General features: G+C 67.2%; 40 protein-coding genes (1 of these 40 only partly in view). 9 read left to right on the forward strand and 31 right to left on the reverse strand.

The genetic code is table 11. From position 1 onward, the window contains the following. From RTY46_RS11010 to RTY46_RS11045, 8 genes are all read right to left on the reverse strand, one after another. A protein-coding gene (locus RTY46_RS11010; protein WP_312708383.1) for a D-alanyl-D-alanine carboxypeptidase family protein crosses the window boundary here: on the reverse strand, positions 1-994 show its 5' portion. Its footprint begins 221 nt before the window's first position; only the first 994 of its 1215 coding nucleotides appear in the window; its start codon is at positions 992-994; the stop codon falls past the left edge of the window. A gap of 99 nt (positions 995-1093) precedes the next feature. Continuing rightward, positions 1094-2341 carry a septal ring lytic transglycosylase RlpA family protein gene (locus RTY46_RS11015; RefSeq protein WP_312708385.1) on the reverse strand — a complete coding sequence of 416 codons (1248 nt, stop codon included), beginning with the start codon at positions 2339-2341 and terminating at the stop codon, positions 1094-1096. After that, complete coding sequence (mltB, locus tag RTY46_RS11020) at positions 2338-3486, reverse strand: lytic murein transglycosylase B (RefSeq protein WP_312708387.1); 1149 nt, start codon at positions 3484-3486, stop codon at positions 2338-2340. The genes RTY46_RS11015 and mltB overlap by 4 nt, the downstream gene beginning before the upstream one ends. Before the next feature lie 891 nt (positions 3487-4377). Beyond that, positions 4378-5490 (reverse strand): rod shape-determining protein RodA, encoded by a 1113-nt coding sequence (rodA, locus tag RTY46_RS11025; RefSeq protein ID WP_312708388.1) that lies wholly within the window; start codon positions 5488-5490, stop codon positions 4378-4380. Then, positions 5487-7559, reverse strand: coding sequence for a penicillin-binding protein 2 (gene mrdA / locus RTY46_RS11030; protein WP_312708390.1), 2073 nt, complete (start codon positions 7557-7559; stop codon positions 5487-5489). Before mrdA ends, rodA begins: the two co-directional genes overlap by 4 nt. Positions 7560-7562: 3 nt before the next feature. Next, positions 7563-8048, reverse strand: coding sequence for a rod shape-determining protein MreD (gene mreD / locus RTY46_RS11035; protein WP_312708391.1), 486 nt, complete (start codon positions 8046-8048; stop codon positions 7563-7565). Further along, positions 8045-9106 carry a rod shape-determining protein MreC gene (gene mreC, locus RTY46_RS11040; RefSeq protein ID WP_312708392.1) on the reverse strand — a complete coding sequence of 354 codons (1062 nt, stop codon included), beginning with the start codon at positions 9104-9106 and terminating at the stop codon, positions 8045-8047. Before mreC ends, mreD begins: the two co-directional genes overlap by 4 nt. A 122-nt stretch (positions 9107-9228) precedes the next feature. Next, positions 9229-10275 carry a rod shape-determining protein gene (locus RTY46_RS11045; protein ID WP_005419402.1) on the reverse strand — a complete coding sequence of 349 codons (1047 nt, stop codon included), beginning with the start codon at positions 10273-10275 and terminating at the stop codon, positions 9229-9231. Between the two features lie 283 nt (positions 10276-10558). Here RTY46_RS11045 and RTY46_RS11050 point away from each other — a divergent pair, with 283 nt between their 5' ends. Continuing rightward, complete coding sequence (locus RTY46_RS11050; RefSeq protein WP_108750497.1) at positions 10559-11497, forward strand: carbohydrate kinase family protein; 939 nt, start codon at positions 10559-10561, stop codon at positions 11495-11497. Between the two features lie 73 nt (positions 11498-11570). Here the strand turns inward: RTY46_RS11050 and RTY46_RS11055 are convergent, their stop codons facing one another. From RTY46_RS11055 to ubiE, 4 genes are all read right to left on the reverse strand, one after another. Then, positions 11571-12188, reverse strand: coding sequence for an HAD family hydrolase (locus tag RTY46_RS11055; RefSeq protein WP_312708429.1), 618 nt, complete (start codon positions 12186-12188; stop codon positions 11571-11573). Further along, positions 12185-12910, reverse strand: coding sequence for a hypothetical protein (locus RTY46_RS11060; RefSeq protein WP_312708394.1), 726 nt, complete (start codon positions 12908-12910; stop codon positions 12185-12187). The genes RTY46_RS11055 and RTY46_RS11060 overlap by 4 nt, the downstream gene beginning before the upstream one ends. Positions 12911-13073: 163 nt before the next feature. After that, positions 13074-15002 (reverse strand): M1 family metallopeptidase, encoded by a 1929-nt coding sequence (locus RTY46_RS11065; protein WP_312708396.1) that lies wholly within the window; start codon positions 15000-15002, stop codon positions 13074-13076. A gap of 210 nt (positions 15003-15212) precedes the next feature. Beyond that, on the reverse strand, positions 15213-15974 hold the full coding sequence (gene ubiE / locus RTY46_RS11070) for a bifunctional demethylmenaquinone methyltransferase/2-methoxy-6-polyprenyl-1,4-benzoquinol methylase UbiE (protein ID WP_108750494.1): 762 nt from the start codon (positions 15972-15974) through the stop codon (positions 15213-15215). Positions 15975-16055: 81 nt separating this feature from the next. Between ubiE and RTY46_RS11075 the strand changes: the two genes are divergently transcribed. The 4 genes from RTY46_RS11075 (at position 16056) to RTY46_RS11090 (ending at position 17864) form a co-directional block, all read left to right on the forward strand. Next, positions 16056-16508, forward strand: a complete 453-nt coding sequence (locus tag RTY46_RS11075; RefSeq protein WP_005411083.1) for a nucleoside deaminase — start codon at positions 16056-16058, stop codon at positions 16506-16508. Between the two features lie 200 nt (positions 16509-16708). Continuing rightward, positions 16709-16969, forward strand: a complete 261-nt coding sequence (locus RTY46_RS11080; RefSeq protein ID WP_312708397.1) for a hypothetical protein — start codon at positions 16709-16711, stop codon at positions 16967-16969. Positions 16970-17044: 75 nt separating this feature from the next. Continuing rightward, a complete protein-coding gene (locus tag RTY46_RS11085; RefSeq protein ID WP_108750491.1) occupies positions 17045-17371 on the forward strand; it encodes a hypothetical protein in 327 nt (108 codons plus the stop codon). Positions 17372-17441: 70 nt separating this feature from the next. After that, positions 17442-17864: a low affinity iron permease family protein gene (locus RTY46_RS11090; protein ID WP_312708398.1), complete on the forward strand. Its 423-nt coding sequence runs from the start codon at positions 17442-17444 to the stop codon at positions 17862-17864. Between the two features lie 207 nt (positions 17865-18071). Here RTY46_RS11090 and smeF read toward each other — a convergent pair whose 3' ends face one another. The 3 genes from smeF to smeD are packed head-to-tail and all read right to left on the reverse strand — an operon-like array spanning position 18072 to position 23838. Further along, complete coding sequence (gene smeF, locus RTY46_RS11095; RefSeq protein ID WP_312708400.1) at positions 18072-19457, reverse strand: multidrug efflux RND transporter outer membrane subunit SmeF; 1386 nt, start codon at positions 19455-19457, stop codon at positions 18072-18074. A 58-nt stretch (positions 19458-19515) separates the two neighbouring features. Continuing rightward, positions 19516-22638, reverse strand: coding sequence for a multidrug efflux RND transporter permease subunit SmeE (smeE, locus tag RTY46_RS11100; protein WP_312708401.1), 3123 nt, complete (start codon positions 22636-22638; stop codon positions 19516-19518). Between the two features lie 12 nt (positions 22639-22650). Next, on the reverse strand, positions 22651-23838 hold the full coding sequence (gene smeD / locus RTY46_RS11105) for a multidrug efflux RND transporter periplasmic adaptor subunit SmeD (RefSeq protein ID WP_312708402.1): 1188 nt from the start codon (positions 23836-23838) through the stop codon (positions 22651-22653). A gap of 227 nt (positions 23839-24065) precedes the next feature. Here smeD and RTY46_RS11110 point away from each other — a divergent pair, with 227 nt between their 5' ends. After that, entirely contained in the window at positions 24066-24719 is a 654-nt protein-coding gene (locus RTY46_RS11110) for a TetR family transcriptional regulator (RefSeq protein ID WP_312708403.1), read from the forward strand. Between the two features lie 177 nt (positions 24720-24896). On the opposite strand, the gene hslU is transcribed toward RTY46_RS11110, so the two are convergent. The 8 genes from hslU to RTY46_RS11150 all read right to left on the reverse strand — a co-directional run bounded on the left by hslU (position 24897) and on the right by RTY46_RS11150 (position 32355). Further along, positions 24897-26270: an ATP-dependent protease ATPase subunit HslU gene (gene hslU, locus RTY46_RS11115; protein ID WP_108750485.1), complete on the reverse strand. Its 1374-nt coding sequence runs from the start codon at positions 26268-26270 to the stop codon at positions 24897-24899. A gap of 89 nt (positions 26271-26359) precedes the next feature. Then, the gene (gene hslV, locus RTY46_RS11120; RefSeq protein ID WP_005411093.1) at positions 26360-26911 is read right to left on the reverse strand and encodes an ATP-dependent protease subunit HslV; all 552 of its coding nucleotides are present in this window, start codon (positions 26909-26911) and stop codon (positions 26360-26362) included. A gap of 112 nt (positions 26912-27023) precedes the next feature. Beyond that, complete coding sequence (xerC, locus tag RTY46_RS11125; protein WP_108754194.1) at positions 27024-27902, reverse strand: tyrosine recombinase XerC; 879 nt, start codon at positions 27900-27902, stop codon at positions 27024-27026. Positions 27903-27918: 16 nt separating this feature from the next. Then, positions 27919-28593: a DUF484 family protein gene (locus RTY46_RS11130; protein WP_312708404.1), complete on the reverse strand. Its 675-nt coding sequence runs from the start codon at positions 28591-28593 to the stop codon at positions 27919-27921. Then, complete coding sequence (dapF, locus tag RTY46_RS11135; RefSeq protein ID WP_312708405.1) at positions 28590-29441, reverse strand: diaminopimelate epimerase; 852 nt, start codon at positions 29439-29441, stop codon at positions 28590-28592. Before dapF ends, RTY46_RS11130 begins: the two co-directional genes overlap by 4 nt. Further along, on the reverse strand, positions 29434-29673 hold the full coding sequence (locus RTY46_RS11140) for a lipoprotein (protein ID WP_108750481.1): 240 nt from the start codon (positions 29671-29673) through the stop codon (positions 29434-29436). Before RTY46_RS11140 ends, dapF begins: the two co-directional genes overlap by 8 nt. 93 nt (positions 29674-29766) lie before the next feature. Continuing rightward, a complete protein-coding gene (locus RTY46_RS11145) occupies positions 29767-30189 on the reverse strand; it encodes a YbaN family protein (protein WP_312708406.1) in 423 nt (140 codons plus the stop codon). A gap of 54 nt (positions 30190-30243) precedes the next feature. Beyond that, entirely contained in the window at positions 30244-32355 is a 2112-nt protein-coding gene (locus tag RTY46_RS11150) for a S9 family peptidase (RefSeq protein WP_312708408.1), read from the reverse strand. A 129-nt stretch (positions 32356-32484) separates the two neighbouring features. On the opposite strand from RTY46_RS11150, the gene RTY46_RS11155 reads away from it, so the two are divergent. After that, a complete protein-coding gene (locus RTY46_RS11155) occupies positions 32485-33669 on the forward strand; it encodes a pyridoxal phosphate-dependent aminotransferase (protein ID WP_312708410.1) in 1185 nt (394 codons plus the stop codon). Positions 33670-33777: 108 nt separating this feature from the next. On the opposite strand, the gene RTY46_RS11160 is transcribed toward RTY46_RS11155, so the two are convergent. Continuing rightward, the gene (locus tag RTY46_RS11160; protein ID WP_312708412.1) at positions 33778-35874 is read right to left on the reverse strand and encodes a prolyl oligopeptidase family serine peptidase; all 2097 of its coding nucleotides are present in this window, start codon (positions 35872-35874) and stop codon (positions 33778-33780) included. A 68-nt stretch (positions 35875-35942) separates the two neighbouring features. Next, entirely contained in the window at positions 35943-36266 is a 324-nt protein-coding gene (locus RTY46_RS11165) for a hypothetical protein (RefSeq protein WP_312708414.1), read from the reverse strand. Between the two features lie 126 nt (positions 36267-36392). Here RTY46_RS11165 and RTY46_RS11170 point away from each other — a divergent pair, with 126 nt between their 5' ends. Further along, the gene (locus tag RTY46_RS11170; RefSeq protein ID WP_312708416.1) at positions 36393-37001 is read left to right on the forward strand and encodes a lipocalin family protein; all 609 of its coding nucleotides are present in this window, start codon (positions 36393-36395) and stop codon (positions 36999-37001) included. A gap of 90 nt (positions 37002-37091) precedes the next feature. Here the strand turns inward: RTY46_RS11170 and RTY46_RS11175 are convergent, their stop codons facing one another. From RTY46_RS11175 to RTY46_RS11195, 5 genes are all read right to left on the reverse strand, one after another. Continuing rightward, positions 37092-37391 carry a HigA family addiction module antitoxin gene (locus RTY46_RS11175; protein ID WP_312708417.1) on the reverse strand — a complete coding sequence of 100 codons (300 nt, stop codon included), beginning with the start codon at positions 37389-37391 and terminating at the stop codon, positions 37092-37094. A 10-nt stretch (positions 37392-37401) separates the two neighbouring features. After that, the gene (locus tag RTY46_RS11180; RefSeq protein ID WP_108754202.1) at positions 37402-37680 is read right to left on the reverse strand and encodes a type II toxin-antitoxin system RelE/ParE family toxin; all 279 of its coding nucleotides are present in this window, start codon (positions 37678-37680) and stop codon (positions 37402-37404) included. A 166-nt stretch (positions 37681-37846) separates the two neighbouring features. Continuing rightward, on the reverse strand, positions 37847-38536 hold the full coding sequence (locus RTY46_RS11185; protein ID WP_312708418.1) for a methionine ABC transporter permease: 690 nt from the start codon (positions 38534-38536) through the stop codon (positions 37847-37849). Beyond that, positions 38533-39540: a methionine ABC transporter ATP-binding protein gene (locus RTY46_RS11190; RefSeq protein ID WP_312708419.1), complete on the reverse strand. Its 1008-nt coding sequence runs from the start codon at positions 39538-39540 to the stop codon at positions 38533-38535. Before RTY46_RS11190 ends, RTY46_RS11185 begins: the two co-directional genes overlap by 4 nt. Before the next feature lie 194 nt (positions 39541-39734). Beyond that, positions 39735-40631, reverse strand: a complete 897-nt coding sequence (locus RTY46_RS11195) for a DMT family transporter (protein ID WP_312708420.1) — start codon at positions 40629-40631, stop codon at positions 39735-39737. Positions 40632-40778: 147 nt separating this feature from the next. Between RTY46_RS11195 and RTY46_RS11200 the strand changes: the two genes are divergently transcribed. Beyond that, complete coding sequence (locus RTY46_RS11200; protein WP_010481366.1) at positions 40779-41261, forward strand: YajQ family cyclic di-GMP-binding protein; 483 nt, start codon at positions 40779-40781, stop codon at positions 41259-41261. 75 nt (positions 41262-41336) lie between these two features. On the opposite strand, the gene RTY46_RS11205 is transcribed toward RTY46_RS11200, so the two are convergent. Next, positions 41337-42422 carry a helix-turn-helix domain-containing protein gene (locus tag RTY46_RS11205; RefSeq protein WP_312708421.1) on the reverse strand — a complete coding sequence of 362 codons (1086 nt, stop codon included), beginning with the start codon at positions 42420-42422 and terminating at the stop codon, positions 41337-41339. Positions 42423-42660: the final 238 nt, after the last annotated feature.

A 42660-nucleotide genomic window follows, 5' to 3' on the forward strand; every position in this document is an offset into this window, starting at 1 on the left:
TCACCAGCATCGGCTGGGCCACGCCCAGCTGCACCTTGTCGGTGGTGCCCTTCCACACCTTGTGCTCGGCCACGGCCTTGCCCGGCTCGTACAGGCGGTGGGTTTCGAAGAAGCGGAAGCCCCAGTTCAGCAGGGCCAGGCTGTCATCGGCACGCTGCTTTTCCGACGCCCCCCCCAGCACCACCGCGATCAGGCGCTGGTCGCCACGCTGCGCCGAGCTCATCAGGCAGTAGCCGGCCTCGGAGGTGTGGCCGGTCTTGATGCCGTCCACGCTGCCATCGCGCCACAGCAGCAGGTTGCGGTTGGGCTGCTTGATGTTGCCGACCTGGAATTCCTTGATCTTGTTGTAAGCGTAGGTTTCCGGGTAATCGCGCACCATCGCCCGGCCCAGCAGGGCCAGGTCGTAGGCGGTGCTGTGGTGGCCTTCGGCGGTCAGGCCGTGGGCGTTCACGAAGTGCGAGTTCTTCATGCCGATCTTGGCGGCATAGCTGTTCATCAGCGAAGCAAAGGCTTCCTCGCTGCCGGCCACGTGCTCGGCCAGGGCGATGGCGGCGTCGTTGCCCGACTGGATCGCCATGCCCTTTTCCATGTCTTCCAGGCGCGCGGTCTGGTTCACCGGGAAGCCGCTGTAGCTGCCGTCGGTGCCCGCACCGCCTTCGCGCCAGGCGCGCTCGCTCATCATCACCTGGTCATCCGCACGGACCTTGCCGTTCTTGACCTCGGCGGCGATGACATAGGAGGTCATGACCTTGGTGATGCTGGCCGGGGCCAGCTCTTCGTGCACGTTCTCGCCGGCCAGCACCTGGCCGGTGGCGTAATCCATCAGGACCCACGCCTTGGAAACGGTCGGCACCGGGGCCGGCGGCGTGGCCACGGTGACCGGCGCGGCGGCGGCGGGTGCCGGGGCGGCCGGGGTCGGCAGGGGGGTCTGGGCGGAGGCCAGACCCACCACCAGGGTGGCGGCAAGGGCGGTGGCGGCGGAACGGAAATTCATGGGACAGCAGGCTCCAGGGACGGCCAGGATGGAGGGTGGTACGAAGCGGCCATTGTAAGGCCGACGGGGCGGTGGCCGGCAGCGCCGGCCTTGGGCGAATCAGTCTTTGACGATCTGCGGCGAGCCCAGGCCCAGACCCGCGATGCGGCCGACAAGTTCCGCGGCGCTGGCATGGTCGCTGGCGGGAACGCGCAGGCGGAACAAGGTGCGGCCACCGGCGGCAATGTCGCTGATGGTGGCGCCGACAATGCCGGCCGCGTTCAACTGGCCCATGGCGCGGGTTGCGTTGTCGCGGCTGGAGAAGCTGGCCACCTGCACCATCACTGCGCCCACTACCTGCTGGGACAGCGTGGGCGCCGGGGTCGGCGCGCTGCGAACCGGTGCGGCAGCGGCGCGCGGGGCGGCGGCGGCCACCGGCGCACGCGGTGCCGGCGCGCTGGGCGGCAGCGCGCTCACTGCCACGTCCGGCAGCGTGCTGCTGGCGGCCTGGGTGGTGGCCGGCTGGCCACGCGCGGGCGTGGCATCGCTGGGCAGGCGTTGCACCAGGCGGTCGATGTCGCTGGGCGCGGCCGCGCGCGGCGCGGCAGTCGGGCGTGCCGACGCCACCGCGCTGGCAGCCGCGGCTTCGGCCGCCCGGCGCTCGCGGCGCGACGGCTTCTGCGCCAGCAGGTTGCCTTCGCCCGGCTGCAGCGCGCGCACTTCCACATTGCCGGTGCCGCGCTGGGTGATGCCCAGGCGCACGGCGGCGGCGTAGCTAAGGTCCACCACGCGGCCATCGTGGAACGGGCCACGATCGTTGACGCGCACGATCACCGATTCGCCGTTGTCCAGGTTGGTCACGCGGGCGAAGCTGGGCAGCGGCAGCGTCTTGTGCGCGGCGGTGAACTGGTACATGTCGTAGACCTCGCGGTTGGAGGTCAGGCGGCCATGGAACTTGGCGCCGTAGTACGACGCGGTGCCGCGCTCGACATAGTCATGGGTGTCGTCCAGCACTTTGTACGACTTGCCCAGCACCACGTAGGGCGATTTGTTGCCGATGGCCGAGCGCTCGACCGCGGTCACTTCCGGCTCGGGAATGCAGGCCACGTTGGGCACGTAGCTGGGCGTGCTGTCCTTCACCCCCGGCTTGTACAGGCCACCGGCGGTGTAGTTGCCGCGCGTGCTCAGGTCTTCAGTGGCCGCGGCATAGGGCGAACCGTCCGGGCAGTGCGCCGGGCGACTGCCCTTGCCCTGCACCACCGTGCCCGGCACCTTGCCACCGTGGCCGGCGCTGGGCTTGTTCGGCGCACTGCTGCACGCCGCCAGTGCGAGTACTGCCAGTGCGGGAACCAGCCATCTGATGTTCATGCCGGGGGCAGCTCCTGTCCGGCAATGGCCTGCGACAACTGGTGCACGGCCATCGCGTACATCTTCGAAAGGTTGTAGCGGGTAATGGCGTAATAGTTCTGGAAGCCCAGCCAGTACTGCTTGCCGGTGCTGCCTTCCAGGGTGATCGGGGTGGCGGTGGCGCCCGCCGGGACCGGCGCGCTGGGCTGGTAGCCACGCTGCGCCAAGTCAGCCAGCGACCAGGTCGGCATCCACTCGGTGGGATTGAATGCCTCGCGACCCGGCGCCAGCGTGGCCGGCACCACCACCGGGCCACCGCGCACCCAGCCCCCCTTCTTCACGAAGTAGTTGGCGATGGACGAGAACACATCGTCGTAGCTGGTGAACAGATCACGGCGGCCATCGCCGTTGCCGTCCACGGCGTAATCCAGATAGCTGGACGGCATGAACTGGCCCATGCCCATCGCCCCGGCGTAGCTGCCCTTGAGCGTGGTGATGTCCAGCTTTTCTTCGCGGCCCAGTTCGAACAGCTTGGCCAGTTCATCGCGGAAGAACAGTTCGCGGCGCACTTCGCGTTCCAGCTTGGCCGGATCGCCGCTGCGCGGGTAATAGAACGCCAGGGTGTACAGCGCATCCAGTACGCGATGGTTGCCGGCGTTCCTGCCGTAGCTGGTTTCCACGCCGATGATCGCCACGATCACTTCGGCCGGCACGCCGGTGCGCTGCTGCACGCGGTCCAGTTCGGCACGGTGTTCGGCCAGGAACGCACGGCCGCCATCAATGCGCGCCTTGCTGATGAACATCGGCCGGTATTCGTTCCACGGCTTCACCCGTTCGGCCGGGCGGGCCATGGCGGCAATGATGGGCTGGCGCACCTGCGCCTGGTCCAGCACGGCGCTGATCTGCTGCGGTGCCAGGCCGTAGCGCTTGGCGGTATCGGCAATGAAATTGGCGCGTGCAGTTGCGAACGGCACCGGGGTCAGATCCACCGGCGGCGCAGTGCTGGCGGCAGCTTCCGGCGCGGCTTCGGCCGGACCCTGCGGCTTGCTGGCCGCCGGATGGCGCGGTGAACTGCTGGCCTGCGGAGACGACGGTGGGGACGGCGGCTGGGTCGCGCAGGCGACCAGGCCGAGGGTGAGCATGCAGGCCAGAGTGCGTCGAATCATCACCGCAGGTTAGCAGGTCATGGATGAATTAAAACCCCTAACACCATGAATCACAACGATTTGCCTGCAGGCAGACGCTTTTGTGAAAACGGTGTGAGTGACCTGCCGCATTCAGAAACAGAGGTGGCCGGTTGCGCCCCCATCCCCGCAGACGCAACCGGCGACCGGATCCGGTCGGTACCTGCGCGGCTGCCGCTCCCCAGTGGCAGTGCTCCGCGCTCCCTGTACCCGTTGGATCAGTACTGCTTTCCCGCCCGGCGCCCCTCGCGCTGCATCAAGGATGGCGCGCCGTGCCGAACGGGCCGCCATTGTGCAGGCCGATTGCGACAAGTCTATTGATCAAGATCAACATCGCGTCAAAGTGTGATTGCCGCCGCACTTTTATTGGAACTTCGTCAGCGAGCGGGTGTTCACGCGGGATTACGCAAACGCTTACAGAAACGGATTTGCGCAGATTCAGGCGGCGAACGCCGGGGAATGGCGGCGGTTTCGAGCGGCGCGTCGTGTCGCTATCGCCACTATGGGTGCATCGTGCGGCGCACTTCTGACGAATTCGACTTTCAGACTTTCCTCATTGGTGCGGCGGGCGCGGCGTGCGAAACATGCGGGGCCATCGACAACGGGTGACACGGGCTTGCAATCCCGTAGGACCAACGCGTTTGGCTGTTCGTAGAGTCGAGCTTGCTCGACTGCTTTTAGCGCAAAGCAGTCGAGCAAGCTCGACTCTACAAAGGCAAAAGCGCAGTCGGGCACCATCGACGGTACGCGGCAAGAGCCAAAGCGCCGTCGAGTACTGTCGTTGCTACGCGCAAAGGCAAAGCGCCGTCGAGCAGCGTCATGCATCGGGGTCAGATCCCGTTCCCCGGAGAGAGGGACCGACCCCCAGGGGTGTCAGCCGTAGCCGCCATGCACCGGGTTGTGGCTGCGCACGGCCATCACCAGGCCGAAGCCGGCCAGCAGCGATACGGCGGAGGTGCCGCCATAGCTGATCAGCGGCATGGGGACGCCCACCACCGGCAGCAGGCCGGAAATCATGCCGCCGTTCACCAGCACGTAGACGAAGAAGGCCAGGCCCGTAGCGCCGGCCAGCAGGCGCGAATAGGAATCGCGCGACTGGCTGGCGATCCACAGGCAGCGCCCGATCACCACTAGGTACAGCGCCAGCACGGTGGCCACGCCGATCCAGCCGAATTCTTCGCTCAGCACCGAGAAGGCGAAGTCGGTGGTCTGTTCGGGAATGAAGTTCAGGTGCGACTGCGAGCCCTCGCCCCAGCCCTTGCCGTCGAAGCCGCCCGAACCGATCGCGATCTTCGACTGGATGATGTTCCAGCCAGCGCCCAGGGCGTCCATTTCCGGGTCCAGGAACATCATGATGCGGTCCTTCTGGTACGGCCGCAGCAGCCAGAACCAGGCCACCGGGGCCACCGCGGCCACGCCGCCCACGCCCAGCCCCACCCACCACCACGGCAGGCCGGCCAGCAGCAGCACGAACACGCCACTGGCCGCGATCAGCACGCCGGTGCCGAAGTCGGGCTGCAACATCACCAGGCCGGTAGGCACGCCGATGATCACCAGCGCCATCAGCACGGTGTTGAAACGTGGCGGCAACGGCATCTTGTGCAGGTACCAGGCCACCATCATCGGCAGGCTGACCTTCAGCAGTTCGGCCGGCTGCAGGTAGAAGAATTTCAGGTCCAGCCACTGCCGCCCGTACTTGCCGGTGCCCAGCACGAACACGGCCAGCAGCGGAATCATCGAGATCGCATAGATCATCGGTGTGGCCGAACGGATGCGCAGGATGGGCACGCGCGAAATGGCCCAAAGCGCAGCCAGGCCGACAATGAAGCGGGCACCCTGCGCCATCACCAGGGTGTCGCCGCCGGCACTTTTCAGGGTGGCCAGGCCAATTGCCATCAACGCACCCAGGGCCAGGCACAGCACCCAGTCCAGGGTGCTGAAGAAGCGGCGCAGCATGTCGCCGGCCCAGCGCAGGAACACGCTCATCGCGAAGCCTCGGCGGCAGGGGGGCGCGGCGCGCTGGGTGCGGCCGCGGCCGGTGTGGGGGGGCCAGGCAAAGGCGCAGGCGCAGGAGCGGGCACGCCCACCAGCACCGGCAGTTCGGCCAGCAGCGCGGCGGCGGCATCGCCGGCCGGGCGCGCGTTCACGTCTTCATTGTCGAAAGCGGTGGTGCCGATGGCGGTGGTGCCACGCTCGCTGTCCAGCGGCTGCATGCCTTCGGGCATCTTGCCCAGCAGCCAGGCATCGAAGATCTTGCGCGCGATCGGCGCCGCGGCCGAACCACCGTAGCCGCCGCCTTCCACGGCAATGGCCAGCGCGATCACCGGCTGTTCGGCCGGCGCGAAGCCCACGAACAGCGCGCGGTGGCGCAGGTGCATGGGCAGGCTCTTGGGGTTCACCGCCGCGGTGCCCTTGCGGCTGATCACCTGCGCGGTGCCGGTCTTGCCGGCCATGGTGTACGGCGCGCCGGCGGCCACCCGCGCGCCGCTGCCGCCGGGCTGCATGGTGGCCATCATGCCTTCGCGCACGGCCTGCACGTTGTTCGGATTGGGGCTGACCGGCTTGCTCGGCCCGGCTTCGGTGGACACCCAGTCGTTGTCAAACCCGGCGCGCTGCTGCATGACCAGGTGCGGGGTGCGCAGTTGGCCATCGGCCAGCGCACTGACGCCGCGCGCCAGCTGCAGCGGGGTAACCTTCCAGTCGCCCTGGCCGATGCTGATGTTGACCGTATCGCCGGGGTACCAACGTTCCTTGCGGCTCTTGGCCTTGTAGGCCGGCGACGGCAGGATGCCGCCGATTTCGCCGGTCAGGTCGATGCCGGTCGGCGCGCCGAAGCCGTAGTACTCCATGTAATGGTCGAAGCGCTCGATGCCCAGGTCCAGCGCCAGCTTGTAGTAATAGGTGTTCACCGACTGCGCGATCGACTTGCGCAGGTCGGTCCAGCCATGGCCGCCACGATGCGAATCGCCCCAGCCACGGCTGGTGCCGGGCAGGTAGAACATGCCGGTGGACAGCACCTTGTCTTCCGGCCGGCGCACGCCCGAATCCAGCCCGGCCAGACCGATCAACGGCTTCAGGGTGGAACCGGGGGCCACGCCGCCCAGCACCAGGCGGTTGAACTGCGGCCGCGACGGGTTCTCGTTCAGCGCCTTGAAGTCGGCATGGGAAATGCCGTTGACGAACAGGTTCGGGTCGTAGGACGGCAGGCTGACCATCGCCAGCACTTCACCGGTGCGCGGGTCCATCGCCACGGCCGAGCCTTCCTGCTCGCCGAAGGCGGCGACCATGGCGCGCTGCAGGTCAGCATCGATGGACAGGCGCAGATCGGCACCGGACTGCGCGGCCACCCGTCCGATGGTGCGGATGGCCCGCCCCTGCACATTGGTTTCCACCTGCTCGTAGCCGACCTTGCCGCGCAGTTCGTGCTCGTAATAGCGCTCCAGGCCGGACTTGCCGATGTGGGTCAGGGCCGCATTGCCCTCGCCCAGCATTTCCAGATCCTTGTCGTCCACCCGGCCGACGTAGCCGATGATGTGCGCGAACAGGTCACCATAGGGGTAGCGGCGGGTCAGGTAGGGTTCCAGCTCCACGCCGGGGAAGCGCCAGCGGTCCACGGCGAACCGCGCCATTTCCTCGTCGGTCATGCGCAGCTTCAGGGTGACCGGCAGGAACTTGCGGCGCGCCTTGCGCGATTTGTTGAACGCTTCCAGCTCTTCCGGGCTGATGCTGATGATCTTCGCCAGCCCTTCCAGGGTGGCGTCCATGTCCTTCACCTTGTCCGGGGTCACGTCCAGGCGGAAGGCCGGCACGTTCTCGGCCAGCAGGCGGCCATTGCGGTCGTAGATCATGCCGCGCCCTGGCACCACCGGCCTTGGCTTGATGCGGTTGGCTTCCGAACGCGTGGCGTAGATGTCGTGGTCCAGCACCTGCAGCTTGAAGTACCAGCCGCCCAGGCCGAGCAGACAGACCAGCACGCCCAGGAAGCCCAGCGCCGCGCGGCGCCGGAACTGTTCGGCTTCAGCGTGCGGGTTCTTGACCTGCCGGCGCGGGATCATGGTTCAGCGCCCACGCTTGCCGAAGCGCACCGCATCCAGCAGCACGAACACCAGCGGCCACAGGCCCATGCCCAGCAGCGGTGCCCACCAGTAGGACCACGGCAGGGTCGGCTCGTCCACCACGATGTGCACCAGCGCACTGACGATGCGGTCGTTGAACAGCAGGCCGCCGATGGCCAGCATCTGCTGCGACATCGGGAAGAAGCGGATGCGGGCGCGGAAGCGCTGCAGGATGAAGGCCAGCATGACCAGGCGCAGGGCCTGTTCGCCCAGCACCCCGCCGTACAGCAGGTCGGCCACCACCCCACTGGCGAAGGCGACGCCCAGGCCCACGCGCTCGGGGGCTTCGATCACCCAGTAGGCCAGCACCAGCGCCAGCCAGTACGGGCGCAGCGGCTGCAGCAGTACCGGCAACGGCAGCAGGCCCAGCAGCAGTGCCACCACCAGGCTGGCCGGCAGCACCCACGGGTTGTCGCGCAGGCGGCTCATCGTGCGGGCTCCTGCGCGGCGGGTGTGGTGGGCGTTGCTGCAGGCGGAGCCGATGCTGGCGCCGACGTTGGCGCCACCGTAGAGCCGGCTGGGGGAGAGCCCCCTTCTTGTTGAAGGGGGCGCGCCGACGGCGCGGGGTTAAGGTGGGATGCCCCCCCGGCAGCCTGGTTTGCCGAAGGCAAACTTGGCTGTGGCGGTTCGCTGGCCGCAGGCAAGCGAATCGCCGCACCCGGGCGCAGGAGCAGCACGTCGCGACCGCGATCCAGCTGCGCTGCCGGCTTCAGTTCGCCCACTAGGAAGGCGTGGGTATCGTCCGGGCGCAGGCCGGTGATCGTGCCGACCGGGAAGCCGGCCGGGAAACGCCCGCCCAGGCCGGAGGTGACGATCTCATCGCCCACTTCCACGCCCGCGCTGAGCGGAATGTCACGCAGTTCCAGGCTATCGCCGCGGCCATAGACGATCAGCCGCACGCCGTTGCGGGCCACGGTGACCGGCACAGCATGGTCGGGGTCGGTCAGCAGCAGCACGGTGGAGGTGCCACCGGTGGTGCTGATCACCTGCCCCATCAGGCCACCGGCGTCGATCACCGCCTGGCCCACGTGCACGCCTTCGCGGCTGCCGGCATCGAGCACCAGGCGCTGCTTCACCGGGTCCAGGTCGATGTCCAGGATCGGCGCCAGCTGCACGTCCAGCCCGCTGCGCTCGGCCACGTTCAGCAGTTCGCGCAGCTGGGCGTTGTCCAGTGCGGCGGTCTGCAGGCGGGTCAGGCGCGCATTGGCCAGCAGCAGCTGGTTGCGCAGTTCGCGGTTCTCGGCCACCAGCTGGCCATGGCTGGCCGCGCTGTCCTTCACCTGGCTGCCCAGCTTGCCGGGCAGGCCGGCCAGCGACCACACCGGCTGCACCAGGCTGTTGGCCTGTTCGCGCAGGCGCGCCAGCCAACCGGCCTGGTCATCCAGCACGATCAGGGTGATGGCCAGCGCCAGGTAGGCCAGCAGCCGCAGCGGGCTGGCGGCATCACCGGAACGGGAAGCGACGGGGGGTCCGGCGTAGGGCGGCACGTCAACGATTCAACTGGCAGAAGGCGGAAGGGAAACATGCGGGCGCCCCGCCGGTGCGGGCCGACCCATGCGGGCAGGCCGCACCCCGGAGGGGCGCTGCGGGCGGGAGCAGCCGGGACGGTTTATTCCGGCGCAAAGAACTCGTTGCCGTGCATGTCCACCAGCTCCAGCGCACGACCGCCACCGCGGGCCACGCAGGTCAGCGGATCGTCTGCCACCTGCACGTGCAGGCCGGTTTCCTCGGAAATCAGGCGGTCCAGGTCGCGCAGCAGGGCGCCGCCACCGGTCAGCACGATGCCGCGCTCGGCCACGTCGGCGCACAGTTCCGGCGGGGTCTGTTCCAGCGCCAGCTTGACCGCGCTGACGATGCCCGACAGCGGCTCGTGCAGGGCTTCCAGCACCTCGTTGGAGCTGATCTTGATCATCTTCGGCACGCCCTCGGCCAGGTTGCGACCGGAGATTTCCATCTCGATCACTTCCGCCTGCGGGTAGGCGCAGCCCAGCTCCACCTTGATGCGTTCGGCGGTGGCTTCACCGATCAGCATGCCGTGGTTGCGGCGCACGTAGTTGGTGATCGACTCGTCGAAGCGGTCGCCGCCAATGCGCACCGAGGCCGAATAGACGATGCCGTTCAGCGAGATCACCGCCACTTCGGTGGTGCCGCCGCCGATGTCGATGACCATCGAACCGCGGGCTTCGGTGACCGGCATGCCGGCGCCGATCGCAGCGGCCATCGGCTCTTCGATCAGGAACACATCGCGGGCACCGGCTTCCTCGGCCGATTCCTTGATGGCGCGGCGCTCGACCTGGGTCGAACCGGCCGGCACACAGACCAGCACGCGCGGGCTGGGGCGCAGCACGCGGGACTTGTGCACCTTCTTGATGAAGTGCTTGAGCATCGCCTCGGTGTAGGTGAAGTCGGCGATGACGCCGTCCTTCATCGGGCGGATGGTGGTGATGTGGCCCGGGGTACGGCCCAGCATCTGCTTGGCTTCGGCGCCTACGGCTGCCACCGAGCGGGTGCCACCAATGGCACGGTCCTGGCGCACGGCCACGACCGACGGCTCGTTCAGCACGATCCCCTGCCCGCGCACGTAGATGAGGGTGTTGGCCGTGCCCAGGTCGATGGACAGGTCGTTGGAGAACATGCCACGGAGTTTCTTGAACATCTGAGGAAGGAGTCCTGAGGGGTGTCGTGCCCGCCGCGGGATGGCGAAAAAATGGGCAGAAATCGAGGCCGACAAGCCTAGCAACCCGCCTGCCGCCGAGCAAGGAAAAAACTAGCTGAACCCGCGTCTTCACAGGCTTTCGGCCTGATCGGGCATCACCCGGTTCTGGCCCTGAGCGGCACCAGCGGGTAACCTTTGCGCCGTCGGGCGCCCATGGGCGCCGTTTGCTTGCCCGCCGAAGCGGGCCGGCCCACCCCAAAATTCACCGCATAGGCTTACATCGATGTCCGCTCTGATCTGTGGTTCTCTTGCCTTCGACACCATCATGGTGTTCCCGGACCAGTTCAAGAATCACATCCTGCCGGACAAGGTGCACATCCTGAACGTGTCCTTCCTGGTGCCGCGCATGCGCCGCGAGTTCGGCGGCTGCGCCGGCAACATCGCCTACAACCTGCACCTGCTGGGTGGCGAGCCGATCCCGATGGGCACCGTGGGTTCGGATTTCGGCCCCTACCGCGAATACTTCGAAGGCCTGGGCATCGACCTGTCGCGCGTGCGCGTGATCGATGAGCTGTTCACCCCGCAGGCGTTCATCACCACCGACCACGACAACAACCAGATCACCGCCTTCCACCCGGGCGCGATGATGCGTTCGTACGAAAACCACGTGCGCGGCGTGCCGGGCGTGACCCTGGGCCTGGTCGGCCCGGACGGCCGCGAAGGCATGATCCAGAACGCGCAGGAATTCCACGAAGACGGCATTCCGTTCATCTTCGACCCGGGCCAGGCCATGCCGCTGTTCAACGGCCCGGAGCTGCGCGCCTTCATCGAGCAGGCCGACTACGTGGTGGTGAACGACTACGAGTCGAACCTGCTGCAGGAACGCACCGGCTGGGACGAGAAGGAGATCGTGAGCCGGGTGAAGGCCTACATCACCACCCGCGGCCCGAAGGGCGCGGTGATCCACACCCCGGAAAAGAGCTACGACATTCCGCCGGCGCACGAGCGCCGCGTGGTCGACCCGACCGGCTGTGGCGACGCCTTCCGCGCCGGCCTGATCTACGGCATCCAGAAGGGCTACGACTGGCTGACCATCGGCCGCATGGGCAACCTGATGGGCGCGCTGAAGGTCGAGCACCCGGGCACCCAGAACCAGCGCTTCACCTTCGATGAGTTCAACGAACAGTTCAAACAGCAGTTCGGTTACGCGCTGAACGCGTAACCGAAGGGCCAATGCGCTGGGTAGGTGTCGACCTTGGTCGACACGCCGGGCATGGCCCGGCACGGCGGAATGATCAGCCCTGCCACGCCGCGTGCAACGCGCGGCAATCGGCGAAATGCCAATCCGCGCGGCCCGGCCACGGGTTGTCGGGCAGGTTGACCAGCACGGTGCGTGCACCGGCGGCGCGGCCGCAGTCCAGGTCGTAGGCGTGGTCGCCCACCATCACCGCCGCGTCGGCACCGATGCCCCAGCGCCGCAGATGCTGCTGCACACCATCGGGCGAGGGCTTTGGCACCGCTTCATCGCGGCCGATGATGGCGCCATCGTCGAACAGATCCCCTACCCCGATCGCATCCAGCGTCAGCTTGGCCAGCGCATGGTCGTTGCGGGTCAGGATGCCGAGCTGGCAGCCGGCCGCGGCCAGCGCACGCAGCAGCACCACCGCCCCCGGCGCCGGCAGCGCGTCTGCGGCCAGCGCCCGCTCATGGTCGAGCAGCCAGGCATGCTTCTGCGCCGCCTCCGCCGCCGGCAGGCCGGCCAGGTGCGCCAGGATGTCCGCACTGGGCGGGATGCCCAGCGCGCGCTTGATGCCGTCGAAATCATGCATGGCCACGGTCAGCGTGCCATCCATGTCGAACACCCAGTGGCGCACGGCCGACAGGGCCGGTGCGATCACGCCGGTGGCCGTCACTTCCACCACTGCGGCATGCGGCTGGTGTCCACGCCGCCGGTCTCGAACACGGCGGTGCGGGTGCCGCCGGCCTTCACCGGAAACTCGATGCTGATCGACTGGCCCTTCTGCGCCAGCTTCCACAGCGCCTTCTGGTCGGTGATGAACATCGCGATGGCCTCGTCGGTCTTCGGCCGCCACGCGGCCATCGACACCGGCTTGCCGTCGTCCACGGTCACCTTCACCGTGCACTGCGGGCAGCGGAAATCGCCGGCCTGCAGCACCAGGTAGGCGTGCCGCTTCCATTCAGGGTGGTCGCGGAACACCAGCTGCACCGGCTTGGCGCCGCTGCCATCCACGTCCACGCGTTCCTTGCTGTAGATCGAGGCCGAACGCTGCACGCCCTTGCTGCCGACCGGAATCTCGTTGTACTGCCACAGCGCCTGCATGCGGCGCAGGTTGCGCGCGGCATCGGCCTTGGCCTTCACTTCATCGAAGCCGGCGGCAATGCGCTCGGCGGCGGCAGTGTCCTTGTACTGGTCAAGCAACGAGCCGCCATGCATGCGCGCGCGCTCCCAGTCCTGCGCCGCCACGGCGGTGTCGTACTGCTTGGCCACGTCCTCGGCCTTGGCTTCCTTCTGCGCCTGGGCGGCGGCAGCGGCGGCTTCCTGCGCCTTGCGCTCTTCCTCGGGGTTGCTGCAGGCGGCCAGGGTGCAGGCGGCGATCAGGAACAGACGTTTCATGTGGAGGTCCTTCGTGTGTGCGCAGATATGTAGCGTCGGGCCATGCTCGACTGGCTCTTCAAGAGCAGTCGAGCAAGCTCGACTCTACCGAAGCGTAGAGCAACAGCAGTCGAGCATGGCTCGACTCTACAAAAAAGCGCCGGGGGGTGCCCGGCGCTTCTGCTTACTTGGCTTCGGCCTTGGCCAGCATGTCCTGCACCGAGGCGGTGGTGATCGGGTGGTAACCCGGCTTGGCCTTCTCGAAGGCCTGCTTGGCGAACGCCAGGCCCTCCGGCGTCTTCACCAGTTCGGCGTAGATCGGCATGATCAGCTTGCGACGGCCCACGCGCTCGATGAACGCACCGGCCGCTTCGTTGGCCTGGGTGTAACCGCTGCGGATGGTCAGCGGGTACCAGCGCATGGCGATTTCGCCGTTCGGGGTGCCGGTGAACTGGTAGGCCTTGTCCAGCGCGGCCAGCTTGTCCAGCGGCAGGGTGGTGCCCAGGCCGTCGATGAAGCGCACCCATTCCTGGGTACCCCATTCGGCGGTGATCTGGCTGCCCGGCAGGCTGCCGGCGCCGGAGAAGGCGATGCGTGCGGCATCAACGCTGCTGAAGTTGCGCGACTGCGCCTTGGCCGCGAACGCCGGGATGCCCGGCTCGTCCAGCCATGCCTTCAGTTCGGCTTCGCTCACCGCCGTCGGGTTCTTCGGCAGCAGGTGCTTCTTCAGGTACTCGACGAACTGGTCGGTGTTGGCGCTCTGGAAGGCGTGGTCATCGAACCAGCCACGCAGGAACGGATCGAAGGTTTCGCGGCCGAAGCGCTGTTCCAGGAACTCCAGGAACCAGGAACCCTTCACGTAGGCCACCTGGCTCAGGGCTTCGTCGGGGTCACGCTCGTTCAGCGGCGGCAGTGCCAGGGCCTGGTCGGCCGGGCTCATGTCCTTCACTTCGGCCAGCAGATCGGTCTGGTCGATCTGCTTTTCCATTTCGGCCATTTCCTTGCCGTACAGGGCTTCGGTGATGCGCCCCTGCACGTAGGTGGTGAAGCCTTCATTCAACCAGATGTCCTTCCAGCTGGCGTTGGTTACCAGGTTGCCCGACCAGCTGTGCGCCAGTTCGTGGGCTACCAGCGAAACCAGCGACTTGTCGCCAACGATCACGGTGGGGGTGGCGAAGGTCAGGCGCGGGTTTTCCATCCCGCCGAACGGGAACGACGGCGGCAGCACCAGCATGTCATAGCGGCCCCAGCGGTATTCGCCGTACAGCTTTTCGGCGGCACCGATCATCTTCTCGGTGTCTTCGAATTCCTTGGCGGCCTTGTTCACCATGGTCGGCTCGGCCCAGACGCCGGAGCGGCCGGAAATCGGCTCGAATACCAGGTCACCGGCGGCGATGGCCAGCAGGTAGGACGGAATCGGCTGCGGCATCTTGAAGGTGTAGTCACCGTCGCGCGCGGCCTTCGGGTCGTTGTCGGCGCTCATCAGCACCATCACGTCCGGGCGCGAAACCACGTGCGCGCTGTAGGTGAAGCGCACGCTGGGGGTGTCCTGCAGGGGCACCCAGGAACGGGCGTGGATGGCCTGCGACTGGCTGAACATGAAGGGCAGCTTCTTGCCCTCGGTCATCGACGGCTCCAGCCACTGCAGGCCCGAGGCGGTCGGGGCGGTGTGGTAGCTCACTTCCACCTTGGCCGGCTGGGCCGGGGCTTCGATGGTCAGCTTGCTGCCGAACACCTTGTCGACCGGGGCCAGTTCGAACTTCAGCGGGCTGCGCGCGCCGTCGGCGGCGATGGCCTCGACCTTGGAAACGCTCAGCTCGCGGGTGTCCAGCACCAGCTGCTGGGCGTCCTTCTGCTTCCATTCCAGGGTGTAGGTGGCGGTGCCGCCGATCTGCTTCTGGTCGAAGTCCAGCTTCAGATCCAGCGCGATGTCCTTGATGACGACCTTGTCCGGCTCGGCGTAGGAGCTTTCGTCGTGGCTGCGGTTTTCGGCGTTCACGGGAGCGGCGGGGGCCTTTTCGGCAGTCGGAGCGGCGGCGGGCGCGGCCGCCTCCTGGGAGCAGCCAGCGGCCAGAGCCACGGCCAGCGGAAGGAGCATCAGCGGATTACGCATGAATCGGGACCGTTACGGGGATCAAACCCCAATGGTACCTCTCCCCCGGCCCGGACGCGTTGCGCGATGCGGGGTAAGGCCGGCCGGGAGCCGGCCCTGCGCCATGGGGCGCCCGGTGCGGGCGTGTGCCAACCAAGGTTGGCACCTACCAGAGCGGATGGCCGCTGCGGGGCGTGTGCCAACCAAGGTTGGCACCTACCAGAGCAGGAACTACAGCTTGTAGCCGGAATGGATCGAAACGATGCCGCCGGTCAGGTTCTTGTAGTGGCAGCGCTCGAAACCGGCCTGCCCCATCATCGCCTTCAGCTCTTCCTGCGGCGGATGCTTGCGGATGCTCTCGGCCAGGTACTGGTAGCTGTCCGAATCGTTAGCGAACAGCTTGCCCAGCTTCGGCAGGATCCGGAACGAGTGGAAGTCGTAGATCGGCTTGAACCAGTCGGCGGTGACTTCGGAGAACTCCAGCACGCGGGCCTGGCCGCCCACCTTCAGCACGCGGTACATCTCGCGCAGGCCGGCGTCCTTGTCGGTCACGTTGCGCAGACCGAAGGCGATGGTGACCAGATCGAAGCTGTTGTCCGGGAACGGCAGGGCTTCGGCGTTGCACTGCACGTAGTCCAGGCCCAGCACCAGGCCGCGGTTGGTCAGGCGGTCGCGGCCAACCGACAGCATGCCGGCATTGATGTCGCCCAGCACCACCGAGCCCTCGGCGCCCACGCGCTCCTTCAGCAGGGCGGCGATGTCGCCGGTGCCACCGGCCAGGTCGAGCACGCGGTCGCCCGGCTTCACCTGCGCGGTGGCGACGTAGTAGCGCTTCCAGGCCCGGTGCACGCCCAGGCTCATCAGGTCGTTCATCAGGTCGTAGTTGCGCGCGACCGAAGTGAACACCTGCCCGACCAGCTTCTGCTTGTCCTTGGCGTCGACGTCGCGGAACCCGAAGTGGGTGGTACCGGATTTGTAGGGGGATTCGCTCATGACCCCGATTATCGCACCGCTGGGGCCGCTGCGGGGCACTGGCGCCGTATCATGGCCGGCCATGACCCACCGGAGCCCCGCATGATCACCACGCCCGACTACCAGGCCCTGCTGCAGACCGCCATCGCCGAAGCCCGCCAGGGCCTGGCCGAAGGCGGCGTGCCGATCGGTGCGGCGCTGTACCACAACGACGGCCGCCTGCTGGGCTGCGGCCACAACCGCCGCGTGCAGGAAGGTGACCCGTCGGTGCACGGCGAAACCGATGCCTTCCGCAAAGCCGGCCGCCAGCGCCGTTACCAGGACACCATCATGGTGACCACCCTGGCCCCGTGCTGGTACTGCTCCGGGCTGGTGCGCCAGTTCAACATCGGCACCGTGGTGGTGGGCGAGTCGCGCACCTTCCAGGGCGGCATCGACTGGCTGCGCGAGAACGGCGTGAACGTGATCGACCTGGACAGCCAGGAATGCGTGGACCTGCTGGGCGGTTTCATTGCGCAGCATCCGGAGATCTGGAACGAAGACATCGGCGAATAAGCCGCCGCGCCGTGAAGGCGCCACTCGCTTTATGAATTCTTCAGCGCCGGCACGGCCTTGTGCCGGTTGCGTCTGCGGCGATGCGTGCGCACTGATGCACAGTCAGCCACGTCAGTTGCACACACGCCACTAACATCGCGTGCACGCAAGGGGCCTACGGTGGAACGCTCCGGGGCCTGTTGCTCCGGTGGAGCCAGCCGATGAGCGCGCACGCCGCACCTTCCCTGCCCGACCACCCGGCCCTTGCCGGCATCCGCGAACGCCTGCACCAGCAGTTCGCGCTGCATCGCCGTGGCGCATCCTTCTGGGCTGCCTACCAGGGCCTGCAGCTGGAAGTGATGCGGGACCATCCGCGCGACCAGGTGCAACTGTGCAATGCCATGGCCGACATGGCCGAAGCACTGGGTGCGGTGGAGCACGCGCAGCTGTTGGACGCGCACACCGGATGCACGCCGCACTGACACTGCTTGCACCGGCAACCCACGACACTCGGCATCAGCCCCCACTCCCTTTCACCTTCTGCCCATTGGATCGTCATGCACGCTGAAGTCCCCACCATTCCCCCGGTCATCAATGTCGACGCCGAGCTGGACCATTGGCGCCGCCAGCATGCCGATGGCGCGCTTGCCCACAACTCGTTCGGTTCGTACGTGCCGTGGGTCAAGTTCGCCTGCGATTCGCTGATCACCCAGCCGCGTGCCAGCGATGCGCAGCGCGATGAGATGTTCCAGACGCAGTACGCCCTGCAGATCATGCCGCGCCTGACCGAGGCGCAGGCCCGCGAGTTCGTCGAACGCTGCTGGCAGCACGTCTACCAGAGCAGCCCGGTGCGCAGCCAGCAGGCGCCGCGCCTGCGCGCCTGAGGCGCGCCGCTGCACGGCCCGTGCACGGGCCAGTGCCGATCATCCGCGTCATTCCCCTGGAACGACCCCGATGAGCGCACGCAACCTGTTCAACACCCTGGCCAAGAAGGCCTCCGCCGCGGCCGGTTCGCCGTGGACCTTCCTGGCAGCGATCAGCATCGTGGTGCTGTGGGGCATCAGCGGCCCGGTGTTCGGTTTCAACGACACCTGGCAGCTGGTCATCAATACCGGCACCACCATCATCACCTTCCTGATGGTGTTCCTGATCCAGCACACGCAGAACTCGGATACCGCGGCGATGCAGATCAAGCTGGACGAGCTGATCCGCGCCACCGCCGATGCCAACAACGAGTTGCTGGATCTGGAAGAGATGGACGAGGAACGGCTGGAAGAGATCCGCGCCGAGTACGAGCGCATGGCCCGCGAGGCGGGCGACGCGCTGGCGCGGGTGCGCGCATGCCGCGCTCCCCCGCGCGATGATGAAGCGGTGTAACGCACGCGCCTGGAACCCCGCTTCGGTAGATGCCAACCTTGGTTGGCATGCTTTTCAACGCACGTGCCTGCGTTGTGCCAACCAAGGTTGGCACCTACCAGAGCCAAGGCAACCCCGCGCGGCCAACGTTGTGCCAACCAAGGTTGGCACCTGCCAGAGCCAAGGCAACCTCGCGCGGCCTGCGCTGGGCCGTGCCGGGGGCGCGGCTCAGCTGCGCTCGCGCCAGCCGCCGCCCAGCACCTTGTACAGGGTGATGCGGTTGGCCTGCTGGGCCAGCTGCGCCTGCAGCTGGGTCTGCTGTGCGCTGTAGGCGGTGCGGCGCGCATCGAGCAGGGTCACGAAGCTGTCCAGGCCGGCGTCATAGCGTGCCTGCGACAGGCGATTGGCCAGCTCGGCCGCTTCCACCAGGCGCTGCTGCGAGGCGACCTGCTCATCCAGGCTGACGTTCAGCGCAAGCGCATCGGCGGTTTCGCGGAAGCCGGTCTGGATCGACTTCTCATACTCGGCCAGGGCGATATCGCGTTCGGCATTGGCCACGGCCAGGTTGGCGCGCAGCTTGCCGCCCTGGAAGATCGGCAGGGTGATGGTCGGCAGGAAGCTCCACACCCGGGTGCCACTGTCGAACAGGCCGGACAGTTCACCGGAACTGCTGCCCACGCTGCCGGTCAGCTTGATGCTGGGGAAGAACGCGGCGCGCGCAGCACCGATGTTGGCATTGGCGGCCAGCAGCTGGTGTTCGGCAGCCATGATGTCCGGGCGCTGCAGCAGCACGTCGCTGGGCAGCCCCGCCGGCGGCGGCGCCAAGGCCAGCAGCTGCGGTGCGATGCTGTCCGGCAGCAGCGCCGGATCAACCTGGCCGCCGGCCAGCAGCGCCAGTGCATTGCGGTCCTGCGCCAGCTGCCCGCGCAGGCGCGCGGCGTCGGTGCGTGCGGTTTCCACCAGCGTGCGGGTCTGGCTCAGCTCCAGGCCTGAACTGCCACCGCGCTCGTGGCGCGCTTCGGCCAGCCGCAGCGAATCCTCGTAGGTCTTCAGCGTGGCTTCGGCAATCTTCAGCTGCTGCTGGTCGGCACCGTAGGTCAGCCATGCGGTGGCCGTCTCGGCAACCAGGCTGAGCTGCGCGTTGCGGCGGTTGGCCGCCACGGCGAAATACTGCTGCAACGCCGCTTCGCTCAGGTTGCGCACGCGACCGAACAGGTCCAGCTCGAACTCGGCCACGCCCAGGTTGGCAGTGAACTGTTCGCTGACCGGCACGTCACCACCGCTGCGCTGCATCTGCCCTTGCGCGGCCAGCGCAGGCACGCGGTCGGCGCGCTGCACGCGGTACTGGCCGCGTGCCTTTTCCACGTTCAGTACGGCCACGCGCAGGTCGCGGTTGTTGGACAGCGCCTGGTCGATCACCTCCTGCAGACGCGCATCGGTGAAGAAGTCGCGCCAGCCGACGGCGGCCGCATCGGCCACTTCGCCTTCGGTGGCTTCCGCCGGCCATTGCGCGGGAATGCCCGGAGCGACGGCGGTGTTCTTCGGCACCAGGGTGGAACAGCCGCCCAGCGCAAGGGCCACGGCGGCAGAAAGAACAAGGGTATGGAATTTCATGGCGACACCTTGGGGTCACGATGGCGGCGCCGGACAGGGCCCGGCGCCGCCGGCAGGGTTACGTCGCGGTCTTGCGCTTGAACACGCGCTGCACGACCACGAAGAACAACGGAATGAAGAACACGCCCAGCACGGTGCCGACCAGCATGCCGCCCAGCACGCCGGTGCCGATGGCACGCTGCGCACCGGAACCGGCGCCGGAGGCGATGGCCAGCGGCAGCACGCCCAGGCCGAACGCCAGCGAGGTCATGATGATCGGGCGCAGACGGTCACGCACGGCGTGCATCGTCGCTTCGATCAGGCCAACGCCCTTCTCCAGGTTTTCCTTGGCGAATTCCACGATCAGGATCGCGTTCTTGCTGGTCAGGCCCACCGTGGTCAGCATCGCCACCTGGAAGTAGATGTCGCGCTCCATGCCACGGAAGGTGTTGGCCAGCACGGCGCCCAGGATGCCCAGCGGCGCCACCAGCAGCACCGAGGTCGGCACGCTCCAGCTTTCATACAGCGCGGCAAGGCACAGGAACACGATCATCAGCGACAGCGTGTACAGCAGCGGGGTCTGCGAACCGGCCTGGCGTTCCTGGTAGGACAGCGCCGTCCATTCGATCTCGAAGCCCGGCGGCAGGTCCTTGGCGATACGCTCGATCTCGGCCATGGCATCACCCGAGGCAACGCCGGTGGCCGGCTCGCCCTGGATTTCCATCGCCGACACGCCGTTGTAGCGTTCCAGGCGCGGCGAACCGTAATCCCAGCGCTTGGTGGCGAAGGCACTGAACGGCACCATCTCGCCCTGCCCGTTCTTCACCGACCAGACGTTGAAGTCGTCCGGGTTCATGCGGAACGGTGCATCGGCCATCACGTAGACGCGCTTCACGCGGCCACGGTCGATGAAGTCATCGATGTAGCTGCTGCCCCAGGCCGCGGCCAGGGTGTTGTTGATCGAGCTGATCGACAGACCCAGTGCGTTGGCCTTTTCCACGTCCACGTCGATACGCAGCTGCGGCGTATCTTCCTGGCCGTTGGGGCGCACGTTGGCCAGCAGCTTGCTCTGCCCCGCCGCACCCAGCAGCTGGTTGCGCGCGGCCAGCAGGGCGTCATGGCCCTTGCCGCTGGTGTCCTTCAGGAAGAACGTGTAACCCGAACCGATGCCCAGCTCCGGCATGGCCGGCGGCGGGAAGGCGAAGATGAAGGCGTCCTTGATCTGGCCCAGCGCGCCCATCGCACGCCCGGTGATCGCACCGACGCTCTGGTCGGCATCACGCTCGCTCCAGTCCTTCAGCTTGACGAACGCCATGCCCGCGTTCTGGCCCATGCCGGCGAAGCTGAAGCCCTGCACCGCGAAGATCGACTCGATGGCGTCGGCTTCGTTCTTCAGGAAGTGGTCTTCCAGCTTGGCCATCGCTTCCAGGGTACGTTCCTGGGTGGCGCCGACCGGGGTCTGCACCAGCGCCATCATGATGCCCTGGTCTTCATTGGGCAGGAACGAGCTGGGCAGGCGCGCGAACAACACGCCCATCACCACGGCCAGCGCCAGGAAGATGCCCATGAAGCGCCACGGGCGATGGATGATGCCCTTCACGCCGCGCTGGTAGGTTTCGCTGGAACGATCGAAGCCGCGGTTGAAGCCGTTGAAGAACTTCCCGAGCAGGCCCGTGTGGGCCACGTGGTGCTCGCCCTTCTTCAGCGGCTTGAGCATGGTGGCGCACAGTGCCGGGGTCAGCACGATCGCCACCAGCACCGACAGCGCCATGGCCGAAACAATGGTGGCCGAGAACTGCCGGTAGATCACGCCGGTGGAGCCGCTCATGAAGGCCATCGGCACGAACACCGCCGACAGCACCAGGCCGATGCCCACCAGCGCGCCGGTGATCTGGCTCATCGACTTGCGGGTGGCTTCCAGCGGCGACAGGCCCTCTTCGGACATGATGCGTTCGACGTTCTCCACCACCACGATGGCATCGTCCACCAGCAGGCCGATGGCCAGCACCATGGCGAACATGGTCAGCATGTTCACCGAGAAGCCCAGCGCAGCCAGCACGCCGAAGGTACCCAGCAGCACCACCGGCACCGCGATGGTGGGGATGAGGGTGGCGCGGAAGTTCTGCAGGAACAGGTACATCACCACGAACACCAGCACGATCGCTTCGATCAGGGTCTTGATGACGCCCTTGATCGAGACCTTCACGAACGGGGTGGTGTCGTACGGAATGACCGTTTCCAGACCGGCCGGGAAGCTGGCCTTCATGTCATCCAGTGCCGCGCGCACGCCTTCGGCGGTATCCAGCGCGTTGGCGCCGGTGGCCAGGGTGATGGCGATACCGGTGGACGGCTTGCCGTTGTAGCGGGTGACGAAGTCGTAGCTTTCCGCGCCCAGTTCCACGCGGGCGACGTCGCCCAGGCGCAGTTCGCTGCCATCGGTGCCACCGCGCACCAGGATGTTGCGGAACTGTTCCGGGGTCTGCAGGCGGTCCTGCGCGTTGATGGTGGCGTTGAGCTGCTGGCCCTTCACCGACGGCGCACCGCCCAGCTGGCCGATGGCCACCTGTGCGTTCTGTGCGGTGATCGCCGCGGTCACTTCATCGACCGACAGCTTGTAGGTGTGCAGCTTGTTCGGGTCCAGCCAGATGCGCATGGCGTACTTGCCACCGAACACCTGGATGTTGCCCACGCCCGGCACGCGGCTGAGCGTGTCGACGATGTTGGAGCCCACGTAGTCGGCGATGTCGTTGGCATCCATGCTGCCGTCGTTGGACACAAAGCCCAGCACCTGCAGGAAGCCGCTGCTGGACTTGGCCACATTGATGCCCTGCCGCTGCACTTCCTGCGGCAGCAGCGGCATGGCCAGCTGCAGCTTGTTCTGCACCTGCACCTGTGCGATGTCCGGGTTGGTGCCGGCTTCGAAGGTGAGGGTGATGGTGGCCATGCCGTTGGCCGAACTGTTGGACGAGAAGTAGATCAGGCCATCCAGGCCCTTCATGTTCTGCTCAATGATCTGCGTGACCGAGTCCTCGACCACCTTGGCCGATGCACCCGGATAGGTGGCGCTGATCTCGACGGCCGGCGGGGCCACTTCGGGGTACATCGACACCGGCAGCTTCAGCACGGCCAGCGCACCGGCCAGCATGATGATGATCGCGATCACCCACGCAAAGATGGGTCGATCAATAAAGAAACGTGCCATGGAATTCTCCGCTTACTTCGCTTCGCCGGCCGGCTGCGCGGCAGGCTGCGGGGCGGCGTCCGGCTTGGCCGGAGCAGCGCCCTTCTCGGTGGCCTGCACGGGCATGCCGGGGCCGATCTTCTGCAGGCCTTCAACGATGACCTTGTCACCCGGCTGCAGGCCGTCCTCGACCAGCCACTTGTCGGCGATCGCGCGGCTGACCTTCACCGGACGCACTTCCACCTTGTTGTCCTTGCCCACCACCATGGCGCTGGTATCGCCCTTGGCATCGCGGGCGATGCCCTGCATCGGCACCAGCACGGCATCGGCGCGCACGCCGCCGCCGATCACCGCGCGCACGTACATGCCCGGCATCAGCAGGCCGTCGGGGTTGTCCACCTTCACCCGCAGCGCGTAGCTGCCGGTGGTCGGGTCCACGCTCACTTCGGAGAATTCCAGCGCGCCCTTGTGCGGGAATTCGCTGCCGTCTTCCAGCAGGATGGTGACCGGCAGGGTCTGGTTGTCCTGCAGGCGGCCGGCGGCCAGTTCGCGGCGCAGCTGCAGCAGCTCGGCCGAGGACTGGGTCAGGTCGACGTAGATCGGGCTGAGCTGCTGCACGGTGGCCAGCGCGTCGGCCTGGCCGGCGCTGACCAGCGCGCCCTGGGTGACGCTGGACTTGCCGATGCGGCCGCTGATGGGGGCGGTGATGCGGGCATAGCCCAGGGTGACGTTGGCCGCATCCAGCGAGGCCTTGGCGGCACCGACGTCGGCCTCGGCCTGCTTCTGCGCGGCCACGGCGTTTTCCAGGTCCTGCTGGCTGACCGCATCGACCTTGGCCAGCTCGGTGATGCGCTTGGCGCTCAGGCGCGCGGCGTTGGCGGTGGCTTCGGCACGGGCCAGCTGGGCGCGGGCGCTGTTGGCCTGGGCGCGGTAGCTGGCGTCTTCAATCTGGTACAGCGCCTGCCCTTCCTTCACCAGGCCGCCTTCGGCGAACAGGCGCTTGGCCACGATGCCGCTGACCTGCGGGCGCACTTCGGCCACCAGGAAGGCATTGGTACGGCCTGGCAGTTCGCGCGTCAGGCCCACGCTTTCCGACTTGAGGGTGACCACGGTCACCTGGCCGGGGCCTTGCTCGGGCTGTTCGGGTTGGCCGCCGCAGGCGGCCACGATCGCGGCGATGGCCAACGACAGCAGGAAAGGACGGATTCGGGTCAGGTGCATGGGGGCTGGGGGCTCGAGGGTAGAGGGAGTTCTCAGGGCGCCCTGATACGACTGCCGGGCACCAGATTGGGCTGGGTGGTCGCGAGGGGGCTGCCCTCCCCGGGGCATGGGCAGGCGCACATACACGGCGGGGAGCGTGGATGCGAAATATACATACATGCTTGTTTGTTTGTAAAGCGGTACAATTCAGCCTGGTTTCACCGGCATTCGTACCCACTCACTGACCCATGGCGCGCAAGACCAAAGAGGACACCCAGGCCACCCGCGAAGGCATCCTTGATGCGGCCGAGGCCTGCTTCCATGAACACGGGGTGGCCCGGACCACGCTGGAGATGATCGGCGCGCGCGCTGGCTATACCCGCGGCGCGGTGTACTGGCACTTCAAGAACAAGACCGAGGTACTGGCCGCGATCATCCAGCGGGTGCACCTGCCCTTCATGCAGGAACTGGAGCGCACCTCCAGCGACGAACGGCAGACGCCGATCCATGACCTGCGTGCGGTGATGATCTACTCGTTCATCGAACTGTCCGAGGACGAACGCCTGCGCAAGACCATGGAAATCATGCTGCGCAGCGATGCCTCGTCGGAAAGCCGGGCGCTGGCCGAACTGCAGCAGTCCGGTTTCCGCGATGCGCTGGAGCGGATGGAACGCGCGCTGCGCCGCGCCAAGGACCTGGGCCAGCTGCGCGACGGCGCCGACCCGAAGATTGCCGCGCGCATGCTGCACGCCACCGTGCTGGGTGTGCTGCACGGGGCGATGGTCGAACCGGAACTGATGGACCTCAAGCGCGACGGCATGCTGGCGCTGGACATGACCCTGGCCGCCTACGTGAAGGAAGGCGTGTTCGTGCCGGGATCGATTCCCGAGCCGTTGCCGTAGGGTCGGATCCCTCTGCGCAGGAGAGGGCTCTGACCCTGCGCAGATATCCGGGGGTCAGAACCCTCGCGATGCGAGGGATCCGACCCCATGAAAAAGGCCGCCTTTCGGCGGCCTCATGCGTTACGGGGGTTGGGGTCAGAGCCCTCGCTGGCGCGAGGGATCCGACCCCGCCTGGCATTACAGGATGTAGCGGCTCAGGTCCGGGTCCTGCACCAGTTCACCCAGGTGCGCATCGACGTAGGCGCTGTCGATGGCCAGGGTCTCGCCGTCGCGGTCAGGCGCTTCGTAGCTGAGCGAATCCAGCAGACGCTCCAGCACGGTGTGCAGGCGCCGCGCACCGATGTTCTCCTGGCGCTCGTTCACCTGGAAGGCAATCTCGGCCAGGCGGTCGATGGCATCGGCGGTGAAGCTGACCTTGACGCCCTCGGTGGCCAGCAGCGCTTCGTATTGCTTGGTCAGCGCGGCCTTGGGCTCGGTCAGGATGCGCACGAAATCGTTCTTGCTGAGCGCGCCCAGTTCCACGCGGATCGGGAAACGACCCTGCAGTTCCGGAATCAGATCGCTGGGCTTGGCCAGGTGGAACGCACCGGAGGCAATGAACAGGATGTGGTCGGTCTTGATCGTGCCGTACTTGGTGGACACGTTGGAACCTTCCACCAGCGGCAGCAGATCGCGCTGCACGCCTTCGCGCGACACATCGCCACCCCCCACGTTGTCACCGCGCTTGGCAACCTTGTCGATCTCGTCGATGAAGACGATGCCGTGCTGTTCGCAGGCTTCGATCGCCGCGGTGCGGATATCGTCCTCGTTGACCAGCTTGCCGGCTTCTTCTTCCACCAGCAGCGGGCGCGCGGCCTTGATGGTCAGCGTGCGCTTGTGCGCCTTGGCGCCGCCGCCCAGGTTGGCGAACATCGACTTCAGCTGCTGGCCCATTTCTTCCATGCCCGGCGGGGTCATGATGTCCATGCTGACGTTGGCGGCCAGGTCCAGTTCGATCTCACGCTCGTCCAGTTCACCGCTGCGCAGCATCTTGCGGAACTTGATGCGGGTCTCGTTGTCCTGCGCCGACGGCTCGTTGCGCGCCGCTTCCGGATCGAAACCGATGCCGCCGCTGCGACGCGGCAGCAGCGCATCCAGGATGCGGTCTTCGGCACGTTCTTCGGCCTGCGTGCGCACGCGCACCTTGGCCTGCTCGCGGTAGAGCTTGACCGCGGTGTCGGCCAAGTCACGGATGATCTGCTCCACGTCCTTGCCGACGTAGCCCACTTCGGTGAAGCGGGTGGCTTCGACCTTCACGAACGGCGCGTTGGCCAGGGTCGCCAGGCGACGTGCGATCTCGGTCTTGCCCACGCCGGTAGGGCCGATCATCAGGATGTTCTTCGGCATCACTTCGTTGCGCAGCTCGGCAGGCAGCTGCATGCGGCGCCAGCGGTTGCGCAGGGCGATGGCCACCGCGCGCTTGGCGTCGTGCTGGCCCACGATATGCCGGTCCAGCTCCTGCACGATCTCGCGCGGGGTCATGGTGGCAGAGGAAACTTCGATCTTCGACATGGATGTGCTCACGAATGCGTTGTCGATGACGCCGGAACCGAACGGCTCCGGCCGGTAGCGCCGGGCCCTGCCCGGCGGATCGGGGAGCCTTACAGCTCCTCGACCACCACGTTGCGGTTGGTGTAGATGCAGATGTCGCCGGCAATGCCGATGGCTTCGCTGGCAATCGTGCGTGCATCCAGTTCGGTGTGCGCCATCAGCGCGCGTGCCGCAGACAGCGCATAGGAACCGCCGGAACCGATGGCGATGATGCCGTCCTCCGGCTCGATCACATCGCCGGTGCCGCTGATGATCAGCGAGGTTTCCTTGTCGGCCACGGCCAGCAGGGCCTCCAGCTTGCCCAGGCGGCGCTCGGTGCGCCAATCCTTGGCCAGCTCGACGGCGGCGCGCTGCAGCTGCCCATGCTTTTCCAGCTTGGCTTCGAACAGTTCGAACAGGGTGAACGCATCGGCGGCAGCACCGGCGAAACCGGCCAGCACCTGGCCGTCGCGGCCGAGCCGGCGGACCTTGCGTGCATTGCCCTTCATCACCGTGTGGCCCAGCGTGACCTGGCCATCACCGGCAATGGCCACGTGCTCGCCGCGGCGGACGCAGACGATGGTGGTGGCGTGGAAAACGTTGGGATTCTGACTGGGGTCCATGCGGCCTCCGATAGCTGTTCACCGGACATGGGGACAGCGACGGGGGCGATCAAGCCTGCATGGATGGCTGCCGTTCAGCGGCGGCGCTGCGCTCGCCGGGCATGGCCCGGCGCTACCCGGTCGGTTTGCGCTTGGCGCGCGGGTGGGACGCGTCGTAGACCTTGGCCAGGTGCTGGAAATCCAGATGGGTGTAGATCTGGGTGGTGGCTATGTCGGCATGGCCGAGCAGTTCCTGCACGCCGCGCAGATCGCCCGACGATTCCAGGATATGGCTGGCGAAGCTGTGCCGCAGCATGTGCGGGTGCACGTGCTTGAACAGGCCCTGGCGCTGCGCCAGCTGGCGGATGCGCACCTGCACCGCGCGCTGGCTGATCGGCCCGTTGCGGCCGGGAAACACCGGCAGGGCCGGCAGACCGCCACTTTCACTGCGCCAGGCCAGCAGCGCCTCGCGCGCCGGCCGCCCGAACGGCACCCGGCGCTGGCGGTTGCCCTTGCCCATCACGTTCACCAGGCCGCTGGCGAAATCCAGGTCGCGCCAGGTCAGCGCGCACACTTCGCTCAGGCGCAGCCCGGACGAATAGAACAGTTCCAGCAGCGCGCGGTCGCGGCGGCCCAGCTCGCCTTCCGGCTCCAGCTCGACCAGCTGCACCGCTTCATCGGCATCCAGTACCTGCGGCAGGCGCCGCGGCGCGCGCGGCGCCTTCAGGGTGGCCGCCGGGCTGGCCTCGATGCGGCCATGGCGCAGCAGCCAGGCATAGAAACTGCGGCAGGCCGACAGGCGGCGCTGCAGGCTCTTGGCCGACAGGCCGCGACGGTGTTCGTCGGCCACGAACTGGCGCACCGCATCCACGTCCAGCGCCTCCACCGCCACACCACGCGGTTCGGCCCAGACCGACAGCGCGTCCAGATCGCGACGGTAGGCGTCGAGCGTGTGCGCCGACATCCGCCGTTCCACCTGCAGGTGCTGCAGGAACTGCTGTACCGCGCTCATCGAGGCAGCGCTCCGTTCAGCCGTGGAATCGCTTCAGGCCGGTGGCCAGTGCATCGCCCATCATGCGCAGGAACAGCGTGCCCATGCCCGGGTAGAAACGATTCGGGTCGTGGCTGCCCACGGCAATCAGGCCGACGCCTGGCAGCGGCAGCAGGGCGGTGGTCTGCACTTCCTCGCTGCGCACGCCGTACAGCACGGCGTTCTTGTCGGCCTGCAGGCGGCCGCAGATCGGCTCGCCATCCTTCAGGCAGTCGCGGAACGGGCCCAGCTGCGGGTCGTCGGCGGCGATCACCTGCAGCCAGTCGGCCTGTTCCAGCCCGGCCACCGGCGCATGCACCACCAGCCGCACCAGATCGCCGGCGAAGTCTTCCTGCAGCGAGGCGGCCATCGCGCGCAGCGTGTCGGCCGCGTTGTCCTGCTTCATCAGGGCCAGGGTCAGCTGGTGGGTACGCACCGCCAGCCGCTCGTTCACCTGGGCGGTGGCGCCCAGGTCGGCCAGCCGCCGTGCCAGCTCGCGGTTCTTCTCGCGCAGCACTTCCAGCTGGTAGCTGGCCAGCGACGCGGTGGGGCCGTCGTCGCGCGGCACCACCAGGGTCAGGGCCAGGTCGGGGAACTGCTTGAGGAAGCCCGGATGCCGCCGCAGCCAGCTGGCGACTTCGTGGGCTCCAAGCTTGTCGGCGGTCTCAGTCATGCACTCCACTCCCCTTCGAAGACGAATGCGGTCGGGCCGGCCATCACCACCGGCTGGCCTTCACCGGGCCACTGGATGCGCAGTTCACCGCCGGGCAGGCTGATGCGGGCATCGCGCTGCAGGCGGCCGCGCTGCATCAGGGTGACCGCCGCGGCACAGGCGCCGCTGCCGCAGGCCAGGGTTTCGCCCACGCCGCGCTCGAACACGCGCAGGCGCGCATGGTCCGGCGCCATCACCTGGGCAAAGCCCACGTTCACCGAATTGGGGAACGAGGCGTGCTGCTGCAGCAGGCCGCCCACGCGTTCCACCGGCGCGGCGTCGACCAGGCCCACTTCGATCACCGCATGCGGGTTGCCCATCGACACGGCGGCGAAGCGTACGCTTTCACCCTGCAGCGGCAACAGGTACTCCTCCCGCGGGTGGGCAAAGCCGACCAGCGGCACCTGCGCCGGTTCGAACGCCGGCACGCCCATGGCCACCGAAAAACGGCCATCGCCCAGCACCTGCACTGCATGGCTGGCCAGCGGGCTGTCGATGACGAACTGCGCGCCCTGCGCACTGCCCTCGCGCACCAGCCAGGCGGCGATGCAGCGCGCGCCGTTGCCACACTGCTCGGAATTGGAACCGTCGGCGTTCCAGATGCGGTACGAGGCCACCGAGCCGTCCGCACGCGGCGGCTCGATGGTCAGGATCTGGTCGCAGCCCACGCCGGTGTGGCGGTCGGCCAGGCGCGCGGCCAGTTCCGGCGTCGGCGGCGGGGTGCCGTCGCGCAGGTCGATCACCACGAAATCGTTGCCTGCGCCATGCATCTTGCTGAAGCGCAGCGCGCTGTTGCCGGCCTTACTCATTCCCGTCGTCCACCGGCTTGATCGGGTCGGGGGTGGTGGACGGACTGCCGTCGCTGGTCGGCTGGGTGGCCGGCGGCGTCGCCTCGGCATCGGCGGCCGGCTCAACCACTTCTTCCACCGGCACCGGCTTCTGCGGCAGTACCAGCGGGCCCTTGTTGCCGCAGGCGGACAGGAACAGCAGCGAGGCCGCTGCCAACGGAATCAGAATGGCATTGCGATGGGGGATCTTCATGGCCCCGAGTATAGCCATTGGTGGCTGAGCGGTAGGTAGAGTCGACCGTTGGTCGACTATCGCGTGCAGGGCGGGGTTTTCACCGGCGGCCCGTCAAGCGTCCGGCGGCAGCGGCCGCGTCCACAGCCAGATCGCCACCACGGTCATGCTGCCGATGGAGAACCACTTCACCCAGGCAATCGGCACGCACCACAGCATGATGCCGGCGCACACGGCCATGGTGATCGTGGCCATCCATTTGCCATAGCGGCTGACCGCGCCGTGGGCCTGCCAGTTGGCAATGGCCGGGCCGAAGCGGGGATGCTGCAGCAGCCAGGTGTGCAGGCGCTCGGAGCCGCGCGAGGCGGCCCAGGCGGAAATCAGGATGAATACGGTGGTGGGCAGGCCCGGCACGAAGATGCCGACGATGCCGGTGCCCAGGCTGACGTAGGCCAGCAGCCACCAGGCCCAGCGGAAACGCACCACGCGCGGGGGCGGAGCATCATCGCGGGCCGGGGGCGGTTCGGGCAGGGTCATGGCAGCAAGAATACCGGTTCAGGGTGCCAGGCAGTGCCCGGCACCCCACCCCGCTTACGGCTGGGCGATGCCCAGCTGCTGCAGCACGAACGCGTACGACTCGGACAGCTCGCGGTAACGCTGGAAGCGCCCGGACTTGCCACCGTGGCCGGCTTCCATGTTGGTGCGGAACAGGATCGGCAACGACCCGGTGTTGTCATCGCGCAGCTTGGCCACCCACTTGGCCGGTTCCCAGTACTGCACCTGCGAATCCCACAGGCCGGTGCCCACGAACAGCGCCGGGTAGGCCTGCTTCTTTACGTTGTCGTATGGCGAGTAGGACAGCATGTAGTCGTAGTACGGCTTCTGTTCCGGGTTGCCCCACTCGTCGTACTCGTTGGTGGTCAGCGGAATGGTCGGGTCGAGCATGGTGGTGACCACGTCCACGAACGGAACCTGCGCCACCATCACCCGGTAATCCTGCGGTGCCTGGTTGGCCACCGCGCCCATCAGCAGGCCACCGGCGCTGCCACCGGAGGCGGCCACCCGGTCCTTCGCCGCCCAGCCCTGCGCCACCAGCGCGCGGGTCACGTCGATGAAGTCGTTGAAGGTGTTCTGCTTGTGCAGCAGCTTGCCATTCTCGTACCAGTCACGGCCCATTTCCTGACCACCGCGGATATGGGCGATGGCATACACCACACCCCGGTCGAGCAGACTGACCGCGGTCTGGTTGAAATACGGGTCCATCGACATGCCGTAGCTGCCGTAGGCGTACTGGAACAGCGCGCCGGTGCCGTCCTTCGGGTAGCCCTTGCGATAGACCAGCGACACCGGCACCCTCACCCCGTCGCGCGCGGTCACCCACACCCGGTCAGTTTCGTACTTGCTGGCGTCGTAGCCGATCACCGGCTGCACCTTCAGCTGGCGGCGCTCACCGGTGGCGGTGTTCAGTTCGAACACCGTGGTCGGGGTGGTCATCGAGGTGTAGACGTAACGCAGCCACGGCGTATCGGCCTCGGTGTTGTCGCCCAGGCCCATCGAGTACGCCGGCTCATCGGCCTTCACGTAGTCGGTGCGGCCGTCCTTGAACAGCAGGCGCACGCGCTCCAGGCCTTCGGAACGTTCGGCAATGGCGGTGTAGCTGTCGAACAGCTCGAAGCCTTCGATGAACACCGCATCGTCATGGCCGATCCAGTCCTTCCACTGCGCACGCGAGGTGGCATCGGTGGGCGCGGTGACCAGCTTGAAATTCTTCGCGCCGTCGTTGGTGCGGATCACCCAGCGGCCATCGTAGTGGTCGGCGTCGTACTCCACATCGCGCTGGCGCGGGGCCAGCACGGTGAACGTGGTCGGGTCGCTGGCCGGGGCATAGCGCTCTTCCGAAGACACGGTGCTGTGCACGCCGATGGTGATGAAGCGATCGTCACGGGTGCGGCCGATGCCCATGTAGAAGCTGTCGTCCTTTTCTTCGTAGACCACGGTATCGGCGCTGGCCGGGGTACCCAGCACGTGCTTCTTCACCCGCACGGTCAGCAGCGTTTCCGGGTCGTTTTCCACGTACAGCACGGTGCGGTTGTCATCGGCCCAGACCAGATCGCCGGAACTGCCGGTGATCACATCGGGCAGCACCTGGCCGCTGCGCAGGTCCTTGAAGCGGATCGTGTACTGGCGGCGGCCCACATCATCGTCGGCCCATGCCAGCAGCTGGTTGTCCTGGCTGACTTCCATCGAACCGACGCTGAAATAGCCCTTGCCGGCGGCCATCGTGCTCACGTCCAGCAGCACTTCTTCCGGCGCTTCCATGCTGCCCTTGCGGCGCGCATGGATGGGATAGTCCTGACCGGTCTCGAAGCGGCTGTAGTACCAGTAGCCGCGCTCGCGCGCTGGCACGCTGGCGTCGTCCTGCTTGATGCGTCCGACGATTTCCTTGTAGAGGGTGTCTTCCAGCGGCTTCAACGGCGCCAGCAGCTGGTCGGCGTAGGCATTCTCGGCCTGCAGGTAGGCCAGCATGTCCTTGTTCTCGCGCGTGTCGTCGCGCAGCCAGTAGTAGTCATCGTTGCGGGTCGCGCCGAACGGCGCCTTGACCTCGTGCGGGTGCTTCTGGGCATCCGGCGGAACGGGCGGGGTGGCGGCGGTAGCGGTGCTGGTCATCAGGCTGGCAAGCAACAGGCAGAGGGTGGATTTCATGAGATTGGGCTCCTTGTGCGGTTACGCAATGGCGTCCGTGGCGCAGGTCGGGTCGAACTTGCTCGACTGACCGCAACCGCAGTCGAGCAAGCTCGACTCTACCATTCCCGTGCGGCGTACCATGGGCGCATGAGCACCCTGCCCCACACGCCGGGCTACAGCCGGCGCAGCCATGAAATCGCCCCGTTCCACGTAATGTCCCTGCTGGCCCGCGCGCAGGCGCTGGAACAGGCCGGCCACGATGTGATCCACCTGGAGATCGGGGAGCCGGACTTCACCACCGCCGACCCCATCGTACGCGCCGGCCAGGCCGCACTGGCCGCCGGCCACACGCGCTATACCGCCGCGCGCGGGCTGCCCGCGCTGCGCCAGGCCATCAGCGGTTTCTATGCCAGCCATTACGGGCTGGACATCGACCCCGAGCGCATCCTGGTCACCCCGGGCGGTTCCGGTGCGCTGCTGCTGGCCAGCAGCCTGCTGGTCGATCCGGGCCGGCACTGGCTGCTGGCCGACCCGGGCTATCCGTGCAACCGCCACTTCCTGCGGCTGGTGGAAGGCGGCGCGCAACTGGTGCCGGTTGGCCCCGACACCGCCTACCAGTTGACCCCTGCACTGGTGGAACACCACTGGAACAGCGACAGCGTCGGTGCGCTGGTGGCCTCACCGGCCAACCCGACCGGCACGGTGCTGTTGGCCGATGAACTGGCCGCCCTGTCGAGGTCGCTGCATGCGCGCGGCGGCCACCTGGTGGTGGACGAGATCTACCACGGCCTCACCTATGGCCTGGACGCGCCCAGCGTGCTGCAGGTGGATGACAGCGCGTTCGTGCTGAACAGCTTCTCCAAGTACTTCGGCATGACCGGCTGGCGGCTGGGCTGGCTGGTGGCGCCACCGGCGGCCGTACCCGAGCTGGAGAAGCTCGCACAGAACCTGTACATCAGCGCCTCGAGCATCGCCCAGCATGCCGCCCTCGCCTGCTTCAGCGAGGAATCGATGGCGATCTTCGAGCAGCGCCGGCAGGCGTTCCAGCAGCGCCGTGATTTCCTGCTGCCGGCGCTGCGCGAACTGGGTTTCCGCATCGAGGTGGAACCGCAGGGCGCGTTCTACCTGTACGCCGACGTCAGCGCGTTCACCGACGACGCGCAGGCGTTCTGCGCGCATTTCCTGGAAACCGAGCACGTGGCGTTCACGCCGGGCTTGGACTTCGGCTTCCACCGCGCCAACCAGCACGTGCGGTTGGCGTACACCCAGGAAGTACCGCGGTTGCAGGAGGCGGTGGCGCGCATCGCGCGTGGGTTGCTGCGGTTCCGGTAGCGCGGGGCCATGCCCGGCGAGCGCACCGCGCACCCGTAGATCCACGCCATGCGTGGATACGCGGGCCCCAACGAAAAACGCCGCCCGAGGGCGGCGTTTTTCATTCCATCACTTGCCGCCCAAGCGCTCCCACAGGAAGCTGTAGGCCAGCGCGGACATGTGCGCGGCCTGCGCGTTGTTGGCTGCACCGCCATGACCGCCTTCGATGTTCTCGTAGTAGGTCACGTCCTTGCCGGCGTCGATCATCTTGGCCGCCATCTTGCGGGCGTGGCCCGGATGCACACGGTCATCGCGGGTGGAAGTGGTGAACAGCACCGGCGGGTAGTTCTTCTTCGCGTCGAACAGGTGGTACGGCGAGAAGGTCTTGATGAACTCCCAGTCGCTGGTGTCCGGGTTGCCGTACTCGGCCATCCACGAAGCGCCGGCCAGCAGGTGGCTGTAGCGCTTCATGTCCAGCAGCGGCACCTGCACCACCACCGCACCGAACAGTTCCGGGTACTGGGTGAGCATGTTGCCGGTCAGCAGGCCACCGTTGCTGCCGCCCTGCACACCCAGGTGCTTGGCGCTGGTGATCTTGCGGGTGACCAGATCCTGGGCAACCGCAGCCATGTCTTCATAGGCCTTGTGACGGTTCTGCTTCAGCGCCGCCTGGTGCCAGCGCGGGCCGTACTCGCCACCGCCACGGATGTTGGCGACCACGTACACGCCGCCCTTTTCCAGCCACGCGCGGCCCATGCCGCCGGAGTAGGCCGGGGTGAGCGAGATCTCGAAGCCACCGTAGCCGTACAGCAGGGTCGGGTTGGAACCATCCAGCTTCATCGCCTTGTCGTGCACCACGAAGTACGGCACGCGGGTGCCATCCTTGCTGGTGGCGAAGTGCTGTTCGATCACCTTGCCCTTGGCATCGAAGAAGGCCGGCATGGTCTTCAGCACTTCCGGCGCCTTGCCGATGTCGGCAATGGCCAGGGTGGTCGGGGTCAGGTAGTCGGTGGCGGTCAGCCAGACCGCGTCGCTGTCGTTGCTGTCGACCGCACTGACGCCCAGCGTGCCGAACGCCGGCGCGCCGACGAAGTCGCTCTTCTGCCAGCCCTTCGCGCCCGGCGTCAGTACCGACAGGCGGTTCTTGACGTCATCCAGCACGTTCAGCACCAGGTGGTTCTTCGTCCACGAGACACTGGCCAGCGAGGTGGTGGCGGTCGGCGCGAACAGCACCTCGAAGTCGCGCTTGCCGGCCAGGAAGTCGTCCAGTTTGGTCGCCAGCAGCGAACCAGAAGCGTAGGTCTTGCCGCCCACGGTCCACGGATCACGCAGTTCCAGGGTCAGCCACTGCTTGTGCAGGCCCTTCTCGGCCGAGTTCGGCGCGTCGATTTTGGTCAGCGCACCGGTGTCGCTGCGCAGGTAGATCTCGTTGTTGTAGAAGGCCAGCGTGCGGCTGACCAGGTTGCGCTCGAAACCGGGGGTGTCATCGTGCATGGCCGCGATGTACATGTCTTCCGGCTTGCCTTCGTAGACCACGCTGGCCGAGGCCATCGGCGTGCCACGCTTCCACAGCTTGGCCACGCGCGGGTAGCCGGAGGTGGTCATCGAGCCGGCGCCGAAATCGGTGTAGACGAACACGGTGTCGCGGTCGATCCAGCCCAGGCCGCCCTTCGATTCGGGACGGAAGAAGCCATCCTTGATCCAGGCCTTGTTGGCCAGGTCGAATTCGCGGGTGACATCGGCGTCGGCGCCACCGCGCGACAGCGCGATCAGGCAGCGGCTGTAGTCCGGGCGCAGGCAGTCGGCGCCGTGCCAGACCCAGTTCTCACCCTCGGCCTTGTTCAGCGCGTCCAGGTCCAGCACGGTTTCCCACTGCGGCGAGGCCTTGCGGTACTCGGCCAGCGTGGTGCGGCGCCACAGGCCGCGTTCGTGCTGCTTGTCCTTCCAGAAGTTGTAGTAGTACTCGCCGATCTTCTGCACGCCGGGAATCTTGGCGTCCGAATCGAGCACCTCGCGGATGCTTGCTTCCATCTGCTTGAACGCCGGGGTCTGCGCCAGGCGCGCCTCGGACTTGGCGTTCTGCTCCTTCACCCAGGACAGCGGCTTGTCGCCGGTCACGTCCTCCAGCCAGGCGTAACGGTCGGTGTCTTCAGCGGCCACGGCGGTCCCCACCGAGGCGCCGGTCATCATGCCGGCCAACAGGCAGGCGGAAGCGAATCGCGACATTGCAGCTCCAGGCAGTCATTAACCGTGGAACGCTAGCACGGTTCGGACGGCCGCCCCCGTGTCGAAGGTCAGGCTGTGGCCGCCTGCCCGCGTGCGCGCCGCTGCCGGCGCGACGGACGCCGCCGTGCCTGCTGCTGCGGACCGCGCAACCGCCGCAGGGCGGCCCGCACGGGCAACGGGCAGCCCAGCAGGGCCCACCACGCCACCAGCGGCATGCCGACCAGCCACAGCGGTGCCCAGCCCAGCCAGGCGTGATGGCCGCGTGCAGCCGGCCACACCAGCACCAGCGCCACACCCGCCAGGGCCAGCTGCTGCACTAGGCGCAGCACGCGCGGATCGGGACGCTGCCTGAGGCGTTCAGCTGACGGGCGATGCGCGGTGCGTGCGTTCATGGTCGTTCTCCGGTGATCGATGACGCACAGCGTGGCGGCAACGCTTCTCACGGGCTGCGACACCATTGACGGATCGGCTGCACCCAGTGACCATGCGCGGGCAAGCCCACTGGAGCCCGCTCCCGCATGTCCCCGATCCGCCCGTTCTGCGCCATGGTGTTGGCCCTGTCACTGGGAGGCGCCGCGCTGGCTGCCGAAGATCCGCCGGCGTCGCGCAGCGCGCTGCCTGACCGTGCGGCCGTCGATCCGGATGCACCGGTTGACCTGCAGCGCTTCATGGGCACCTGGTATGTGATCGGTCGCGTGCCGAATTTCATCGAACGTGGGCACGTGGCCAGCGTCAACCAGTACGAACTGCGCGACGACCACAAGGTCGCCATCACCTACCGTTACCGCGATGGCTTCGGCCAGCCGCTGCAGGAAGTGCGGGCGCGCGCCAGCGTCGATGCGGACAGTGGCAACCATGCTTGGCGCACCTGGTTCTACCGGGTGGTGCCGACCCATTCGCGGGTGCTGGAAGTGGCGCCGGACTATTCCTGGGCGCTGATCGGCTATCCCGGCCGCGAGATGGCCTGGATCTTTGCCCGCCAGCCGGACATGGACAAGGCGCTGTACAAGGAGCTGGCCGAGCGCCTGCGTGACGAGTACGGGGTGAACACCGACAAGCTCAAGCGCGTGCCGCAGCACGCCGAACAGGTAGGCAAGCTGGGCTACGAAGTGCCGAACGTGCGCTGAGAGAGCGTTCGCCGGGCATGGCCCGGCGCTGCCGTGGCCGCGCGGTCATTGCGGTAGCGCCAGGCCATGCCCGGCGGATGTCCCGCGCTGCTACGCAGCCCTTGGCTGCACGCGGCGCTCGATCTCGCCCAGGGTCGGCAACGTCTTCAGATCGTAGGTTGCCTGCATTGCAAGCCACGATGCCGCATCGCCCCCGAAATGCCGTGCCAGGCGGGCCGCCGTATCGGCCGTGATCGCGCGTTCACCATGCACGATGGCATGCAGGCGCGTGGCGGGAACATCCAATGCCCTCGCCAGCGCATTCACGCTCAGGGCCAGCGGCGCGAGGAACTCTTCGCGCAGGATCTCACCGGGATGGATGGCCCGCATGCGGTTGATGGATGGCTTCATGGCCAGAACCTCAGTGGTAGTCAACGATTTCCACGGCCTCCGGACCGGTTTCGGTCCAGATGAAACACAGCCGCCACTGATCGTTGATGCGCAGGCTGTGCTGCCCTTTGCGGTCACCCGTTAGCGCCTCCAGCCGGTTGCCAGGCGGACTGCGCAGGAACGACAGCGTCTGTGCCGAGTCCAGCATCTGCAGCTTCCGCTCGGCTACCCGGCGGATTGACTGCCAGGGACGATGGCACTGACCTTCGAACAGGGCACGGGTGTGTTTGCAACGGAAGGATCGAATCATTCCGCAAAACGTATTACGTAAAACGGAATATACCAAGGGACTGGATGTGAGGCCAGTCCCGCTTCGGCGATTCAAGGTTCCGATGGACGGATCGCGTCATGCTGACGCCGCCGGGCATGGCCCGGCGCTACCGTAGCCGAGGGGCCATGCCCGGCGGATAAACCGGTTACTTGCGGGTGTAATGCGCGACCAGACGGTCGCCGAGCATCTGCAGCAGCTGCACCAGGATCAGCAGCACCACCACGGTGACCAGGGCTACGTCGGTGCGGTTGCGCTGGTAGCCCTCGCGCAGCGCCAGGTCACCCAGGCCACCGGAGCCGATCGCACCGCCCATGGCGGTGAAGCCGACCAGAGCGACCGTAGTGACCGTGGCGGCCGCGATCAGGCCCGGCCGGGCTTCGGGCAGCAGCACCCGGGTGACCAGCTGCCAGGTCGTGGCGCCCATCGACTGCGCGGCCTCGACCACGCCTCGGTCCACTTCGCGCAGAGCGGTTTCGACCAGGCGCGCATAGAACGGCGCCGCGCCGATCACCAGCGCCGGCAGCGTGCCGAGCACGCCGATCGACTGGCCCATCAGCCACAGCGACACCGGAATCAGCACCACCATCAGGATGATGAAGGGCACCGAGCGCAGCAGGTTCACCACGACCGCCAGCACGCCATAGGCCAACGGCCGACGCTTCATCTGCGGCGCACCGAACACGTACAGCAGCACGCCCATCGGCAGGCCGATGGCCAGGGTGAGCGGCAGCGAGCCGGCCATCATCAGCAGCGTCTCGATGGTGGCCTTGCCGATATCCACCCATTTGTTGGCATCCAGGTGGCGGAAGAAGCCTTCAGCAGTGGCGACGATCATCGGCGCAGTTCCTCAACGTGCACGCCGGCAGCCACGAACGCGGCCTGCGCGGCGGACGGGTCGCCGCCCACCAGGGCGACCACCAGCTGGCCATACGGGGTGTCCTTGATCCGGTCGATGCGGCCGGACAGGATGTTGTAGTCGATGCCGGTCTCGCGGGCCACGCGGCCCAGCAACGGCTCGTAGGTGTCACCGCCGAGGAAGGTCAGGCGCACGATGCGCCCGCCCACCACGTCGAAATCGCGGTGCAGCACGCCTTCGTCCACGTGTTCGGATTCGCTGACGAAGCGCCGCGTGGTGGCGTGCTGTGGGTGCAGGAAAACCTGAGTGACCGGACCGGTTTCCACCAAGTGGCCGCCGTCGAGCACGGCCACGCGATCGCAGACGCGGCGGATCACATCCATCTCGTGGGTGATCAGCACGATGGTCAGGCCCAGCTCGCGGTTGATCTTGGACAGCAGTGCCAGCACCGAGGCGGTGGTCTGCGGGTCCAGCGCGCTGGTGGCTTCGTCGCACAGCAGGATCTGCGGGCGGGTGGCCAGCGCGCGGGCAATGCCCACCCGCTGCTTCTGACCGCCGGACAACTGCGCCGGGTACTTCGCCGCGTGGTCCTGCAGGCCAACGGTCTGCAGCAGCTCGGCCACGCGCGCGTCGATCTCCGCCTTCGGCGTACCTGCCAGTTCCAGCGGAAACGCCACGTTGCCGGCCACCGTGCGCGAAGACAGCAGATTGAAGTGCTGGAAGATCATGCCGATGCGACGGCGCAGCGCGCGCAGGCCGTCGGCATCCAGCGCCGTGATGTCTTCGCCGCCGATCAGCAGCTTGCCACCGCTGGGTTCTTCCAGGCGGTTGATCATGCGGATCAGGGTCGACTTGCCCGCGCCGGAATGACCGATGATGCCGAACACTTCGCCGGCCTCGATGGTCAGGTCCAGCGGTTGCAGCGCGCTCACTTGGCGGCCGGCAACGGCATAGGATTTGTGCAGGCGCTGGAACTCGATCACGGGCGTGGCTCACCGGCGGGGCGGAAGAAGGGGCGTGCAGCCTACCAGCGCCGGCGGTTCCGCGCCTGCGCCTTGGGCCAGAATGTTATTCCTTTTGATTCTAAGTCGCGTGTACCGGTGGGGTCAGAGCCCCTGCGGGGGTCTGACCCCGGGGTCGGATCCCCGAAGGGGCTCCGACCCCCGACCCGCCACGGTCAGGGGTGGTCCAGCGGCTTCGGCGGCTGCACCCGGTTCAGGCGTTCGCGGTGCAGCAGGTACAGGCCCGACGCCACGATGATCGCCGCGCCGACCCAGGTGTAGGCGTCCGGCAGCTGGCCCCAGAAGGCCAGGTCCCAGCCGATCACCCAGACCAGGCCGCTGTACTCCAGCGGCGCGATCATCGACGCCTCACCCAGCTGGAACGCCTTGGTCAGCGCAATCTGGCCCAGTGCGCCGGCCAGGCCCATGCCGGCGATCAACGGCGCTTGCGCCAGCTGCAGCGGCACCCAGTCAGGCAGCGCCAGCAGGCCGGCGCCGATGGCCATGATGACCAGGAACCAGACCACCATCGACTGCGAGGTATCGGTACGGGTCAGCAGGCTGACGGTAATTGCCGCGATGGCGTAGGCCGTGGCGGCGGCCAGCACCATCAGGCCGGGAATGGAAATGAAGCCGTCCACGCCCGGCCGCAGCACCACGATCACGCCCAGCAGTCCGACCCCGATGGCCACCCAGCGCCGCGGGCCCACCCGTTCCCCCAGCAGCGGGACCGACAGTGCGGCGATCAGCAGCGGGGCGACGAAGTAGATGCTGTAGGCGGTGGACAGCGGCAGGTCGCGCAGGGCGAACACGAAGCAGCCGATCATTGCCATGCCCAGCCCGCCGCGCAGCAGATGCAGGCCCCAGCGGCGCGGGATGAGCGAGCGTGGGCCGGCGCTGGCCAGCACCCAGACCAGTACGAACGGCAGCGACGCCGCACCGCGCAGGAAGGTGACTTCCAGCGAGGGGTAACTGGCCGACAGCTGCTTCATGCCGGCATCCATCAGCGAGAAACAGGCGACCGCCGCGACCATCCAGGCCACCGCGCGCGAAGGGGAGCGTTGCAGGTTCATGGCCCATTATCGCCCGGCAACCGCCGACTGTAGAGTCGAGCTTGCTCGACTGGCTTTCACGCGGCAGTCGAGCATGGCTCGACTCTACAAACACCCCGCGGCCCACGCGATAGAATGGCCGCCACTGAATTCCGCGGAGCCACGCCCATGCCTTCCTTCGACGTCGTGTCTGAAGTCGACACCCACGAGCTGACCAACGCCATCGACCAGGCCAACCGCGAACTTGCCACCCGCTTCGATTTCAAGGGCGTGGATGCGAAGTTCGAGCGCGATGGCGATGTGATCAACCAGACCGCACCGACCGAGTTCCAGCTCAAGCAGATGAACGACATCCTGCGCGCCCGCCTGGCTGCGCGTGGCATCGACGTGCTGAGCCTGGAATTTGGCGATATCGAAACCAACCTGGCGCAGGCCCGGCAGAAGATCACCGTCAAGCAGGGCATCGAGCAGAAGATCGCCAAGAAGATCGCGGCGGCGCTGAAGGAAGCCAAGCTGAAGGTGGAAAGCCAGATCAACGGCGACAAGCTGCGCGTGCAGGGCAAGAAGCGCGACGATCTGCAGGATGCGATTGCCGTGCTGAAGGCCGGCAAGTTCGAACTGCCGCTGCAGTTCAACAACTTCCGCGATTGATTCTTTCGCCGGGCATGGCCCGGCGCTACCCGCGCCTCAGCGGTAGCGCCGTGCCATGCCCGGCGGACTGCGCGACTAATCGCGCAGCAGCTTGTACAGGGTGGTGCGCGAGACGCCCAACTGGCGTGCGGCCAGGCTCAGGTTGCCATCGGCAGCGTGTGCCGCACGCCGCGCCGCTTCCCGCTGCTGCTCGCGCAACGGCGCGGCGGCCACCGCTGCAGGTGCCGGCGCACGTGTGCGCGGCGCCCGCGGTGCCCGCAGGTGCTGCAGGTAGACCGCACTGCCCTCGCCCAGCCGCACCCGGTGCGCGGGACCAGGCTGCAGCACATGGCGGCGCTGCGCCGCGCTGGCGCCAGCAAACACGGTTTCCATCGACAACAGCGGCAATGGCCCCCGCCGCGGCAGGCCCAGCAGACGCCGCGCCACGCGGTTGGCCGCACGCAGCTGCCCGTCTTCCTGTACTGCCAACAGCCCCTGCAGCGGCGTGGCCAGCCAGCGCGGATCATGCTGCACGGCCAGCAGGTGCACATCGGTCAGGGTCTGGAAAAGGCGGTTCTCACTGGCCAGCGCGGCCTGCCGGAAGTAGCCCTGCAGCAGTGCCGGATCACGCTCGCCCAGCCCGGTGATGTCGATCGCCCCGCAGACCTGGCCGTCCAGATCGTGCAACGGCTCACTCAGGCAGAACACCGGCGCGAAGCGCTGCAGGTAGTGCTCGTTGCCGCGCACCAGCGCGGGCATGTCATCGGCCAGACTGACCGCCGGCGCGGTGGTGCCGATCTGCGCTTCGCCCAGTTGCCGCCCGACCTGGATCGGCCGCAGCAAGGCATCATCTTCCAGGCCATGGGCCTGTTGCGCGATCACCATGCCGTGGCGGTTGGCACAGAACATCGTCCAGCCGCGCCCACCGAAGGCCGCCCACAGCTGTTCCAGTTCCGGCTGCACGCAGCGCGCCAGGCGCCGGTCCCCGGCATCGTGCAGACGCCGGCCGTCGCCCTGCAGCGGCGGGTAATACGGTTCCTGCCCGGGCAGCACCCCGGCCGCCCGTGAGCGCTGCCACGACTGCTGCAGGGGCAACGGCAGCCCGGCCAGCGACGCCATGTCGCCCTCGACGAACGCATCGCGCGCCGCCACCAACTGTTGTTGCCCGACTGTCGTGGCCATCATCGCAACAGCGTACACCCACCCGTGCCATGCCTGCGTTATGTGGTCGTTCAAGGGGTCAGAGCAGTTTTCCTCCGGAAAACGGATCCGACCCCATGCTCTTCCAACAGACCGCAGGAATCCGTCGGAGGCGGGGTGGGTCCGGTTGCGGGGGCGTGAGCGCCATGGGCCCGAGGCATGCCTCGGGCGGGTTGGGCAGGACGCCCAACCCCGGTCTTGCCGTGTGCGCAGGACAGCG

The organism is Stenotrophomonas sp. (genome assembly GCF_032056425.1).
Classification (GTDB): domain Bacteria; phylum Pseudomonadota; class Gammaproteobacteria; order Xanthomonadales; family Xanthomonadaceae; genus Stenotrophomonas.

Coding starts and splice junctions, on each gene's coding strand:
- RTY46_RS11015 (WP_312708385.1), bottom strand. CDS start 2,341: ATGAACATCAGATGGCTGGTTCCCGCACTGGCAGTACTCGCACTGGCG.
- mltB (WP_312708387.1), bottom strand. CDS start 3,486: ATGATTCGACGCACTCTGGCCTGCATGCTCACCCTCGGCCTGGTCGCC.
- rodA (WP_312708388.1), bottom strand. CDS start 5,490: ATGAGCGTGTTCCTGCGCTGGGCCGGCGACATGCTGCGCCGCTTCTTC.
- mrdA (WP_312708390.1), bottom strand. CDS start 7,559: ATGATCCCGCGCCGGCAGGTCAAGAACCCGCACGCTGAAGCCGAACAG.
- mreD (WP_312708391.1), bottom strand. CDS start 8,048: ATGAGCCGCCTGCGCGACAACCCGTGGGTGCTGCCGGCCAGCCTGGTG.
- RTY46_RS11045 (WP_005419402.1), bottom strand. CDS start 10,275: ATGTTCAAGAAACTCCGTGGCATGTTCTCCAACGACCTGTCCATCGAC.
- RTY46_RS11050 (WP_108750497.1), top strand. CDS start 10,559: ATGTCCGCTCTGATCTGTGGTTCTCTTGCCTTCGACACCATCATGGTG.
- RTY46_RS11060 (WP_312708394.1), bottom strand. CDS start 12,910: ATGAAACGTCTGTTCCTGATCGCCGCCTGCACCCTGGCCGCCTGCAGC.
- RTY46_RS11065 (WP_312708396.1), bottom strand. CDS start 15,002: ATGCGTAATCCGCTGATGCTCCTTCCGCTGGCCGTGGCTCTGGCCGCT.
- ubiE (WP_108750494.1), bottom strand. CDS start 15,974: ATGAGCGAATCCCCCTACAAATCCGGTACCACCCACTTCGGGTTCCGC.
- RTY46_RS11075 (WP_005411083.1), top strand. CDS start 16,056: ATGATCACCACGCCCGACTACCAGGCCCTGCTGCAGACCGCCATCGCC.
- RTY46_RS11080 (WP_312708397.1), top strand. CDS start 16,709: ATGAGCGCGCACGCCGCACCTTCCCTGCCCGACCACCCGGCCCTTGCC.
- RTY46_RS11085 (WP_108750491.1), top strand. CDS start 17,045: ATGCACGCTGAAGTCCCCACCATTCCCCCGGTCATCAATGTCGACGCC.
- RTY46_RS11090 (WP_312708398.1), top strand. CDS start 17,442: ATGAGCGCACGCAACCTGTTCAACACCCTGGCCAAGAAGGCCTCCGCC.
- smeF (WP_312708400.1), bottom strand. CDS start 19,457: ATGAAATTCCATACCCTTGTTCTTTCTGCCGCCGTGGCCCTTGCGCTG.
- smeE (WP_312708401.1), bottom strand. CDS start 22,638: ATGGCACGTTTCTTTATTGATCGACCCATCTTTGCGTGGGTGATCGCG.
- smeD (WP_312708402.1), bottom strand. CDS start 23,838: ATGCACCTGACCCGAATCCGTCCTTTCCTGCTGTCGTTGGCCATCGCC.
- RTY46_RS11110 (WP_312708403.1), top strand. CDS start 24,066: ATGGCGCGCAAGACCAAAGAGGACACCCAGGCCACCCGCGAAGGCATC.
- hslU (WP_108750485.1), bottom strand. CDS start 26,270: ATGTCGAAGATCGAAGTTTCCTCTGCCACCATGACCCCGCGCGAGATC.
- hslV (WP_005411093.1), bottom strand. CDS start 26,911: ATGGACCCCAGTCAGAATCCCAACGTTTTCCACGCCACCACCATCGTC.
- xerC (WP_108754194.1), bottom strand. CDS start 27,902: ATGAGCGCGGTACAGCAGTTCCTGCAGCACCTGCAGGTGGAACGGCGG.
- RTY46_RS11130 (WP_312708404.1), bottom strand. CDS start 28,593: ATGACTGAGACCGCCGACAAGCTTGGAGCCCACGAAGTCGCCAGCTGG.
- dapF (WP_312708405.1), bottom strand. CDS start 29,441: ATGAGTAAGGCCGGCAACAGCGCGCTGCGCTTCAGCAAGATGCATGGC.
- RTY46_RS11140 (WP_108750481.1), bottom strand. CDS start 29,673: ATGAAGATCCCCCATCGCAATGCCATTCTGATTCCGTTGGCAGCGGCC.
- RTY46_RS11145 (WP_312708406.1), bottom strand. CDS start 30,189: ATGACCCTGCCCGAACCGCCCCCGGCCCGCGATGATGCTCCGCCCCCG.
- RTY46_RS11150 (WP_312708408.1), bottom strand. CDS start 32,355: ATGAAATCCACCCTCTGCCTGTTGCTTGCCAGCCTGATGACCAGCACC.
- RTY46_RS11155 (WP_312708410.1), top strand. CDS start 32,485: ATGAGCACCCTGCCCCACACGCCGGGCTACAGCCGGCGCAGCCATGAA.
- RTY46_RS11160 (WP_312708412.1), bottom strand. CDS start 35,874: ATGTCGCGATTCGCTTCCGCCTGCCTGTTGGCCGGCATGATGACCGGC.
- RTY46_RS11165 (WP_312708414.1), bottom strand. CDS start 36,266: ATGAACGCACGCACCGCGCATCGCCCGTCAGCTGAACGCCTCAGGCAG.
- RTY46_RS11170 (WP_312708416.1), top strand. CDS start 36,393: ATGTCCCCGATCCGCCCGTTCTGCGCCATGGTGTTGGCCCTGTCACTG.
- RTY46_RS11175 (WP_312708417.1), bottom strand. CDS start 37,391: ATGAAGCCATCCATCAACCGCATGCGGGCCATCCATCCCGGTGAGATC.
- RTY46_RS11180 (WP_108754202.1), bottom strand. CDS start 37,680: ATGATTCGATCCTTCCGTTGCAAACACACCCGTGCCCTGTTCGAAGGT.
- RTY46_RS11185 (WP_312708418.1), bottom strand. CDS start 38,536: ATGATCGTCGCCACTGCTGAAGGCTTCTTCCGCCACCTGGATGCCAAC.
- RTY46_RS11195 (WP_312708420.1), bottom strand. CDS start 40,631: ATGAACCTGCAACGCTCCCCTTCGCGCGCGGTGGCCTGGATGGTCGCG.
- RTY46_RS11200 (WP_010481366.1), top strand. CDS start 40,779: ATGCCTTCCTTCGACGTCGTGTCTGAAGTCGACACCCACGAGCTGACC.
- RTY46_RS11205 (WP_312708421.1), bottom strand. CDS start 42,422: ATGGCCACGACAGTCGGGCAACAACAGTTGGTGGCGGCGCGCGATGCG.